We start from the raw sequence: 57,671 nt of genomic DNA on the forward strand, positions 1-57,671 counted from the left end.
CTGGTTGGTGCCTTGGATCTGGGGGCCACCGGCGGGCGGTCAGCCCTTCAACAGCTGCCGCGCCATGACGATGCGCTGCACCTGGTTGGTGCCTTCGTAGATCTGGGTGATCTTCGCGTCGCGCATCATCCGCTCGACCGGGTAGTCCCGGGTGTAGCCGTAACCGCCGAGCAACTGCACGGCGTCGGTGGTGATCTCCATGGCGGCATCGGAGGCGAAGCACTTGGCCGCCGCGCCGAAGTAGGTCAGGTCCGCGTCTCCCCGCTCGGACCTGCCGGCCGCGGCGTAGGTCAGCTGCCGCGCCGCCTCCAACTTCATGCCCATGTCCGCGAGCATGAACTGGATGCCCTGGAAGTCGGCGACCGGCTTGCCGAACTGCTGACGCTCCTGCACGTACCCCTTGGCATAGTCGAGCGCGCCCTGCGCGATGCCCACCGCCTGCGCGGCGATGGTGACCCGGGTGTGGTCCAGGGTCTGCATAGCGGTGGCGAAGCCGGTGCCCTCCGCACCGATCATGCGGTCGGCGGGGAGGCGGACGCCGTCCAGGTAGACCTCACGGGTCGGTGAGCCCTTGATCCCCAACTTCTTCTCCGGTGCGCCGAAACTCACCCCCGGGTCGGACTTCTCGACCACGAAGGCGGAGATACCCCGGCTCCGGGCGGCCGGGTCGGTCACGGCGAAGACCGTGTAGAACTCGGACACCCCGGCGTTGGTGATCCACCGCTTGACGCCGTTGAGCACCCAGTCGTCGCCGTCTCGGACGGCCCGAGTGGTCATCGCGGCGGCGTCGCTGCCCGCCTCCGGCTCGGACAGGCAGTACGAGAACATCGCGTCGCCGGCCGCCACCTGGGTCAGGTACTTCCGCCGGAGCTCCGCGGACCCGGCCAGAATCAGCGGCATGGTGCCCAGCTTGTTGACCGCCGGAATCAGCGAGGAGGAGGCACAGGCACGCGCCACCTCCTCGATCACGATGGCTGTGGCGAGGGCATCCGCACCGGCGCCGCCGTACTCGACGGGGATGTGCGGAGCGTGAAAGTCAGCCGCCCGCAATGCGTCGAAGGATGCCTTCGGGAACTCACCGGTCTCGTCCGCCTCCGCGGCGTGCGGTGCCACCTTCGCCGCACAGACCTCCCGGACCGCCTCCCGGACCGCCTGCTGCTCATCCGTCAATCGGTAGCCGTCGAACGCCTGCTCTGCGGCCATGTCGGCCCCTCCTCTTCACCGCTATCATGCGCAGTCTGTAGCGTCATCTGACCGCGGACCGCGCAGACTGAAGGATAGCGAAACGGGATCGGGCGATGTTACCGCCGCGTAGGCTACGACGTGCCGCACTGACCAGCCCGCGCGGGAGCATGGTCAAACAACCGAACAACCCACCTTCGGTGCCCTGGCAGGCGCCGCGGTCGGCAGCGACGCCACGAGCGGCGCCAGTGCGAGCGGAGAAGACAGGCGTGACGATCCCCTATCCGAACACCCAGCCCGTACCTCCGATCGGGGCGGTGACCCCGCCGTCCGGCGCCCCTCGCCCCCGGGTGACCTTCCTCGGCACCGGCTACCTTGGCGCGACCTACGCCATCTGCTACGCCGAGCTGGGCTACGAGGTGCTCGGCTTCGACGTGGACGCCGACAAGATCGCCATGCTCAACGCGGGTGAGGTGCCGATCCACGAGCCCGGCCTGGACGAGCTACTCAAGCGCAACCTGGCCGCCGGGCGGCTGCGTTTCAGCACCGACATGGCCGAGGTCGCCGAGTTCGGGGACGTGCACTTCATCTGCGTCGGCACCCCGCAGCAGACCGACGCGCTGGGGGCGGACCTGTCGTACGTCGAGGCAGCTGTCACCAGCCTGGCGCAGCAGTTGACCCGCCCGGCGCTGATCGTCGGCAAGTCCACGGTGCCGGTCGGCACCGCGGAGTGGGTAGAGCAACTGGTGAGCAAGCACACACCCGCTGACCTCGGCATTGAGGTCGCCTGGAGCCCCGAGTTCCTCCAGGAAGGCTTCGCCGTTGACGACGTGCTCCGCCCGAACCGGATCGTGGTCGGCGTCAAGAGCGAATGGGCCAACGGGATGCTCTACGCCGCGCACAAGGGCGTCTTCGACCTGGCTGCCACGGAGGACCGCGAGGTGCCGATGGTGGTCACCGACTTCGCCACCGCCGAGCTGGTGAAGGTCGCCGCGAACGCCTTCCTGGCGACCAAGATCTCGTTCATCAACGCGATGGCGGAGGTCTGCGAGGCCGCTGGCGGCGACGTAACCCACCTGGCCCGGGCGATTGGCTTCGACCCCCGAATCGGCAACCGATTCCTCCAGGCCGGCCTCGGCTTCGGTGGGGCCTGCCTGCCCAAGGACATCCGCGCATTCCAGGCCCGGGCCCAGGAACTGGGCGCTGGCGAGGCGCTGCGCTTCCTGCACGAAGTCGACCTGATCAACCTGCGCCGTCGGACCCGGGTGGTCCAACTCGCCGCCGACCTACTCGACCGGCGCACCGGCCCGGCTGGCCCCGATCTCTCCGGCATCCGAATCGGCGTGCTCGGTGCGACCTTCAAGCCCAACACCGACGACGTCCGCGACGCGCCGGCCCTCGCCGTGGCAACGCTCCTGCACAAGGCCGGCGCGGACGTGCACATCTACGACCCAGAAGGGATGGAGCGCGCCCGCACCGCGGCGCCCGAGCTGACCTACGAGCCGGGCATCAACGAGGCGGTGTCCGACGCCGACCTGGTCTGCGTCCTGACCGAGTGGGCTGACTTCCGCAACGCCGACCCGGTCGCGCTCGGCGCCCTGGTCGCCGGCCGCCGGGTGGTTGACGGCCGCAACTGCCTCGATTCGACACTGTGGACGCAGGCTGGTTGGGAGTACCGCGGTATGGGCCGACCGTAGCCCGTCGCCGGCCGCGCTCCGCGGAGCAGGGCGCCACACCCTGGACCCGCCGACAACTGTCGAAATCCACGCCAGCATTGGGCATGCTGCGACAGTAGGGTCCACAGTGCGGCTGGAGGGTGTCGTGGTGAGCTTTCAGTGCTCCTCGTGCGGCCGGGAGTTGAAGCCGGCTGCCCGCTGCCCGCACTGCGGCGCACAACAGCCGCAACGGCTCGAACACCTCGCGGAGATCGAGCGATCGATCGCGGAGATGAAGGCGCGGGACGCCGAGATCGCCGGCGAACAGCGAAAAATCGCCGCCAAGATGCAGGCTGCCCTCTTCCAGCGGGACATCCTCGCGCATGCTGGTGAGGAGAACGTCAAACAGGCCACCCGGCCCCGGCGCGTGCTGCGTCGCCGGCCGGACCGACGGCCACCGACCGCTCCCCCCGGCGCACCGCCCCGGGTGCCCGGGCAGGGCACCCCGCCCGGGCCGGAGGAACCGCCGACCGCCGTCTGGCTCGACGCCGACAACCCCGAGCATCCGCCGGAGGCCTCCAGCCGCGAGGTACAGAACATTCCCCTCGGGCTCGGCGCGCTGCTGCTCGGCGTCGCCGCGGTGGTCTTCGCCGCGGTCGCCACCAGCTCCCTGGATGCCCTCGCCCGGCTGGGTGTGCTCTGCCTCGCGACGGTCCTGATGCTGCTCGCCCCGCCAGTGCTGGCCCGGCGGGGGCTCACCTCCACCGCCGAGACCATCTCCGCCGTCGGCCTCCTCCTGGTGCCGCTGGCCGGGTACGCGCTCTGGTCCGTGACCAGCGCCGACGACGCCTCCAGGGCGGTGTTCGCCGGAGCCGTATTCGCGGTCACCGCCGGGGTTGCCCTGGCGTACGGCGGCTGGACCGGACTCCGCGCACCACGGTTCGCCACGGTGCTGGCCCTCCAGCCGATCCTGCCGCTGCTCGCCTACGACCGAATCAGCACTGCGGCGGGCTGGGCGGTGGTGCTGGCCCTCGTGGCCGTCCTGAACTTCTCGCTGGCCGGCTCCGCGGTCACAAGGGCCCGACCGGTCCGCCGGGACCTGCCCGGAGCGCCCCCGACCCCTCCGACCACGGCTGGGGGGCAGACCGGCCCGGAACGGCCTCCGGCCACCCCCGTCGCCCCGCGCCAGCGTTCGGGGGAGGACCAACCAACCGACGGCGGGGCAGCGCCCGAGGAGGTGCTCGGTGGGGACGACTCCGCTGTCCGCCCGGTGCCCGGGCTCCGCGAGTTGATCTTCATCCTCTACGGCGCCGCCGCACTGGCTGCCCTCGGCTACGCCAGCACCGCGCTGCTGCGGGCGACCGCCGTGCCAGCAACGGTCGGGGCGGGAGTCGCCCTCCTCCTCGCCGCCACTGTTGCCGGCGCGGGGATGCTGGCGACCCGCCGTGCCCCATTTCCCGAGCTCGGCACCGGCCTGCTCACCCTCGCCGTGATCGGCGCGTCGAGCCGGCTCGCCTGGGTGGCGGCACCAGACCAGGCACTACTCCTGATCACTGCCGTCATCGCGCTCACCGGGCTGGTCGTACGCGCGGTGCCGGCTGTCCTACGGCGCGGCCCGCAGTTCGCCTCCGCCATCGCGTTGACCATCAGCGGCGGCGTCGTCGCCACCGGCGCCCTGCGAGCCGGAGTGGCCCCGCTCCGAGCCGCCCTCCCGGCGTGGGCCGCCGACCTCGACCGCTACCCAGCCGAGCTCGCCGCGATGGGTACCCCCGCCGCCAGCCAACTCGCCGCCAGCGCGCTGCTGCTGACCGTGGCCGCTGTGGTCGCCCTACCGCCGGGGATCCGCCGGGAGTTCGCGGTGTTGGGTGCCGCGCTGACCGCGCTCGCCGTCCCCACCTCGTTCGGGCTTGGCTGGGCTGCCGCGCCGTGGCCGATGGTGGTGGCGGCGGTCGGGATCGGGGTGGCCGGGTTGTCGGCGCGGACCGAACGTGCGGCGCGGGCGCACGCCGTAGCCGCCGCCGGGGTGGGGGTGTTCGGTGCCGGAGCCGGGCTGGCCCGGCCGTCGTTGACCGCCGCCGTCCTGCTCATCCTCTTTCTGGCGGGGGTGCTGGTGGCGGCCGCACCCCGGCTCCGGGCCGCCGCTACTGGAGCGGACCTCCTCTCCGGCTGGGCCGCGGGCGGGGCGGCCTTCGCCCTGCCCGGCACGGTGGCAGCGGTCGTCGCCGCCGGTCCGGCGGAGTCCGCCACCGCGCTGCGGGAGGTGACCGTCGCGCTGCTGGCGGCGAGCTTCCTCGCGGTCTGCGTCACACTCGGTTACGCCGCACTCGTGCAGGTGTCGCACCGGCATCTCCCGATGCCGCTGGCGACGGGGACGGTACTGGGCGCCCTGGCCGTCGCCGCGGCCTCGTTCGCGGCACCCGCCACCACCGCCGCCGACGCCTGGGTAGGCGCGCTGCTGCTGGTCGCCGCAGTGCTCCTGTTCTTCGCGCCCTCCTTCGACGCCCGTCGCCGCTCCGACCTCCTCCTGGACGGCTCCGACCTGGCCGGGGCCGCGGTGACCGCCGCGCTGGTCGCCACCCTGGTTCGGATCGCCGCTGTCCTTGCGCCGGGTGCGCAGCTGGCGGTCGCGGCCGGGCTGCTGCTGGTCGTGGCCGTGGCCACCCGTGCTCTCCCGCAACCGTGGCGGCGAGGTCCAATCCTCGGCCTGGCCCTGGGCGGCGGGCTGGTCGGACTGCTGACCGGCGCGATGGCGCTCCGCGGGGGCGTCGGCGTCCTCCTCACCTCCGGTCCAATCTGGGCCGGCGACCTGAGCACCTGGCCGGCCGCCCCGATCGGCGGCGCCACCTGGCAGGCTCCGGTCGCGCTGGCGCTGCTGGCGACAGCCGCCGCGGTCCTGTTGCCGCCACCCTGGCAGCACGACATCTCCGGCGCGGCCCTGGTCCTGGCCGCCATCGGCGCACCGGCCGCATTCGCGCTGCCATGGTGGTCGCCGGTGCTGGTGGGTTCGCTGGTGGCGACCGGGTACGGCCTGGCCTCGGTGGCGTCGGTGGAGGCCCGAGCCGCGTTCTCCCGGGCCATCGTGGCCGGCGTGCTGGCGCTGCATGTCGCCGGCGCCGGGCTGGTCCGGCCGTGGACAACGGCGCTGGCCCTCGGCGGCATCGCGCTGATCGGTGTCGCCGTGGCGACCTTCGCTCGCGTCCTCTCCCCGCCGCTGGACACCGATCCGGATGCCGAGGGGCCACCGCCCCACCCGAGCCGGATCGGTGGTGCCGCGACCGGGGCCACACTCCTCGCCCTACCCGGCGCGGTGGCCGCCCTGGCTGCCGAGTTCGGGCACTCACCGCAGGTGGTGCTGATCGCCGCCCTGGCCACCTCCGGCCTGAGCCTGGCCGCCGTGGCGTCTGCCCGACGCCGGGTTCCGCAGTACCTGCCCTGGGCCAGCGCCGCGCTGGTCGGCGGCGCCACGGTGAGTTCCCTCGCCGCCATCCCCGCCGGCCTGCAGGTCGGGGTGTACGCCGCTGCGGCTGCCCTGATCGGTGTCCTGGCCGAGCTGAGCCGCGCCGCCACCGAGCCACCGGCCGGACTCGCGGCACCGACTCGCCGATGGCGAGTAGCCCTGGGGGGCACCTTGGGCCGCTCTGCCGGGCCCGGTACCCGCAAGTGGCGGGTAGACCCGGCCGCCGGTGCGCTCGCCGCGGCGACCCTGCCCACGGTACTGGCCCTGGTCTCGCTCGCACCGGCGCTACAGATGGCGCTGGTCGAGCCACACCGAACCCTCGGCGGCACCTGGCAGGGCCCGCCGCCGGAGCTACTCCTGCCCGCACCCGCGGCGGCGGACCCGACGCACGTACTCACCGCGCTGCTGCTGACCGCCGCCGCCGCGCTGGCTGCTGTCGGGTTCAGTGGCGGTCGGCGCAGTCGCGCGGTGCCGGTCATCCTGCCGGGCGCGGCGGTGACCCTGCTGATCACGCCCGTGGCGCTGGATCTCGCCTGGCCGGCGAGCACGCTCGCCGGGCTCACCGTGTTCACCCTCGCCATGCTCGGACTCGCGCTCACGCCGCCGCCCACCCTGGTGGAGCGAGCACGCTCGCTCCGGCTGGCCCGAGTGCTCGTCTTCGGCATCGGCCTCGCCGCCGGCAGCGCGGGACTGGCCGGCAGCCTGGCCGCAGAGAACCTGACCCTGGTCACGCTCGGCGGCGCGGTGGGCGTCGGCACGGTTGCTGCGCTCTTCGGTGCCACCGGGCACGCCCGCATCCTCGGCTGGCTGTTCGCAGCCCTGATGGCGCAACTCTTCGTGCTCACCACCGGTCTGGTTGCCGGTCTGAGCGCCCGCTGGTCGGCGTTCGGCGTCCTGGCCGTCGGGGCGGCCCTCCAGGTCTTCGCGGCCACCCTGCCGCGCCTGCGTCGCCCCGAGGCAGGGCGGGAGGCGGCCACGGTGGAGTGGAGCGGCTTCGCCGCCGCGCTGATCGCCCTGGCGCTGGCCTACGACTCACCCCGGCACATCGCGGCCCTGCTCGCCGCCGGGGGCGCCATCCTCGGCGTGGCGGCGGCCCGACCGGGCCGCCGCCACATCGAGCGACGGATCCTCTTCTGGACGGTGGTGAGCTGCGAGGTCACCGCGTGGTGGATTCTCATGTGGGTGGCGGACGTGGCGCTGGCCGAGGCCTACACCCTGCCGTTCGCTGCGCTGGCCCTGCTCGTCGGTGTCCTGGAGCTGCGCCAACGCTCCGAGCTCAGCAGCTGGGTGGCGTACGGGCCGGCCCTGGTGACCGCCTTCGCTCCGACCCTGGCGATCGTGCTGGCCACCGAGAGCAGCATGCTGCGCCGGGTGCTGCTGCTGCTCGGGGCGGTCGCGGTGCTGGTCTTCGGCTCACTACGGCAGCAGCAGGCACCGGTGATTGTGGGGGCCACGGCCACCGCGATCACGGCGATCCACGCGCTGTTCAGTCTCGGGCCGTGGCTGCTGCTGATCCCCGCCGGTCTCCTCCTGCTGGTCCTCGGGGCCAGCAACGAACGTCGCCGTCGGGCCCAGGAACGCCTCCAGACCGCCCTGCGCGGCATGCGCTAGCCGACGGCGGCAGGGCTCAGCCGGCCCGGCCCGGCCCGGCCTGGCAGGGCTCAGCTCGGCTCAGCTCAGCGAGGCGCGCAGGGCCGCGTCCTTCTCCGCGACCACCTGCTCCAGGCTGGATTGGTACGCCGTCATCCGGTCGAGCAACGCCCGGTCCTCGACGCCAAGGATCCGGACCGCGAGCAGGCCGGCGTTGCGGGCATTGCCAATCGAGACGGTGGCCACCGGCACGCCGGCGGGCATCTGCACGATGGAGAGCAGTGAATCCATCCCGTCCAGATACTTCAGGGGCACCGGCACCCCGATCACCGGCAGTGGGGTGACCGAGGCGACCATGCCCGGCAGGTGTGCCGAACCCCCCGCCCCGGCGATGATCGCCTTTAGGCCACGGTCAGCGGCGTCGCGGCCATACTCGATCATGCGGACCGGCGTCCGGTGCGCCGAGATCACCTCGACCTCGTACGCGACCCCGAACTCGTCCAGCGTCTCGGCGGCGGCCCGCATCGTCGGCCAGTCCGAATCGCTGCCCATGATCAGCCCGACCGTACTCATCCGTGCCCCTCCCGCAGCCAACGGGCAGCCCGCGCCGCCCGGTTACGTACCTCGTCCAGGTTGTCGCCAAGTACGGTGACATGGCCGATCTTGCGACCTGGGCGCACCTGCTTGCCGTACAGGTGCACCTTCGCACCCGGCTCAGCGGCGAAGAGGTGGTGCAGGCGCTCGTCAATGGAGATGCCGCCCGGCTCACCGCCCAGCACGTTCGCCATCACCACCACCGGCGCGGCCAACGACGTGTCCCCCATCGGATAGTCGAGCACCGCCCGCAGGTGCTGCTCGAACTGCGAGGTCCGGGCCCCCTCGATTGTCCAGTGCCCAGAGTTGTGCGGCCGCATCGCCAACTCGTTGACCACGAGGCGGCTGCCCGTCGCCTCGGCCGGGTCGGCCACCTCGAACAACTCGACGGCGAGCAGGCCCACCACGCCGAGCTCGGTGGCGAGGTCGATGGCGAGCTGCTGCGCACCGACCGCCAGCTCCTCCGGCAACTCCGGTGCGGGGGCCAGGACCTCGACGCAGATCCCGTCCCGCTGCACGGTCTCGACCACCGGGTATGCGGCGACCTGCCCGAACGGGGAACGGGCCACCTGCACGGCCAGCTCCCGGCGCAGCGCCACCCGCTCCTCGGCGATCAGGCGCATCCCGGTGCCCAGCAACGTGGCCGATCGTTCGGCTGCCTCAGCGGCGTCCGCAACCAGCCACACGCCCCGGCCGTCATAGCCGCCCCGGGCCGCCTTGAGCACCACCGGCCAGCCCACGGCGGCACCGAAGGATTCGAGGTCGGCCGGGGTCTCGACCGGCCGCCAGGCTGGATTTGGCAGACCCAGCGTCGCGAGACGTTCCCGCATAACCCGCTTGTCCTGGGCGTGCACCAGCGCCTCGGCCGGCGGAAAGAGCTTGACGCCCTCGCCGGTGAGGGCCTCGATGTGCTCGGTGGGAACATGTTCGTGGTCGAAGGTGACCACGTCGCAGCCCTTGGCGAAGGTGCGCAGCACCGCGAGATCGGTGTGCTCGCCGTACTGCACGTCGGCGGCCACCAGGGCGGCACCATCCTCGGGGGCGAGCGCGAGCACCCGCAGCGACTGGCCGAGGGCGATCGCGGCCTGATGGGTCATCCGGGCCAGTTGGCCGCCACCCACCATGCCGACAACGGGCAGACCGGTGTGGGAATCCATAACCCGGTCAGCGTATCCGGCCAGCACAGCCAGCCCGCCACCCGGGCCCACCGCCCGCCTACCGGCCCGTCAGCTGCGCCACCAGGTCGTCAACCGCGGTAGCCGGCCGGTCGCAGACAAAGCCCCGACAGACGTATGCGGTGGCCTGCCCGTTGACCATCTGCCGACCGGCGAGTAGCGGCACCCCGGGCTGGTCCGGCTGCCCCGCCACCACCACGGCACCGGGCGGGGCATGCCGATGCGCCGCATGCACCAACGGCTCACCGGCCGGATCGGTAGTAGCCACCGCGATCTCGTACGGGCCGGCGAGTAGCGCCGCTCCGGCGGTGGCCGCGTACCCGGTGAAGCGGGCGTGTGCGGCGACGAGCGGCGCCACGGTGGCCAGCGCCGCCTCCGCCGCCTCCCGGTAGCGGGTCTCGCCGGTCAACGCCGCGTACGCGATCAGCGCGGCGACGATCGCCGACCGGCCGGAGGGGGTGGCGTTGTCGGTGGGGTCCGCGGGCCGGCTGACCAGACGCTCCGCGTCATCAGCGGTGTCGAAGAAGCTGCCCTGCGGTGCGGCGAACCGCTCCAGCGCTACGTCCAGGAGCTGCCCCGCCAAGGTCAGCCACCGTCCCTCACCGGTCAGCTGGTGCATCGCGCAGAAAGCCTCGGCCACGCAGCCGTAGTCCTCCAGGACTCCGGCGGCCTCCCCGACCCGGCCGTCTCGCGAGGTTCGCCGCAGCCGCCCAGCCACGAGGTGCACTTTTGCCAGGTGCTCGGCCGCGTCCCGCATGGCGCCGTCGGCGACGATCGTCACGCCCTCCATCAGGTTGGCGTCCGGCCCCGGAGCCTCCTCCGCAAAGCTGGCTACGACCTGCTGGAACTCGGCGATCGCGGTGATCGCGAGCCCGTTCCAGGCAGCTACCACCTTGTCGTCGCGGGCCGGTTGCGGGCGGGTGTCGCGGACCATCAGCAACCGGTGCACGATCTCCTGCCAGCGGGACTGCACCTCCGGCGCCGCATCGTCAACATCCCGGGCCAGCCGAAGCACGCTGGCCGACTGCCCGGCGGCTGCCGCCCCGGCCGACGCGGCAGCGTGGGGGGTGAACGAGCCCTGCTCGGTGACCGCGAACAGGTCGGCGGCCCACGGGCCGTCCTGCTCACCCAGGGCCGCGACGAGTTGGGCGGGGGTCCAGACGTAGGTCAGCCCCTCCACCCCGGCGGCGTCGGCGTCCAGCGCGGAGGCAAACCCCTCACCCGGACGGTGCAGCTCGTCGGCGAGGAAGCGGGCCGTGTCCCGGGCCACGCGACGGGCCATCGGGTCACCGGTCAGCCGCCACAGATGGGTGTAGACCCGCAGCAGCAGGGCGTTGTCGTAGAGCATCTTCTCGAAGTGCGGCACCACCCACTGCCCATCCACGCAGTAGCGGGCGAAGCCCCCGGCGAGTTGGTCGTACAGGCCGCCCCGGGCCATCGCCTCCGCGGTGTGTCGGACGATCTCCAGGCTCCGCTGGTCGCCGGTGCGCTGGTGCTGCCGCAGCAGGAAGAGCAGGCTCAGGTGCGGCGGGAACTTCGGCGCCCCGCCGAACCCACCGTTCGTCTCGTCGTACTCCGTACCGAGCCGGTCGGCGGCGGCGTCGAGCAGCTCGGCGGTGAACGGGGCGGACGGACCCCCGACCGCCTGGGCACCGCCAATCGCCTCGACGACCGCGGCACCCTGCTGGAGCACGGCGCTGCGCTGGTCCCGCCAGGCGGTGGTGACCGACTGGAGCAGCCGGAGGAAGTTGGGCTTCGGGAAGTAGGTGCCGCAGAAGAACGGGGTTCCGTCCGGGGCGGCGAAGACGGTCATGGGCCAGCCGCCCTGCCCGGTCATGGCCTGGGTCGCCGTCATGTAGACGGCATCGATGTCCGGACGCTCCTCGCGGTCCACTTTGATCGCTACGAAGCCCTCGTTCAACAGCGCGGCAACCTGCTCGTCGGCGAAGGACTCGTGCGCCATAACGTGACACCAGTGGCAGGCGGCGTAACCGACCGAGATCATGATCGGAACGTCCCGCCGGCGGGCCTCGGCGAACGCCTCCGCGCACCACGGCCACCAGTCGACCGGGTTGTCCTTGTGCTGGAGCAGGTACGGGCTGGTGGCGTCCGCGAGTCGGTTCACGGGACGACCCTATCGGCGCGGACGGTCAGGAGGCGCCGTCGGCCCGGAGGGGAACAACCCGGGAGCGCGCCCCGCTGACCAGACCGCCGAGAACCGCACCGATCTTGTCGGCCGGCACGGGTTTGAAGAAGTGGTAGCCCTGGGCGGCCGTGCAGCCGAGTTCGGCCAGCGCGCTGCGCTGCTCGGCGGTCTCCACCCCCTCGGCGACGACCCGTAGCCCCAGCTGCTGGCCGAGCCCCACCGTGGTGCGCACGATCGCCGCCGCCTCCGGCGAGTCGGCCATCCGGAGCACGAAGGAACGGTCCACCTTCAGCTCGTCCACGGCGACCCGGGTGAGGAAGGTCAACGACGAGAACCCGGTGCCGAAATCGTCCACGGCCAACTGCACGCCCATCGTGCGCAGCGCGCCGAGCACCTCGTCGATCACCTCGAGCTCGCTCATCACCACCGTCTCGGTGATCTCCAGGACGAGGCGCCGCGCCGGGACCCGGTGGCGGCGCAGCGCGTCTGCGATCTCGGTGGGCAGCCGCCGGTCGAGCAGGCTGCGGGCGGAGAGGTTCACCGAGATCGGCAGGTCCAGTCCGTCCTGGGCCCACTGGGCCGCCACACCGAGGGCCTTGTCCAGCACGTACCGGGTGAAGGTGCCCAGCTGCTCGCTGTTCTCCACCGGACGGATGAACTCGTGCGGGTTCAGCCAACCGCGTCGGGGATGCCGCCAGCGGATCAGCGCCTCCACCCCGGTCGGCGCCCCGGTGGCCAGGTCCACCGCCGGTTGCAGGACCAGCACCAACTGGTCGTCGGCGGCCAACGCCTCGCGCAGCTCGGCCAGGAGAGCGAGCCGATCGGTGCTGGTGGCGTCCCGCGCGGAGTCGTACGCGGCGACGCACCCGCTGCCCTCCTTCGCCTGGTACATCGCGATATCCGCCCGGCGCAGCAGCTCCGCCATGTCGGCGGTGCCGGCACTGGCGACCACCACCCCGACGGCGGCCTCAACGGACATCCGGACGCCCGCCACCTCGGTGGGGGCGGCGAGCCGTTCGGTGATCTCCCGGGCCTGGCGCAGCGTGTACGCCATCGGGGCGGCGCTGTCTCCGAGCACTGGCACCGATGTCAACAGGAGGGCGAACTCGTCGCCACCGAGCCGGCCCAGCAGGTCCCCGCCGCGGGCCAGCCCGCCCAGTCGGTCGGCGGTCAGCTGGAGTAGCTGGTCACCGGCGGCATGCCCGAGCGTGTCGTTAACCTCCTTGAACCGGTTGATGTCCAGCAGCAACAGTGCCACCGGCCGGTCCCGGGCCAGCCGCCGCAGCACCTGGTCCCCCTTGCTGAGCATGGCTGTCCGGTTGGCCAGGCCGGTTAGCGCGTCACTCACCGCCTCCTGCAGGGAGCAGGCGGCTACCTTGCGCAGCTCCCGATGGCTCGCCGCGTCGTGCAGAGCGACGGCGAGGGCGTCGCCGTACGCCGCGAAGGCGTCGCGGTCGCGGTCGGTGGGTGGTGCCGCCCGGGGGAACCGGACGCGGAGCTGGCCGCCGGTGGCGGTCCCAACGGCGAGCGGCCGAACCAGCTCGCGTTCGTCCCCACCGGCCACGTCGGGGCCGCCGATCTCCTTGGTGGAGAGCTGACCGGTGGCGTCGCCCCGATACCGATGCCATCGGCCGTCGCCGCCGGCGACCTCCACGGTGACCAGCTCGGCCTGAAACAGAGTCAGTGCGCCGCTAACCGCCGCCGTCGCCATGCCCCGCTCGTCGCGGTGGCTCAGGGCGGCGGTCGCCTCGGCGAAGGCCCGCCAGGCACGTCGCTCCCGATCGGCGCGGAGCCGGTGGCGATAGGTCTGCTGGAGCAGCCAGAGCGGCAGCGGGAGGATCAGCAACCAACGTGGGTCCACCTCGACGAGGGCGACCACGACCAGGCCCACCACAACGTTCCCGACGAACGTCAGCAGTTTGCCGTGCAGCGCCTCCCCCAGCAGGGCACGGACGGGGACGCCGTGGTGCAGGTTGACGGTGACCGCACCGAGCGCGACGCTGACGAGCAGGTAGGTGACCGCGCCCGCGACCATCGCGAGCGCCAGCGGTGGGGTCGGCGCCGCCAGCAGCGGCCGACCCAGCAGGGTGGTGACGAAGCCGGCCACCGCCGCCGCCACGGTCAACGACGACGCGATCCGGGCGATCTCCAGCGGTGGCCGGTGGGTGCCGAGCAACGACATCCCCGACCAGGCCAGGCCGACGCCGAGGAGGGTGGCCGCCGGAATCCAGCCGGCGGGCACCTGGTGGAGGCAGATGACGAGCGCCGCCTCGCCCCAGGTGAGGCTGACCGCTCCGGCCGCAGCCCGGAACTGGAGACGGGCGAGCTGCGCGAACGCGAACAGGGCGACCGCGATCCCGAAGCGCGCCGGGCCGCCCAGCGGGTCGTCGCTGGGCAGACCGCTCGGCCGGATGACCGCCCCCACGGCTACCACCAGGGCCGTCGCCAGCACCACCGCCGTAAGCGCGCCGGCCCACCTCGACCGGTTGGGGGGACCGGCCCGCGACTGGCCGGATGGAGTGGAGGTCACCGCCCCGCCCCGGCCTCGAACTCTACGGCAGGACGACGGGCAGCCACAGCTGTGCTGATCATCGGCGCCCCCTCCTACCCAGGCCGACGAAACTTTCCGTCCCCGGCGGGAAGGCTAAGCCAATACCGGTGACCGCAACAGGGGGCTAGGGCGCCGTAAGTCGTGAATCATGCGGCCAGGGCCCGTTCAGGGCTGCTGGGGCCCGGTCCCGGATTTCAGCGAAGAATCCCGCGCCGGGGCGTCACCGGTCGCCTCGCTGACTGCCGCAGCTGCCTGACCAGCGTCGGACGGAGCGGAGCCGGCGGCGGACGGAAACTGGTTGGGCAGCCGACGCAGGCGGGCGTTCATGTTGCGGATCAGTAAAACGGTGGCAATCGCCAGCACGAGGATCAGGAACAGGCCCATCGGGCCAGCCAGCCCGCCCGTGCGGGTGTTCCCGAAGTTGTTTTGGGCGAGCACCTCAGCGGCGGTCAGCATGGCGTCCTCCGTTGCGCGAGTGGTGCCCAGCCTAGCCCGCCCCCGGAGCGGGGCCGATGGAACCCCTCTTCGGAGTGGACCGGCTAGGCGATCCCGGCGAAGAGGTCCGACTCGGGCAGGGGGCTGTCGACCAGGGACCGGACGAGTTGGAAGTCCTCCGTGGGCCAGGCGCGCTGTTGTACCTCCATCGGCACCTGGAACCAGAATCCATCCGGGTCGATCTGGGTCGCGTGGGCGCGCAACGCGTCGTCACGGACCGGGAAGTACTCGGCGCAGTTCACCCGGGTGGTGATTCTGGGGCCCTTGTCCGTCCGGCCCTCCCAGCGCGTGAGCCACTCCTCGTACGGCGACTCGATGCCGGCGGCGAGCAGCGCCTCGTGCAGCATCAGGATCTTGCCCTTCGAGAAGACGATGTCGTAGTAGAGCTTGAGCGGCTGCCAGGGCTCGCCGAGATCGGGGTAACGCCCGGGGACACCGGCGGCGTCGAAGGCCGCAACGCTGATCTTGTGAGTCATGATGTGGTCGGGGTGGGGGTAGCCGCCCTCCTCGTCGTAGGTGGTGACGACGTGCGGGCGGAACTCCCGCATCAGACGCACCAGCGGGCCGGCGGCCTCCTCCACGTCCTGCAGGGCGAAGCAGCCCTCGGGCAACGGTGGCAGCGGGTCCCCCTCCGGCAGACCCGAGTCCATGAAGCCAAGCCAGGCCTGCTCGATACCGAGGATCGCCCGCGCGGCGTCCATCTCGGCACGGCGGATGTCGGCGATGTTGGCCCAGACGTCGGGCCGGTCCATCTTCGGGTTGAGCACGCTCCCCCGCTCACCGCCGGTGCACGTCACGACCAGGACGTCCACCCCCTCGGCCACGTACTTCGCGGTGGTCGCCGCCCCCTTGCTTGACTCGTCGTCCGGGTGTGCGTGGACGGCCATGAGCCGCAGTCGCTCTGCCAACGTCGGCGCTCCTCGTCTCTGCCCGGCGGTCCTACCCAGACCGCCCGGCTACGGAACAATCCCCCGCCGTCGACCCGCCCACGGCACACACCCGCACCCCTGGGCACTCCACCGGCGCTGACCTGCGATGCTGGAGCTCCCACGGTGTTGACGTGCCCACGGTGCTGACGTGCCCGCGTCACTGACGTGCCCACGGTGCTGACGCCCCCGGACGGCTGGGAGAATGAACCTGCCACTCTTACCAAACCATTCTTGCTGATGCCCCCGACAACGACGCCAGGAGATGCCCGCCGGTGAGCGAGACGCACGCCACACATTTGACCGGCGCGCCGGTCTTCCCACCCGGTCGGTACGGCCGTCGGCGGGAACGCCGCCGCCGTCCGGTGCTGACCGCGCTGGTGGGGCTCGCCCTGGTGGCGGCCCTCGGCACGATCGTGGTCCGGCTCTACCAGCAGTACGGCGGCGTGGAGTACGACGCAACCGTAATCACATACACCGAGATCACCGACTCGCAGGTACTGATCGACTTCCGGGTCACCGTACCCCCGGGTGGGTCCGCGGTCTGTGTGCTGCGGGCCCGGGACCGGGACGGCGCCGAGGTGGCCCGGGAGCAGGTCACGGTGACCGCCCAGCCCGACGAGCGAGAGGTACGCGCGCAGCACCGCCTGGCGACCGAGGGACGCCCTTTCATCGGCGAGGTACTTCGCTGCCGTCGCCCGGCCTGACCTGCCGCGACGGCCACGACGGGACGGCGCGGGAAAGCCCGGACGTTGATCGTCGGGCCGACGGCGTCGGCGGGCACTGGTAACTTGGAATTTCACCTGCCGCCAGCACGACTGAGGAGATCGCCTGTGTCCACTGGCAACGAGGCGCCCGCCACCTGGCTGTCCCAGGAGGCGCACGACCGCCTCCAGGCGGAGCTCGACGGGTTGATCGCAAATCGGCCGGTCATCGCCGCCGAGATCAACGCCCGGCGCGAGGAGGGTGACCTGCGGGAGAACGGCGGCTACCACGCCGCTCGCGAGGAACAGGGCAAGGCCGAAGGGCGGATCGTCTACCTGAAGGAGCTGCTGCGCACCGCTCAGGTGGGCGAGGCACCGACCGCCGACACGGTCGCACCGGGCATGGTGGTAACGATCTACTTCGATGATGACAAGGATGACACCGAGCGCTTCCTGCTCGGTTCCCGCGAGATCTCGTCAACCACCGACCTGACGGTCTACAGCCCCGAGTCCGCCATCGGACAGGCGATCCTGGGCTGCCGCCCGGGCCAGACCTGCACCTACACCGCACCCAGCGGCGCGGATATCAAGGTCACCGTGGTCGCCTTCGAGCCCTTCAGCGGCTGAACGCACCCGTACCGACGTGCCGGTGCCCCCCCCGGGCCACCGGCACGTCGGCAATTTCTGGTCCCGCGGAGCGGGGCCGGCGGCCTCACGCCTCGCCGGCGAAGACCACCTGGTAGCCGCTGGCCCGCAGCACACTGATCAGTGTGTCCGAGTGTTCGGTGCCGCGGGTCTCCACCGACAGCGCCACCTCGACCTCGCCGAGCCGCAGGTGCGGGTTGGCCCGCTGGTGCTCGACATCCACGACGTTCGCCCGCTGCTCGGCGATCTCGCTGAGCAACAAGGCGAGCTGGCCCGGTCGATCCGAGCAGCGGACGGTGACCCGTAGGTAGCGCCCGGCCGCCGCGAGCCCATGCTCGATCACCCGCAGCATCAGCAGCGGATCGATGTTGCCGCCGGAAAGCACCGTCACCACCGGCGCCTCGACGTCGACCGCGCCGGCCAGCAGCGCCGCCGCCCCCACCGCACCAGCCGGCTCGACCACCTGCTTGCCCCGCTCCAACAACATCAGCAGCGCGCGGGAGATGTCCTCCTCGCGCACGGTCACGACCTCGTCGACCAACGTGCGGACGTGCTGGAAGGTCAGCTCACCGGGACGGCCGACGGCGATTCCATCCGCGATCGTGCCGAACGACGGCAGCCGCACCGGCTCACCCGCGGCCAGTGAGGGCGGGAAGGCGGCGGCGCTGGCCGCCTGTACACCGACGACCCGCACATCTGGTCGCAGCGCCTTCACCGCGACGCCAGTGCCGGAGACCAGTCCACCGCCCCCCACCCCGGTGACGATCGTGCGGACCTCCGGGCACTGTTCGAGGATCTCCAGCGCCACCGTGCCCTGCCCCGCGATCACATCGCGGTGGTCGAACGGGTGGATCAGCGTTGCCCCGGTGCGCTCGGCGTAGGTCTGCGCGGCCACCAGCGTCTCGTCAACCGTGTTACCGACGAGTTCGACCTGCGCGCCGTACCCCTTGGTGGCCTCCACCTTCGGCAACGGTGCGTTCACCGGCATGAACACGGTGGCGTGCGTGCCGACTAGGCCGGCAGCGAGCGCCACGCCCTGGGCGTGGTTGCCGGCGCTGGCCGCGACGACACCGTTGGCGCGCTCCGCCGCCGACAGCCGGGAGATCCGAACGATTGCCCCCCGCACCTTGTACGAACCAGCCCGCTGGAGGTGCTCACACTTGAGCCACACCGGCCCGCCGAGCGCAGCGCTGAGGGGGCGGGACGGTTCCAACGGGGTGGTCCGAACGACACCAGCAAGCAACTCCCGCGCGGCCCGTACGTCGTCCAGGCTGACCAATTTCGTCATGCCCCTGATCGTGCCACCCGCCCCGACCAGCGCCGGGCCTGGCCACCGCCGCCGGTCCCCGCCGTTGTGGTGGGACCGGCGACGGGTCACCCGGCGGCCGGCCTGGACATCCCATCCCGTGGGTAGCCAGTGGCGTGCCGGGCCCAGGGGGCCTGCATCTCGAACTGGCCGGCCACCCCGAGCAGCAGGAGCTCGGACCCGGGCGGACCGACCAGCTGGACCGCCACCGGCAGCCCGTCCGGCCGGCGGCCGACCGGCACCACCAGTGCGGGCAGTCCGGCGATGTTCCACGGTGCGGTGTACGGGGCGTAGCGGAGGTTGGCCAGCACGTTCGCCCGCCAGGAACGAGCCGACCAGCTGACCGCGGCCGGGGGGATACTCGCCAGGGCCGGGGTGAGCAGCAGGTCGATCGAGTGGTCGGTGAAGAGTCCGATCGAACGCTCTCGCCAGACCTCCCGGTCGGCCGGACGTACGTACCCCCGGCGCTGCACCCACTCCCCGAGCCGGACGTGCTGGCGGCTGCGCTTTTGCAGGCTCCGCCGGTCCAGCCCCGCGGCCTGGACGTCCGCGGTGGCTGCGGCGAACCAGGTGGCGAGGCCCTGTAGGCCAAGTGCCGTCGAGTAGCTCGGGTCGGCGGGCACGGTGTCGTGCCCGGCGGCGGCGAGCAGTCGACCAGCGGCGACGACCGCGTCCCGGTTCGACGCATCTGGCGAGACGCCCCGCACCGGGGAGCGCAGGGACACGCCGACCCGGAGCCGGGCCGGCGGGACAAGCTTCTCCTGCCGACGGCCGGCGAGCGTCTGAAAGCCGACCGCCGCGTCGGCGACGGTGGTGGTCAGCACCCCGTGCTCGGTGAGGCCGAACCAGTCATCCGCGCCGAGTTGGCAGGGCACCACCCCGCGCCCGGGCTTGAGGCCGACCAGACCGCAGCAGGCCGCCGGGATCCGGATCGACCCGAGCCCGTCGTTGGCGTGGGCGATCGGCACCAGCCCAGCGGCCACCGCCGCGGCCGACCCGCCGGACGAGCCGCCGGGGGTACGGCCGCGGTCCCACGGGTTTCGGGTCACCGCGGTCGGATCGTCGGTCACCCCCCACAGGCCCAGCTCCGGCATCCGGGTGACGCCGAGAATCACCGCGCCAGCGCCGCGCAGCCGCCGGACCACCTCATGGTCGGCCTCCGCCACCTGGGTCCGGGCGGCGGCCGAACCGTTCCAGGTGGGCAACCCGGCGACGGCGGTGTTCTCCTTAACCGCCACCGGCACCCCGGCCAGCGGAAGGTCAGCCAGGTCTTCCAGCTCGTCGACCTTCTCCGCCTCGGTAACCGCCGCACCGGCCCGCACCCGCCGGAACGCGGCCAGGTCGGGGTCGACCCGGGCGACGTGGTCGAGATGGTCGGCGACGACCTGGGTGGCGGAGATGTCGCCGCGGCGTACGCCGCGGGCGATCTGCTTGGCGGTCGCCCCCACCCAGGTCGGCACGATGTCCTGCACGGCCACCCTCCCCCAGCCCCGCGATCAGCCCAGCGCCTGCTCCAGATCAGCCAGCAGGTCGTCTACCGTCTCAATGCCGACAGACAGTCGCACGAGATCACCGGGAACTTCAAGCGGCGAGCCGGCCGCACCGGCGTGTGTCATCCGTCCCGGATGCTCGATCAGGGACTCCACCCCGCCGAGCGACTCGGCGAGCACGAACAGCTTCGCCCGGTTGCAGATCTGTACGGCCTGCTCCTCGCCGCCGACCGCGCGGAAGGAGACCATCCCGCCGAAGCGACGCATCTGCTTCACGGCCACCTCGTACCCGGGGTGGGTGGGCAGGCCGGGGTAGCTGACCGAGGCGACCGACGGGTGCCCGTCCAAAAAGGTGGCGATCCGTTCGGCGTTGTCGCAGTGGCGATCCATTCGTACGCCGAGGGTCTTGATCCCGCGCAGGGTGAGCCAGGCGTCGAACGGCCCGTTGACCGCACCCATCGCGTTCTGGTGATAGCCCAGCTCGGCACCGAGCTCGGGGTCGGCGACGACCAGTGCCCCACCGACCACGTCGGAGTGTCCACCGATGTACTTGGTCGTCGAGTGCACGACGACGTCGGCACCGAACGTGATCGGCTGCTGCAGGTACGGGGAGGCGAAGGTGTTGTCCACCACGAGCAACGCCCCCGCCTCGTGGGCGATCGCCGCGAGGGCGGCGATGTCGGCGATGCCGAGCAACGGGTTGGTGGGGGTCTCCACCCAGACGATCTTTGTCTGGCCCGGTCGGATCGCGGCCCGGACCGCGTCGGGATCGGAGACCCGGGCCGGGGTGTACGCCAGGCCCCAGCGCTCGGTGACCCGAGCGAAGAGCCGGTAGGTGCCGCCGTAGGCGTCGTCCGGGATGACCACGTGGTCACCGGGGGTGCAGACCGCCCGTAGCAGCGTGTCCTCGGCGGCGAGGCCACTGGCGAAGGCGAGACCGACGGCGCCGCCTTCCAGCGCGGCCAGGCACTCCTGCAGGGCGTCCCGGGTCGGGTTGCCGGAGCGGCTGTATTCGTAGCCCTGGCGCGGCGCGCCGACGGCGTCCTGTGCGTACGTGCTGGTCTGGTAAATCGGGGGAATCACCGCGCCGGTGCGGGCCTCCGGGGCCTGGCCGGCGTGGATGGCGAGCGTCTCGAAGCCGTTACTCATGACCGGAACGTTAGTCGGGCCCGGTCCCCGGGGCGCCGGTAACCGTCGGCGCTCCGGCGGCAGAGCCCGCCACCAGCAGGTGTGCCGGTGCCGGCGGGGCGGGTCCCGCCTGGGCTACCCTGCCGAGGGATGAGCGGATGCGTGTTCTGCGGGATCGTCGCGGGCGAGGTGCCGGCGTTCCGGGTCGTGGACGAGCCGGGCGGGGTGGCCTTCCTGGACACCCGGCCGGTGTTCAAGGGGCACCTGCTCGTGGTGCCGCCTCCGCACCTGGTCACGCTGGCGGACCTGCCGACGGAGGCGCTGCCGGGCTACTTCGGGTTGGTCCGCCGACTCGCCGTCGCGGTCGAGGCCGGGCTGGGTGCGGGCGGCACGTTCGTGGCGATGAACAACAAGGTGTCGCAATCGGTTCCCCACCTGCACACCCATGTGGTGCCGCGGACGAAGGGCGACGGGCTGCGCGGCTTCTTCTGGCCCCGCACCCGCTACCGGGACGACGCCGAGGCGGCCAACCACGCCGACCGGATCCGCGCGGCGCTGCCGGGTTGCGCCGGAGCGCCCCGTCGCGGATAAGGAAGCCGCCGTCGCGGGTAAGGAAGCCGCCGTCGCGGGTAAGGAAGCCGGGCCCGCCGGCGTTGCAGCCGGGGAAGGGTATGAGAGGAGTCCCACCGTGTTCCTGCGCCGCACGAAGGCCCAGCTGATCACCCCGGAGGAGGCCCTGCCCGGCCGCCCGGTCGCGACACCGGTCACCGAACCGCACGAGGTGTTGGGTACCCCGCTGACGGGCCCGTTTCCCGAGGGGACCGAGGTCGCCGTCTTCGGGATGGGTTGCTTCTGGGGCGCCGAGCGGCTGTTCTGGACGCTGCCCGGCGTGCTCACCACCTCGGTGGGCTACGCGGGTGGCCACACGCCCAACCCGTCGTACGACGAGGTCCGCTCCGGCCGGACCGGGCACGCCGAGGTCGTCCAGGTCAGCTACGACCCGTCGAAGATCACGTACGAGGACCTGTTGAAGGTCTTCTGGGAGAACCACGACCCGACCCAGGGCATGCGGCAGGGCAACGACGTGGGCACCCAGTACCGGTCGGCGATCTACCCAACCACCGGCGAGCAGCTGACCACCGCGCTGGCGTCCCGCGACGCGTTCGCGCCGGTCGTGGCCCGCGCCGGCAAGGGCGAGATCACCACGGAGATCAGCCCCCTCGGCGACTACTACCTCGCCGAGGGGTATCACCAGCAGTACCTCGCCCCGACCAAGAATCCCGGCGGTTACTGCAACCACGGCCCCAATGGGCTGAGCTGTCCGGTCGGCGTCGCGCGTACCACTGACTGATGCGGATGCGGGCGGGTTTCCTGGCCGACAACTCGCCCGCCACATCACATTCCATAAATGGGTCGATCATCACATCGGGTAACGGCGGTAGATCCTCGCAGAGTGACCACGCGTGACACGAACTGCCACCCTCATCCCCACGAACCGTCACTCTGTGCAATGGAGGACGGGAATTCTAGCAACCCTTTTACACGACCGTCATGGTCTCAACAGGCTAATCGCAATATCCTCTGGCAGCATGGACTGACATGTGCGGACTTGCGGGAGAGTTTCGCCGTGATGGTTCCCGGGCCGATGTGGCCACGGTGGAGCGCATGGCGGCCACGATGAGTGACCGAGGGCCGGACGGCAGCGGGGTGTGGGCACAGGGAGCGATCGCCCTGGGGCACCGCCGCCTGAAGATCATCGACCTCTCGGCCGCCAGCGGCCAGCCCGTCGTGGACGCCGCCGCCGGCCTTACCGGCGTCTTCAACGGCTGCATCTACAACTACCGGGAACTACGGACCGAGCTGCAGGCCAAGGGGCACCACTTCTTCTCCTCCGGAGACAGCGAGGTGGTGGTCAAGGCGTACGCCGAATGGGGCCTTGACTTCGTCGACCACCTCGTCGGCATGTTCGCCGTGGCGATCACGGAGCGGGACACCGGCCGGCTCGTGCTGGCCCGGGACCGGCTCGGCATCAAGCCGCTCTACCTGGCCGAGTCGCCGGGTGTGGTCCGCTTCGCCAGCACCCTGCCGGCGTTGCTGGCCGGCGGTGGCGTCAACACCGAGATCGACCCGGTCGCGCTCGCGCACTACCTGAGCTTCCACAGCATCGTGCCGCCCCCGCGCACCATCCTGCGCGGGGTGGCCAAGCTGCCCCCGGCCACCATCCGGGTCTACGAGCCGGACGGCCGTAGCCACGAGCGGGTCTACTGGAATCCGTCCTTCACCCGGAGCCCCGAACGCGCCGGCTGGTCGGCGCAGGACTGGCAGGATGCCCTGCTGGCTTCCCTGACCACCGCCGTGCGGCGACGGATGGTCGCCGACGTACCGGTCGGCGTGCTGCTCTCCGGCGGCCTGGACTCGAGCCTGGTGGTGGCCCTGCTCGCCGGGGAGGGCCAGCGCGGCCTCTCCACCTTCTCCATCGGCTTCGACTCGGTCGGGGGTCGGGAGGGCGACGAGTTCCGCTACTCGGACCTGGTGGCGAAGACCTTCGACAGTGATCACCACCAGATCCGCGTCCCGTCGCAGGACCTGGTGCCGCCGCTGGAGGCAGCGGTCGCCGCAATGAGCGAGCCGATGGTCAGCCATGACTGCGTCGCGTTCTACCTGCTCAGCCAGGAGGTGGCTCGACACGTCAAGGTCGTCCAGTCCGGTCAGGGCGCGGACGAGATCCTGGGCGGCTACCACTGGTACCCGCCGCTGGCGCAGGTCGCGCGGGAGGAGGCGCTCGAGACCTACGCCGGTGCGTTCTTCGACCGGGACGCGGCCGGGCTGGCGCGCGTACTCAACCCGGCCTGGCTGGCCGAAGGTGACCCGGCACGCGAGTTCGTCGCCGCCCACCTGGCCCAGGCCGGGGCGCAGACCGCGGTCGATGCCGGCCTGCGGATCGACACGCAGATCATGCTGACCGACGACCCGGTGAAGCGGGTCGACAACATGACCATGGCACACGGGCTGGAGGCCCGGGTCCCGTTCCTGGACCACGAGTTCGTGGAGCTCGCCGCGACCTGCCCGCCGGAGCTGAAGCTGGCTCAGGGCGGCAAGGGCGTGCTCAAGGAGATCGGCCGGCGGGTCCTGCCGCACGAGGTCATCGACCGGCCGAAGGGCTACTTCCCAGTTCCGGGCCTCACTCACCTGGAGGGCAAGCTCCTCGACCGGGTCCGGGACGCGCTCTCGGCGCCGGAGGCTCGTCGTCGTGGGCTGTACCGCACCGACTACGTCAACGCGCTGCTCGACGACCCGAACGCCGAACTGACCCCGTTGAACGGAAACAAGCTGTGGCAACTCGGACTCCTGGAGATGTGGCTCCAGAACCACGGAATCGGTTGACCATGTCGGGAACCCTCGCGACCGGGGTAGCCCTGGCAGATCAGGTCCGGGGCCGGAGCCGTCGGTTCGAGCGGGTTGGCCCCGGCGGCGACCCAGTGGCCGCCGCGGCCACCTCAGCCAGCCCGGCCGTCGCACCCGCGGCAGAGCCCGTCGCCGACGCGCCCGCCGCGGGCGTTGTGCTCGACTGCGGCTGGGGCCGGTTGGTGTTCGGCCAGACCTACGCCGACCAGGCCGACGTCGCCGACGTGCTGCGCTCGGAGGCGGCTGGCGCCCGGGACATCTGCATCTACCTGGACGATCCGCACGTACTCGTCTCCCGGCTGCCGGACGAGCTGTTCATCGACCCGTCGCTGACCTTCCGGCTGCCACTGCACGGTGAGGGGCTCGCCGCCCCGGAGATCCCCGGCCTGCGGATCCGGCCGCTGCGGGACGCGCAGGACGCCGAGGACGTCAACCGGATCTATGCGGCCAACGGCATGGTGACCGCGCCGGTGGAGGTACTCGTCTCCAACGCCGCCACCGACAGCTTCCTGCACCTGGTCGCCGAGAACGCGACCGGCGAGATCGTCGGCACCATCACCGGAGTGGACCACGTCGCCGTCTTCGACGACCCGGACGGCGGTGCCAGCCTCTGGTGCCTGACCGTGGACTTCAACGCCGCGCCGCCCGGCACCGGTCAGGCGCTGATCACTGAGCTGGCGGCCCGGTTGGTCAACCGGGGACGGGCGTACGTGGACCTGTCCGTGCTCGCCGAGAACGAGGGCGCGATCCGGCTCTATGAGCGGCTCGGTTTCTACCGCGTCACCGCGCTCTGCGTGAAGCGGAAGAATCCGATCAACGAGCGACTCTTCCTCCCCGCCATGCCGGAGGGATACGACGAGCTCAACCCGTACGCGCAGATCGTCGCGGACGAGGCGATGCGCCGGGGCATCCGGGTGGAGGTGACCGACCCGACCTGGGGTGAACTGCGGCTGACCAGCGGCGGCCGAACGATCCTCACCCGCGAGTCGCTCTCCGAGCTGACCTCGGCGGTGGCGATGAGCCGCTGTGACGACAAGCGGGTCACCCGCCGGATCCTCGCCCAGGCCGGGCTCTCCGTGCCGCAGGGCCGGACGGCCACCGGGGACGGGGCCGACACCGCGTTTCTGGCCGAAGTCGGCGAGTTGGTCGTGAAGCCGGCCCGGGGCGAGCAGGGCAAGGGGATCACCGTCGGAGTGCGCACCGCCGAAGCCCTGCACACGGCCGCCGAGCTGGCCGCCCGATACTGCCCGGAGGTGCTGCTCGAGGAGTTGTGCGCCGGTGAGGATCTGCGCGTCGTCATGATTGATCATGAGGTGGTGGCGGCCGCGGTGCGCCGACCAGCGTCGATCATCGGCGACGGGGTGCACGACATCGCTGAGCTGATCAAGCGGCAGAGCCGCCGTCGGGCCGCCGCGACCGGCGGTGAGTCCCGCATCCCACTGGACGAGATGACCCGCGAGGTGGTCGCCGAGGCCGGGTACGCCCTGACCGACATCCTGCCGGAGGGTGAGCTGCTGGTCGTCCGCCGGACCGCCAACCTGCACACCGGTGGCACGATCCACGATGTCACCGCGGAGCTGCACCCAGAGATCGCCGAGGCGTGCGTGACCGCGAGTAGGGCACTGGACATCCCGGTGACCGGGCTGGACCTGTTGGTACCCACCGCAGAGCAGCCCGAGCACGTCTTCATCGAGGCGAACGAGCGACCCGGCCTGGCCAACCACGAGCCGCAGCCGACCGCCGAACGCTTCGTCGACCTCCTCTTCCCCGGGACCCGGGCCCCGCAACGCCTCTGGTCCCCGGCGGGTGCGGCAAGCTCTGGAGTATGACCCCGAGCCAGCCCGCACCCCTCCCACTCGACCTCGACTACCTACGCCACGTCCTGGTGGAGCTACTGGAGATCCCGAGCCCGTCTGGGCGCACCGACCACGTACAGCAGTATGTGGGCGAGCGGTTGGCGGCGCTCGGGATCCCGTCCACGCTGACCCGACGCGGCGCGCTCAGCGCCTATCTGCCGGGCCCCCGGACGACCGGGGCCGACCGAGCGATCGTGGTACACACCGATGTCATCGGCGGGATGGTGAAGCGGCTCAAGGAGAACGGGCGGCTGGAGCTCCAGCCAATCGGGACGCACAGCGCACGTTTTGCCGAGGGCGCCCACGTACGGGTCTTCACCGACCACCTGGATCGGGTGGTCACCGGTCAGGTGCTGCCGCTGAAGGCCAGTGGACACCGCTACAACGACGCGGTGGACTCCCAGGGCATCGGCTGGGAGTTGGTCGAGGTGCGGGTGGACGAACCGGTGGACGATGCCGCCGGCCTCCGCGCGCTGGGGGTGGACGTGGGCGACTTCGTGGCGCTCCTACCCAACCCGCAGGTCACCCCCGCCGGGTACGTGAAGTCCCGCCATCTGGACGACAAGGCGGGCGTGGCGGCCGTGCTGACCGCCTGCAAGGCGTTGGTTGACGCCGGGGTCACCCCCGCGGTCAGTGCACACCTGTTGATCACGGTCACGGAGGAGATCGGCCACGGCGCCTCACACGGGCTGGATCCGGATGTGGCCGAGATCGTCTCGGTGGACGCGGCCGTGGTCGCCCCCGGCCAGCAGTCCCGCGAGGATGCGGCGACCCTGGCGATGGGCGACGGGGTGGGCCCGTTCGACTACCACCTGACCCGCAACCTGGCGGCGATCGCCCGCGAGAACGGCGTCGACCTGGTCCGTGATGTCTTCGACAACTACCGTTCGGATGTCGCGGCGGCGGTCGAGGCCGGTGCGCACGCCCGGGTGGCGCTGCTCGGGTTCGGCGTGGACGCCACCCACGGCCATGAGCGCACCCACCTGGACGGGCTGCGCCACCTAACCCAGCTGCTCTGCCTCTATCTCCAGAGCGACCTGGTCTTCCCGGAATGGGATGCGGAGCCCGCGGGTGAGCTCGCGAAGTTCCCGTCGCTGGCCGTGCAACCCGCGCAGGAGGACGGACCGCGCGAGGGCCCGATCGGCCTGCCCGGCCTTAGCTGAGGGCGCCCGCGCCCTGGCGGGACCAGGACCCTGAGGCTATCGCGAATCCGATTCACGACCTGCCCGGGCTTGTGATCGAAATCCGTTGCCCCGGGCACAGCGCGGTGGATAGCGTGACGGTACACGGGAAAGGAGGTGGTCCAGACTTGTATAGCAATCGGACTCGTGAGGTGGCTGCCCGCTAGCCGCTGTCCTCGACAGTCGTCCACCCCGCCGGGTGGACAGCAAAGATCGTCGAGACCGTGTGGCAGCGGTGCGGCGAATCCATGACAGCCACCCGACCCCCGGGGTGCCGGCCCAGTCCAGCCGGCCCGCGCGTCAGCGCGGAAGCCCCGGGGGTCGTTCATTCCTCGGCAGGGCCAGTGCGGTCCGCACAGCCGAGACGGTCCGAGCCGGGGCGATGCAGCCGGTCAGCGCAGTCGGGAGGACGGGATGTCGACGCGGGAACTGGTGGTACTCGGGACGGCCAGCCAGACGCCGACCCGCACCCGAAACCACAACGGGTACGTCCTGCGCTGGGACGACGAGGTGATCCTCTTCGACCCGGGGGAGGGTAGCCAGCGGCAGCTGCTGTATTGCACGGTGACCGCCAACGACCTGACCCGGATCTGTGTCACGCACTTCCACGGCGACCACTGTCTCGGGCTTCCCGGCACCATTCAGCGACTCTCCCTGGACCGGGTGCCCCACCCGGTCACGGTCCACTTTCCGGCTGGCGGCGCCGAGTACTTCGCCCGGCTGCGACACGCGTCGAGTTTCCACGAGACCGCCGAGCTGGCCATCGCGCCGATCGACACGGACGGGCAGCAGATCGCGATCCGCGGCGGCACGCTGGAGGCTCGCCGGCTCCGGCACCCCGTCGAGACCTACGGATACCGGCTCATCGAGCCGGACGGGCACCGGATGCTGCCGGAGCGGCTCTCCGCCCACGGTATCGCCGGCCCGGCCATCGGCGAGTTGCAGCGCGTCGGCCACCTCGACGTGGCGGGAGGCCGGGTCACCCGGGAGCAGATGAGCGTGCCGCGGCCGGGCCAACGGTTCGCGTTCGTCATGGACACCGGCCTCTGCGACGCGGTGTACGCCCTCGCCGACAACGCCGACCTCCTGGTCATCGAGGCCACCTTCCTGGCCTCGGAGGCCGCGCTCGCCGCCGAGGTTGGGCACCTCACCGCGGGGCAGGCGGCGCGGGTCGCCACCGAGTGCGGGGTACGCCGCCTCGTGCTCACCCACTTCTCCCAGCGCTACCCGGACCTGGACCGCTTTGTCGCCGAGGCCCGGGAGCACTTCGCGGGTGATCTGGTGGTCGCCGAGGACCTGACGACCGTGCCGGTCCCGCCTCGACGGGTACCCTCGGCACGGTGACCGTCACGCTCCGTCCCGGAAGGGCGGACGACCTGATCGCGGTCGGGGCGCTGCACCAACGTTCCCGAGCCGCCGCCTATGCGCCCTTCCTGACCGCCGAGGCGCTGGCCGAGCCGACCCCGGCGGCGCTGGGGCAGTACTGGCGAGAACGCTGGAGCCACGAGCGCGCCGACCACGTACTGACCGTGGCGGAACGGGACAGCCAGCTGGTCGGCTTCAGCTACCTTGGCCCGGACGACCAGGGGGACCCGGCCACCGGGCTGCTCCACGCGGTCCACCTGGAGCCGGCGGAGCGGGGCCGCGGGCTGGGGCGGCTGCTGATGGCCGACGCCCTGGCCGAGATGCGCTCCCGTGGGTGGCTAGTCGCGGCACTCTGGGTGCTACGGCAGAACGCACCGGCCCGCCGCTTCTACGAGCGAGGCGGGTGGCGGCCGACCGGCGTCACCCAAGAAGAAGTGATCGGCTCGACCCCCGCCGTACTGCTCCGCTACCGGCGGGAGTTGTAGCTCCGGCAGGGCGAGGTGCCCGCCAGGGCCCCTGCCAACGCCCGCGTCGGCGAGGGGCCCTGCGGATTGATCGGCGCCAGTCAGCGGGACCCGAGGTGGGCGAGCAGGTCCTGCCGGGTGAGAACCCCCTTCGGTTTGCCATCGATCAGCACCAGAGCGGCATCGGACTTCTCCAGCAGGGCCACCGCCTCGCTGACCGGCTGTCCGCCGCCGATCATCGGCAGTGGCGCGGCCATGTGCCGCTCGATGGTGTCGTGCAGCTGTGCCTCGCCGGTGAAGAGCGCGTCGAGCAGGTCCCGCTCCGCGATCGATCCGGCCACCTCGCCGGTAACCACCGGCGGTTCGGCCTTCAACACCGGAAGCTGGGAGACGCCGTACTCGCGCAGGTAGTCGATCGCGTCACGGACCGTCTCGGTCGGGTGCACGTGCACCAGCTCCGGCAGCCCACCCGGCTTGCCGGCGAGCGTCTCGGCGATGGTCGGCTCGCTGCCGGAGTTGTCCAGGAAGCCGTACCGGGCCATCCACGAGTCGTTGAAGATCTTGGACAGGTAGCCGCGCCCCCCGTCCGGCAGCAGCACCACGACCACGTCGTCCGGACCGGCCGCACGGGCCACCTCCAGGCCCGCGACGACCGCCATCCCGCAGGAGCCACCGACCAGCAGCCCCTCGGTCCGGGCGAGCCGACGGGTCATCTCGAATGACGCCTTGTCGGAGACCTCAACGATCCCGTCGGCGATCTCCCGGTCGTAGGTCTCCGGCCAGAAGTCCTCACCGACCCCCTCGACCAGGTACGGCCGCCCGGTGCCGCCGGAATAGACCGACCCCTCCGGGTCAGCGCCGATCACCTGGACCCGGCCCGCCGACGCCTCCTTCAGGTAGCGCCCGATACCGGAGATCGTGCCGCCGGTGCCGACCCCCGCGACGAAGTGGGTGATCCGACCCTCGGTCTGCGCCCACAGCTCCGGTCCGGTGGTCTCGTAGTGGGAGCGGGGGTTCGCCGGGTGGGCGTACTGGTTGGGCTTCCAGGCGCCGGGGATCTCCCGGGCCAGGCGATCGGAGACGTTGTAGTAGGAGCGTGGATCCGCGGGCGCGACAGCCGTCGGGCAGACGACCACCTCAGCGCCGTAGGCACGCAGCACGTCCTGCTTGTCCTGGCTGACCTTGTCCGGGCAGACGAAGACGCACCGGTAGCCCTTGAGCTGGGCCACCAGCGCCAGCCCGACCCCGGTGTTGCCACTGGTCGGCTCGACGATCGTGCCGCCTGGCCGGAGGATTCCCGCCTGCTCGGCGTCCTCCACCATGCGCAGGGCGATCCGATCCTTGACCGACCCGCCGGGATTGACGTACTCCACCTTCACCAGGACGGTGGCCTGGATGCCCTCGGTCACGTTGCGCAGGCGTACCAGCGGGGTGTTGCCGATCAACTCGACGACGTTGTCGTAGTACTGCACCTGGTTGTGCCCTTCTCCTCCGGTGCCGCCGGTCAGGCGGCCGGGCAGACGAATACGGATGTCGCGCTCAGCCTACGTCCCGTCAGCCCGCCATCTCGCCCGGGACGACCGAAGCCTGGCGCGCCTCCCACTCCAGGAACCGCTCGGTCTCGGCGAGTACGCTGCCGGCGAGCCAGGTGACCATGACCGCGTCGTCGGCCAGCCCGAGCAGCGCCAGCCCAAGCTCCGGCAGCAGGTCGACCGGCGAGACGATGTAGGCCGTGGCGGCGGTCATCAGCGCCAGCCGAAGCCCCCCGTCATACCGTCCCCGGACGGTCGCCAGGATCATCCGAGGCAGCGCCGCCACCCGCGCCCCCAGCCCGGGCCCACCCCGTACGCCGACCACGAGCGCCCGGGCCAACGCGAGAAACGCCGCCCGTCGGTGCAGTGTCTTCCCCATTTACTCACTCCTTCCCTACGCCAGCGTGCCGCCCCGGCACAAACCGGCCCGGTGCCGTTCCCGGCGGCAAGGAGCCGTCATGGCGCCGGTTCCCAGCAGCAGGGAGCCGTCACGGCGCCGGTGTCCGGTGGCGGGTTCGCGTAATGTCGGTGCATGGGGGTCGCTGATTCCGTTGTCCCGGCCGGTCCACGCTGGCAGGTCGCCTGGCGCGTCACCCGACTGGTCGTGCTCGGCGCGGGTGCCACGGCCGCCGCCGCGGCGACCGCTGGCGGTGTCCTGATCGGCCAGGCCCGGCAGGCGCGACGAAGCATCCCGCCGGCGGAGGCACCACCGCCGCGCTGCGATGGAGTCTACGGGGCAAAGCTGCCCGGCCCAGCGGTCACCATGGTCGTCCTGGGCGACTCCTGTGCTGCCGGCTACGGCGTGCACCGCCGCCGCGAAACCCCGGGGGCGCTGCTCGCCACCGGCGTTTCCCGCCGGCTACACCGACCGGTCCGGCTGCACCGGTTCGCCGTGGTGGGGGCGCTCTCCGCCGTGCTGCGCCACCAGGTCGAGGCGGCGCTCGAGGCCCGACCCGATGTCGCCGTCATCTTGATCGGCGGGAACGATGTCACCAACCGCACCCCGCCATCCGTCGCCGTGCGCTACCTGATCGAGGCGGTGACCACGCTTCGCGCCGCTGGCTGTGCGGTGGTCGTCGGCACCTGCCCGGACCTGGGAGCGATCCGCCCCATCCAGCCGCCACTGCGCTGGCTGGCCCGCCGCTGGAGTCGCCAGCTCGCCGCCGCCCAGACGGTCGCCGTGGTCGAGGCCGGCGGCGCGACGGTCTCCCTCGGCGACCTGCTCGGTCCCCGGTTCACGGCCGAACCGGCCCGGATGTTTGCGTGGGACCGATTCCACCCGTCTGCTGAGGGCTACGCGATGGCCGCCGCCGCGCTGCTGCCGACCGTCCTCTCCGCCCTCGGGGCAGGGCCGGAGCGGGGGGCTGCACCAGCGCGGACCCGAGGCGTACGGTCGCTGCCGGAGGCCGCCCAGGAGGCGGCGCGGCACGCGGGGACCGAGGTCAGCGGCGCCCAGGTTCGGGGCCACGATCGCGGTCCGGCGGGCCGGTGGGCGCAGCTACGCCGACGGGCCTTCTTCGGTGCCGTGACCCAATCCGACCCGGCCGTGGACTCACCCCACAGTGGAGGGGATGACATGCAGGAGCGGAGCACTGAGCACGGGGCGGTGGCACCGTGACCGACCACTTCCGCCCGGGCTTCTCCCGCCGGCTCGGGCGGGCTACGGCCGGCTGCTTCGCCGCCGCGGCGGTGGGGGTTGCTGCCCTCCTGGCTGGACAGGCCTTCGCCGCCCGACATCGGCGCTACGCCCAACCCGAGCTGGGACTGGCCCTACGGGCCACGATCGGCCAAGCCGATGCTCCCCCGCTGCGGCTCGTGCTCCTCGGGGACTCGTCCGCACTCGGGGTCGGCGTGAGCCGGCTGGCGGAGACCGTCGGTGGGCAGCTCGCCTACCTGCTCGCTGATGGGCCGGCCGGGCAGCTGGTCCACCTCTCCAGCGTGGGCGTCTCAGGCTCCCGCTCCGCGGATCTGGCCACCCAGGTCGCTCGGGCCCTGCTCGGGGAGCGACCCGATGTGGCGGTGATCCTGATTGGCGCAAACGACGCCACCGCCCTCGATCGGTCGACCGACGCCGCCGCCTGCCTCGGGGCCACAGTGCACCGCCTCCGTGACGCGCGGGTCGAGGTCGTGGTCGGAACCTGCCCCGACCTCGGGGCGGTGCGTGCGTTTGCACCCCCGCTACGGCACCTGGTCGGCTGGTCCGGTCGGCGGACGGCGCGTGCCCAGACCCTCGCGGTACTCACCGCCGGAGGGACGGTGGTGGATCTCGCCACTGAGGCCGGTCCGGTCTTCCGAGCCGATGCCGGAACGTTCTGCCACGACGGCTTCCACCCGTCTGCCGACGGGTACCGGGTATGGGCGCACGCTCTCTTCCCGGCGGTGGCCGCTGCCGCGACGATGGCGGCTCAGCAGGGTCGGCCGCGGTGACATTTCCCGGGTCCGGCACGGCTTCCGCCCGATGTTACTGACCGGTTAGGTTTGGTCCATGCCGATTGAGTCGTCCCGCGATGCTGTCATCGTCGCCACCGCCCGATCCCCCATCGGCCGGGCCCGCAAGGGGTCCCTGCGCGAGTTCCGCCCGGATGACCTCACCGCCACCATCGTGCAGGCCGCCCTCGACAAGATCCCCCAGCTCGACCGGAGTGAGATCGACGACCTGTACCTGGGCTGCGGCCTCCCCGGCGGTGAGCAGGGCTTCAACCTGGCCCGGGTGGTCGCGACCCTGATGGGGCACGACGACCTGCCCGGAGCCACCCTGACCCGCTACTGCGCCTCGTCCCTGCAGACCACGCGGATGGCGATGCATGCGATCCGGGCAGGCGAGGGTGACATCTTCGTCTCCGCCGGGGTCGAGACCGTCTCCCGGTACGTCCGGGGCACCTCCGACAGTCTGCCGCCAGAGGCGCAGGCGCTGGTCGGTGGGGGCTGGGAGAACCCCCGCTTCAGCGCCGCGCGGGAGCGTTCGACGACACGCGCCAAGGGCGGGGCCGAGGTGTGGACGGACCCGCGTGACTCCGGCGACCTGCCCGACACCTACCTGGCCATGGGGCAGACCGCGGAGAACCTGGCCCAGGTCCACGGCGTCACCCGGGCCGAGATGGATGAGTTCGGCGTACGCAGCCAAAACCGCGCCGAGCAGGCGATCGCCGCCGGGTTCTGGGCTCGGGAGATCACCCCGGTGACCGCCCCGGACGGCACAGTGGTCAGCGCCGACGACGGTCCCCGACCCGGTGTCACGCTCTCCGCCGTCTCCCAGTTGGATCCGGTCTTCCGACCCGACGGCCGGATCACCGCCGGCAACTGCTGCCCCCTCAACGATGGCGCCGCTGCCGTAGTGATCATGAGCGCGCAGCGGGCGAGTGAACTCGGGGTCACCCCCCTGGCGCGAATCGTCTCGACCGGCGTGACCGCGCTCTCGCCGGAGATCATGGGGCTCGGCCCGGTCGAGGCGTCGAAGCAGGCCCTGAAGCGGGCTGGGATGACCATCGACGACGTAGACCTGGTGGAGATCAACGAGGCCTTCGCCGCACAGGTGATCCCCTCCTACCGGCAGTTGGGCATAGCGGAGGAGAAGCTGAACGTGATGGGTGGCGCCATCGCCGTCGGTCACCCGTTCGGCATGACCGGCGCGCGGATCACCGGCACCCTGCTCAACGCCCTCCGATGGCACGACGCGACGATCGGTCTGGAGACGATGTGCGTCGGCGGCGGCCAGGGCATGGCGATGGTGCTCGAACGTTTGAACTGAGCCTTCGGGAGCCGGCCCGCAGCGGGCCGGCTCCGCTGGTGCCCACAGCGGCCGCGCGGGGTCACCGGCCGGCGCGCACGATGGCCTGCCCACCCGAGACACGTGGCCGCGCGGGTCACCGTGGCCGCACGGGGTCGCCCTCAGAGGGCCGCGCGGGTCGCCGTGACCGCACTGGTGGCCTGCGCGAGCGCTGCATCCGATGCCGTCGCGGCAAGCAGATCGGCCGCCACCACCCGCAGCTGGTCCGGCAGGGCAAGGTCGTGGTCGAGTCGAGGCACGACCCGGCGCGGCCGCATCTCGGCGTCGGCGGCCAGATTCGCAAGCTCCTGCACGAGCCGGTGCACGAGGTCGGCCCGGGAGACACTTCCGCCGGCAGCGCTGGCGGCCCACCGTGGCTGCTGCCAGTGCCCCACCTGCCGCACGATCAGCTCCACCGTACGCCTCAAGTCCCCGGCCTGATCCACGCCGCCGAGTCTACGCCGGACCCGTTGGTGGCCTGCCCGGCAACATCGCTGACCAGCTTCGTCGCTGCCGGGCTGCGAGCCACCGTGGGGCAGCCGGCCCGCGATCGTCACGTAGAGACGGCGATGCCCGGCCCGCCTTTGCGGGCCGGGCATCGCGGAGACGATCAGTCGTCGCCCTGGAAATAGCTCAACAGTCGAAGGATCTCGATGTAGAGCCAGATGAGGCTCACCAAGATGCCGAAGGCGGCGACCCAGGAGTAGCGCTGCGGCAGCCCCATCCGGACGCCGTCCTCGACCTCCTTGAAGCTCAGCACGAAGCTGAGCGCCGCCACGACGATGACGACGAGGCTGAACCCGATCGCCAGCGGGCTGCCGTCACGCAGCCCGGTGTTGATGCCGAAGAGCGACAACACCAGGTTGATCATAATGACCGCGAAGAGGCCGGCCATCACCGCGACCATGCCCTTGACGAACTTCGGGGTGGCCCGGATGGCCTTGGCCCGGTAGAGCATCGCCATCAGGAAGAAGACGCCGAAAGTGGCCACGACCGCTTGAAGCACGATGCCGTCGTAGAGCGTCTCGAAGTACTTGCTGACGGCACCGACAAGCACGCCTTCGACGACGGCGTACGCGACGACCAGCGCCGGGTTCGCCATCCGCGAGAACGAAATGATCAGGCCGAGCACCAGGCCGACCATCGCGGCGCCGATCCACGCGGCGCCGAGCAGCGCCTCCGGGATCATCACCCACGCGGCGGCGGCGACCACGCCGAGGATGCCAAGTAGGCTGACCGTCTTCACCACCACGTCGTCAACCGTCATGGTGTTGACGGTCGGCGGCGCGGCCGGATAGCCGGCCTGCGTCGGGTACTGCTGGGGGTAGCCGGGCTGTCCGTACGGCCCGGTCGGGGCGTACCCGGTGGCCCGCTCACGCTCGGCCGCCTGGCCGAGCCGGGCGAGCACCGGGTTCGAGGTCTTCACTGTCAGGCCTCCCTCAGGGGGTCGTTGCACGTCAACGTGCAGCATCAAGGATAAACGGCCAACAGAATTCGTGGAGATCGCACAGCGTGGCGGTGTTGGACGACGCTCCGACAGCGGCTGACCGCAGGTGCCCGGGGCGGGGATCGAACCCGCACGCCTTGCGGCAGCCGCTTTTAAGGCGGCCGTGTCTGCCATTCCACCACCCGGGCGGGTGACACCGGCACGCCGACACGCGACGGTGCAGTGCCACCGTAGCCGGTCTGCGGCCAGCAAGCGTACCCGCAGTCCCGCACGCCCGGGCTTCACCCGGCTCGTCGCGGCGCCGCGCCGCACCTCCAGCCATGCCCGGCGCCCCCGCTAGCGGGGGCTGACCGGTTGGGAAGCCTCGACGAACTCCTCGCGTGGATCATGTAGCTGGCCGAGGGCGACGACCTCACGCTTGAGGAAGAACGCCAACGTCCAGTCGGCGACCACTCGAACCTTTCGGTTCAGTGAGGGGATCCGACTCATGTGGTAGGTCCGGTGCATGAACCAGGCAGGCAGGCCCTTCATCTTGATGCCATACACCTGCGCGACCCCCTTGTACAGGCCGAGGCTGGCGACGCTGCCGGCGTGCTGGTGCCGATAGGGCACCGGCGCCAGGCCCCGGATGACGTTGACGATGTTGTCGGCCATCCGGTTCGCCTGACGTACGGCGTGCTGGGCGCTTGGCGAGCAGTAGCTGCCGGGCTCCTTCGTCAGATCCGGCACCGCGGCGCAGTCCCCGGCGCTCCAGGCGTCCGCCACCACCTGATCACCGTCGACAATCTGCAGCGTGGGCCGACAGGTGATCCGCCCCCGCTCGTCGCGGGGGAAGTCGGTCGCGTCCAGCATCGGCGAGGGCTTCACCCCGGCCGTCCAGACGATCGTGTCGGCCGGGAAACTGTCCCCGTCGGAGAGCTTCACCAGCCCGTCGACGCAGGACTCCAGCCGGGTACCCAACCGAATGTCCATCCTGCGCCGGAGGAGCTGCTGCACCGTGTAGGCACCCATGTCCGGATCGACCTCGGGCAGCACCCGCTGCGTCGCCTCGACGAGCACCCACCGCATGTCGTCCGGGTTCAGCTCCGGGTAGTACCGCAGCGCGCTCCGGGTCATATCCTCCATCTCGGCGAGTGCCTCGATGCCGGCGTAGCCGCCGCCGACGAAGACGAAGGTCAGGGCCCGCCGGCGCAGCGCCGGATCCGGCGTGGCGGCGGCGACATCGAGCCGGTCCAGCACATGGTTGCGCAGGTAGATCGCCTCGCCGATGGTCTTGAAGCCGATGCCGCTCTCGTGCAGCCCAGGAATCGGCAGGGTTCGGGAGACCGAGCCGGGGGCGATGACCACCTGGTCGTACCGGATCTCGCGGGTCGGACCGGCAATCGGCTGGACCGACGCAGTCTTGGTGGCGTGGTCGATCCGGGTGACCGCGCCCACGACGACGGTGCACCGGCGCAGCTCCCGCCGCAGCGGCACCACGGAGTGCCGGGGCGAGATGCTGCCCGCCGCCGCCTCCGGCAGGAACGGCTGATAGGTCATGTGGGGTTGCGGGTCAACGACGATAACCTCGGCCTCCCGCGGGCCGAGCTTCTTCGACAGCCGCAGCGCCGCATAGAGCCCGACGTGTCCGGCACCCACCACAAGGATCCGCTTCGGATTCACGCCTCTATCCTCCGCGGCGACTCAGCAAAATCCCCAGCTACGGGGGCCGTTGTGACTGAACACAAGTCCTGACCCCACCTAAGCCGGACATACCACCCTCAGCGTCGACGGAGTAGCCATCCCAGCAGCACAGTTACCAGTACCGCTACCACCAGCCCGGCCACCGTCCCCACCTGTAGTCCCTGCTCTCCGCCGAGCCCAGCCAGCTCAACCAGGAGCACGCCCAGCACCGCCGCGCCGAGCAGCACGGCGACCGCCCGAAGCAGCCAGCGCAGAACCAGGGCCGGATCCACCACCGCGTCGGACGGCAGCACGGCCACGAGCGCGCACAGGGTGTGGCTGAGATAGAGCGCCGCCGCCACCGCGAGCAACCGCCAGAGCGCGACCGGTCGGTCGTAGCCATCAATGGCCAACGCCCATCCGCCCACGGTCAGCAGGGCGACGACGGTCGGCCAGATCCGCCGTGGCCCCACCGCCGGCAGCAACGCCACCACCGGCGCCACCAGCAGCTGGCCCAGCAGGACCTCCACCGGAAACGCGAGCAGCAACCCGGCCAGCGCGGTGAGGAAGATGCCCGCCCGGAGCAGCAACGGTAACAGCGTGATCCGGGTCACCGCGCGCCGTGCCGCGCGGATCCGGGTGACCACGGCGCTCATCGCCGCCCGCCCTCGCTCCGGGCCAGCCAACTCACCGGGCCCCCGCCCTCGGTCCGGGCCAGCCAACTCACCGGGCCCCCGCTCTCGGCGCAACCGCCAGCTGGGCCACGTCCCGCAGCACCTCATCCAGGCTGCCCGCGCCGGCCCACCGCACCACCGGCACGCCGTGCTCCCGCAGCTGACCCAGCATCGTGTCCCGATCCAGCCGCCACAGCCGGTGCGCCGCCTCCGACCAACGCCGCTCCCGCGACGGAGCCAGATCAGCGGGGAGCGTGTCCACTGCCACGACGAAGCGACCCGACCAAGCCAGGCGGGCCAGCATCTGCGCGGATCGTTCGTCCAGCAATGGCGTGAGCACCACCACCAACGCATCCGAGGAGGGCAGTTGCGCGCCGAAGACCGAGTCGTACAGCTCGTGCGGGGAGGACTGGGGATGCACGTCGAGCAACCACTCCAGCACGGTCAGGTAGTGGCGGCGACCGGTGGCCGGGCGTAGCCGACGGCCGGCCGGACCGTACTCCAGCATCGACACCCGGTCCCCCCGGTGCAGGTAATGCTCCGCGATCGCCGCAGCGGCCCGAACCGTCGTGTCCAGCACCGAGGCAGCGCCCCCGACGCCGCCGGAGCGGCCCGCCTCGGCGAGCACATCGAGCAGCAGTACCACCTCAGCGTCCCGGTCGGAGAGGGTGGCCGCGACGTGCAACTGCCGGGCCCGCAGTGAGACCCGCCAGTCCACCCGACGCAGCCGGTCACCGGGGCCGAAGACCCGTACGCCGGCCAGCTCACCGCCCTCGCCGGGGCGGCGCGAATGGTGGGCGCCGACCAGACCCGCCGCGCGGGGCATCGCCTCCACCGCATCGAAGGGATCAGTCAGCGGATAGGTACTGACCGAGACCGCCTCGGCCACCACCGTGCGGGAGACCAGTAGTCCGAGCGCGGCGCAGGCCTGGACCCCGACGGGCCCCAGCGGATGCCGTCCCCAGCGGCGCACGGTGCCGGCGAGGTCCACCTCGACCAGAGCACCAGCGGGTACGGCGCTCGCCAGGGGTCGGTCGACGACCGACTGCCCGCCCCGCGAAAGGGCGGTCGCCGCCGTACCGGCGATGGTCACCCGGTCGACCCGCAACCAGCGCGACGCTCGACCCTGCAGCAGCACGAGATCGTAGTCGACCAGGTCCGGATTACCGACCGTGACCTGCCCGGAGAGCTCGCCCCCCTCCACCTGATTCCCCTCGGCGGCGGCGATCTGGACCTGCGGCAAAACGGCGGGGCGGCGGCGCAGGGCATACGCGGTGCCGATCGCGAACGGGGCGGCCAACACGACCAGGTCGACCCGCCCGAGCAGCACGCCGGCGATCAGGAGCAGACCGGTCAAGAGCACCGCCCGGCCGAGCGCCCAGGTCGGCGTCCAGTCACCGGTTTGCTCCGGCCGTGACGGCGCGGTGGACGAGGTCATCAGCGGACGGGCAGGCCGGTGGCGTAGCTGGGCAGCGCACCGCTGGCCGGAGCGGGAGTGGCCGCCAGCACCTCGTCAACGATGGCAGCCGGAGCGACCCGACGCAGCCACAGCTCCGGACGGAGCGTGATCCGGTGTGCCAGCGCCGGCACCGCCACCTCCTTGACATCCTCCGGCACCACGTAGTCCCGTCCGGCCAGCACGGCCCGGACCCGGGCCAGCAGCAGCAGTGCCAGCGAGCCGCGCGGGGAGGCACCGACCAGCACCGAGGGGTGCTCCCGGGTAGCCCCGGCAAGCGCGACCAGGTATCGACCGATCGAGTCCTCCACCACCACGTCCTCCAGCGCGGCCTGCATCGCGCGCAGGGTCGCGGCGTTCACCACCGGCTTGATCTCCGCCTCCTCACGACGGCGGGAAATCCGGCGGCGCAGCACCTCCCACTCCTCGCCGGGGTCGGGATATCCGAAGGAGACCCGCAGCAGAAACCGGTCCAGCTGGGCCTCGGGCAACGGGTACGTGCCCTCGTGTTCGACCGGATTGGCGGTTGCGAGCACATGGAACGGCTCATCGAGCCGGTAGGTGACGCCCTCCACCGACACCTGCTTCTCCTGCATCGCCTCCAGCAGCGCGGACTGGGTCTTCGGCGGAGTGCGGTTGATTTCGTCGGCCAGGAGCAGGTTGGTGAAGACCGGCCCGGCACGGAACGCGAAGTCCCCGCTGCGCTGGTTGTAGAGGAAAGAGCCGGTGACATCGGCGGGCAGCAGGTCCGGAGTGAACTGGAGGCGCCGAAAGTCGAGCCCGAGGGCCTGGGCGAAGGACCGGGCAGTCAACGTCTTACCGAGCCCGGGCAGGTCTTCGAGCAACACGTGCCCGCCGGCCAGAATCCCGGCGAGGACCAGCTCCAGCGCCTCCCGCTTTCCGACCACTACCTCACCCACCGCGTCCAGCACCGCGTGGGCAAGGTGGCCGACCTCCGTGGCGGCTAGCTTCGGGTCCACGTCGTTCATCACAGTTTCTCCAGTTCGGCGACGATCGCCGCGAGCTCGCGCGGCGGCGGCGGGCGGCGAGGCGGGTGCTCCAGGAAGGTCGACAGCCGATCACCGAGCAGGACCCGGGCGCGGGCGGGATCCGACCCGCGGGTCACCCCGTGCCGCAGCCGGATCCGTTCGTCGGCCAACTCCCCGAGTCGGGGCAGGATGGTCCCGTTGAATCGCTCGGCCCGGTTGGCCGCCCAGCCCAGCGGCTTCTCCCAACTGTTGATCGCCATGCGCAGCGCGTCGTGCTGGTCGCCGCGACTCCCGTGCTCGGCCGGGTCGATCAGCGCCAGGTGGGCGGCCGACGAGGCAGGTGGTGGACGGAGTGCCCGGACAATCTGGCGCACCACGAAGAGCGCGAGTACGCCAGCGACCAGCACCGGCAACGACACCTGGAGCCCCACCGCACGTAGACCGGCGACCACAACGACCACCACGGCCCCGACGCCAGCCAGGTTACCCAGCAACAACCGCAGCGGCCGGCGGCGAGCGGAACCCCGGTACGGGCTCCGCTCCTCCTCGACACTGAGTAGGTCGTCGATGCTGGTGCCACTCACCGCGACACCTCCTCGCACCCGGTCCGGAGCCGTCGGTCGGTCACGCCGGCCCCTCCTCGCTCGCGCCGGCCAGAGCGGTCAGCTCCCCACGGAGCCGGCGCAACGCGGCCCGGGCCTGGTCCCGGGTACATTCGTCCACTGGCCGGGTAGCGTAGCGCGCCTCCCGGTAGACATGTGCGAATTCGGCCAGCACGTCGGCGCTGGCGATCGCGGGCACGCCGGCGGCCGGATCGCCCTGTAGGAGGCGGACCACCAGCTCGGTGGAGGTGTCGCCGGCCAGTTGGCGGACCCCGGCACCGGCGGCGGCCTCCTCCAGGCGAACCCAGCAGGCGATGACCACCGTACGCGGATCGGTGCCGGTGTCGTCGAGGTCCTCCAGGCCGGCGTCGAGCGCGGCGACGACCTCCCGGGCCGTGCCTTCAGCCGTGCGCGGGACTCGGCGCTCGGACCGGCGCCGAGCGCTTTGACGCAGCACACCGCGCAGGAGCGCCCCGGCAAGGAAGCCGGCGACGGCCAGCCCGGCCAGCCCGAGCAGCGCAAGGAGTGCGGTTCGCAGCCATTCGGGGCGCTGCTGGCTGTTCAGCTCACCCGCGTCACGCGGCTCTACCGGGATCGATGCGACCGGCTCAGCCGTCGGGTACTCCGGCACGAGTGGCAGCTGTTCGGCCGCGGGCGGGATGCGGCTCGCCCCGAGCGACGAATGGGCGGCCGCGACGGTGGCGGCAGCCAACAGGAGCAGCACCGCTGCGACCGGCCACCACCGGCGCAGCACACCGCTGTCGGCGGGAACCGAGGATGCGGATCGGTGCGTCCGGTCCGTCATCCCATTGCCCCGCAGCCCTTACTCCACCCCGGCCAGTCGCTTCGCCAGGGCGAACACGTCGTCCAGCATCCCTGGTGTCAGCCGCCCGGTAAACGTGTTCTGCTGGCTGACGTGGTAGCAGCCGAGCAGATCCGGTACGGCGCTCCCGGACCAGTGTGCCCCATGCGTGAAAGCGGGTCGCGGGCTGGGCGGGGACATCCCGTACACCCGGTGCAGAGTCGGCCACCACGCGGCCCAGGCGAAGGCGCCCAGCGCGACCACGACCCGCAGGTTCGGCCGGAGCAGCGCGACTTCGCGGTGCAGCCACGGCCGGCAGGTGTCACGCTCGCCCGGGGTGGGCTTGTTGCCCGGTGGCGCGCAGCGCACCGCCGCGAAGACCCGGGTGTGGCGCAGGGTCAACCCGTCGTCGGCAGCGACGCTGGTCGCCTGATTGGCCAGCCCGGCCCGGTGCAGGGCGGCGAAGAGGACATCGCCGGAGCGGTCGCCGGTGAAGACCCGGCCGGTCCGGTTGCCGCCATGCGCGGCCGGCGCGAGGCCGAGGAGAGCGATGCGGGCCTCCGGGTCACCGAAGCCGGGCACGGGGCGCCCCCAGTACTCCTGCTCCCGGAAGGCCGCGCGTCGAGTACGGGCTACCTCCTCCCGCCACTCGACGAGGCGGGGGCAGGCGAAGCAGTCGTTGATCGTCGCATCGAGTGCGGCGAGGTTGGTCGTCCCCGCCGCCGCCCCGGCGACCTGCGCAGCGGTACGTGAGCCGGCGGCAACCGCGCCTGCCCGCTGCACGCGTCGACTCCCGGCGGGTGTTCCGCCGGGGTTCGCCGATCCGTCTTCAGCCAAGCTTCGCCCGGAAGAGTTCCAGGGTGCGGGCCCACGCCGTGGCGGCGGCCCGTTGGTCAAAGTTCTCCGGCCGGTCCTCGTTGAAGAAGGCGTGCGCGGTGCCCGGGTAGTCGTAGGTCTGGCAGGCGCCGCCACCGGTCTCGATTGCCCGACGAACGAACTGCACCCCTGGCTCGGCCGAGGTGCCGTCGACCTCGCAGCAGTGGATGGCGGCGGCCTTGCCCGCGTACTCCGTCCACTCCGGGCGCATTCCCTCCCCGGGCAGCCGAGGGTAGAAGGCCGAGGTCGCCACGATCCGCTCGGACCGGGTAACGGACCAGAGCGCCAGGCTGGCTCCGGCACAGAAGCCGACGCAACCGATCTTGCCGGCAACCTCCGGCCGGCCCGCGAGGTAGTCGGCTGCGGCGGCGATATCCGCCGCGGCGGCGTCCAACTGCCCGCTGTTGAGCAGTTGCCGGGGTTCGTCCGGCTTGTCGGCCGGCGCGCCACGCCGCAGGTCCGGGGCGAGGGCGACGAAGCCGGCCTCAGCGAAGCGGTCAACGACCGCTCGGACGTGCGATGCCAGGCCCCACCAGTCCTGGATCACAATGACCGCCGGGCTGGCCGTACCGCCGGGCGGCACCACAAGATACCCCCCGCCCGTACCACCGTTGCACCGGTACGTCACCATGTCGCCCATCGGCCGTCCTCCTAGCGGTCAGTCATCGTTGGCTGGTCGCCCAGTGGTCCTACGTGCCGGTAGCCTGCCACGCCACGCGAGCCCCGGGAAGACGCCGGAGAAGTGGCGTTCACCTCCCGAACACCAATCGATGACCCAGGTACGGCGACGGCGGCGGGGTGAAGCCGCGCCGCCGTCGCCGTACTCCCGTACGCCGCTCAGGAGTTGGTGGTCAGGCAGAGCAGATAGCCCGTCTCGCCCGGCACGATGTTGCTGAAGATGAAGTACTCCTCGTTCTCCTGGAAGAACTGGTCACACGCTTCACCGGACTCGGCCTGCGCCTCGGTCTGATCGTCAACCCGACCGACCACCTTGTACGTCGCCTCGGCGGAGGCACAGTCGACGACCTTGCCACCGTCGACCTCCTCCAGCTCGTCGCTGATGGTCGTGGGTAGTTCGGCGATGCAGTCACCAGCCTTGGCTTCCGCGGTCTCGTCCGTCCCGCCGAGCACCGCGCCGAGGCCGAACTTGAGGCCAACGACCACCAGGAACGCGACGATCGCGCCAACGATGCCGAGAACCTTCTTGCGGCCGGACTTCCGAGCTGGCTCTGGAGCCGGAACCGGGGCCGAGGCACCCGCCTGGGCTGCGTCGGTTGGCGGCTGGGCACCAGCTGGCTGCGGGACGTCGGGTTGGGCGGGGGGTACGACCTGCTCCGGCACGATATTTCCTTCCGGGGGTTAATAGTGCGGAGCACACCGTAGACGATCAACAACGACGCCATTGCCCCGCAGCCTCATCCCTTCGGCCAATTTCAACGCGAGAAGGTGTGAGTCTTCGCATTCGGGATCGGCCCGGAGCTCCCCAACGCTCACCCGGTGGGCGTGACACTCGGCGCAGGCGCGGATGTCGGCGGGGCCTCCGGCACGGTCGGTGAGGTCTCCGGCACGGTAGGCGTAGCAGCGGATTCCGGTTGGACCGTGCCGGGTGGAGCGGGAAGGTCCGGCGGAGACGCATCAGTCGTGGGCCGCGGCCCGAACGGTGCCGCCTCCGGACAGTACGGGTAACCGCGCAGCAGCGGGTTGGCGCTGCCGACCTCATCCCGGCTGATCACATCCCGCACGTCATCGCAGTCCGGGTAGCCGAGCCGGATCGGGTCGCCGTTCTGGTCGAACAGCCGCGCGTAGTCCACCAGCTGCCCCTCGGTGTCATAGACGAAGACGTCACGGATGTGGTCGTACCGGCTGTCGACCGAGATCGGAGCGTAGTAGCCGTCGTCGTTTCCGTGTCGATTCTCCAGTTGGACCAGCCCCACCAGCCCGAACCCGACGAGCAGCAGGTTGCCGAGCAACAGCAGGTGTCGTGGCCAGGTCCGCGGCCCAGGCTCCCGGCGACCGAGCATGACCGACGCGACGACCAGAGCCACCAGGACCATCAGGCCAAGCTGGAGGTTGTCGTCGAACCGGGGTAGCAGGCCGAACCCGTCATCCGCACTCAGGAAGGTCAGCAGCATCGCCGCGAGGTAGCCGCGCAGAATCCACCAGCCCGGGATGAGTAGGTGCAGGAAGGCCCGCACCGTGGGATACCCGAGGGGTCGGCCGAGCTGCCGGTCGAGCGTGTTCAGCCGGGCATGGACCCGGTTGACGAAGGCGGTCAGCTCTCCGGTCACCGGCCGGCGACCGGCACCGACCCCGGCGGCGATCCGCAGCTCAACGGCGTACGCCTCCGGCTCGCCGAGCCGTTCCACCAGCGTCCCACCGGACTCGACGGCGACCACCGCGAGGTGCTCTGGCAAATCCTCGGTCAGCTCGTCGCGGATCGACGGCGGCAGGTCGTTGAGGGCGCCTCGAACTCGGGCGACATAGCCGGCTATCTCCTGCTCAGTGACGGTCATGCCGCCCTCCCCCGATCGTCGAGCAGCGTGTCCATGGTGGTGGCGAACGAGCGCCAGAGCTTGCCAGAGCGGGCGAACTGATCGCGGCCGGCGGCGTTCAGCGAGTAGTACTTGCGGTGCGGACCGGATTCGCTGGGCACCACGTACGTGGTGAGTAGGCCGGCTGCGAAGAGGCGGCGCAACGTGCCGTAGACCGAGGCGTCGCCCACCTCCGCCAGGCCGGCGTCGCGCAGCCGACGCAGGATGTCGTAGCCGTAGCCGTCCTCTTCCCGGAGCACCGCGAGGACAGCCAGGTCCAGCACGCCCTTCAGGAGCTGTGTGGTGTCCATACATAGAACAGTAGTATTCAATGCACAGTAGCGTCAACCCGAGAGTCCGACTGGACCCCACGGCGGGCACCGCGAGGCCCGGCGCACGGACGCGACCGCCAGCACCCTGCGCCTAGCCAGCCAGGCCCAGAGGAAGGCCGTCCCGCACTGCCACGACGACGGAGGGGCTCCGCCGCCTGCAGAACCTGCCCGGTGGACATGACAAGCTGAGCCCAACTGGCCAAGAGAAGCAACTACTAGCTGAGTCCACTCCAGGGCAGGCGAGCCGGAGCAGGGAACTGTGCATGATAGATGGCAGCGGAGGCCTCCCGGCTCCACTGCGGCATCCCTTCCGGCAGGTCCATCGGGTCAACGATCACCTCGATGAGGGTCAACCGGTCCGGACGCTCGTCGACACTATCCAAGATCTCGGCTAGCTCCGCCTCGGTGCGGGCGGTGCGCACCACGAAGGATCCCTCCGCGGCAAACACCGCCGGCAGTGCGCTGTATCGCCAATCCGGTATCTCCGCGTAAGCCTGAACTTCTTCGCCAACCGCTTTTTCGAGTGCCCGCTCGGTAGTATATCCACGATTATTGATCACGAAGATGATCGGATGTTGGCCGTAGGCAAACATCCGACTGATTTCCTGCGGGGACATTTGCAGGCCCCCATCACCAGAAATCGCCACCACCCGCCGCTCCGGCACCGCAACCCCGGCACCGAAGGCTGCCGGAACAACATAACCGGCCGAGCTCCATATCGGCGCGGTCAAGACAAACACCCCAACCGGTAGCCGCATCATCGCGGCACCGAAGAAAGCCGTCCCGACCTCCCCGACCAAGACATCCCCTGGACGTAGCACCTCCTGAACTGCCGGCCAGAGTCGCTCGTGACTGATTGGCTCGCCGCTCGCCCGGTCCAGCTTGGAACATTTATGCAACAAGGTCGCAGTGCGCGGCCAGTCACTCGTTCGGCTGGCGGCCATCTCGTGCAACCGGCCCAGTGCCGCCGCCATGGAGATCGGGCCGAAACGGGTGCCGGCGACCGTTGCCACGTCCCGCCCCAGGTTAATGATCCGATCCGGGTCCAGGTCTGCGGTGAACAGACCGCTCCAGTCGTAAAATATGACACCCAAACAGACCAGGACGTCGGCACCTTCGACCACTTCCCGGACCGAATCAGGACTCTCAAGGCCGTTGTAGACCCCAACAAAGCGAACGTCAGACTCGTCAAACAGACCCCGACCGAGCGCCTGCGTCGCAACCGGCCAGTTGTACTCGCTCGCGAACGCGGCGACCGCGGGCCCGAGGCCCAGGCGGATCGGCATGCTTCCCACCAGCAGCACCGGCCGCTCCGCGTCCGCGAGTCGGCGTTCCGCAGCAGCGGCGAACGCGTCCAGCTGCCCGGGGTTGGTTACCGGATCCGGGCGGGCAAAACGTCGCACCGGCCGCGCGACGGGAGTTAGCGCCACATCACCGGGAATCCGGATGTACACGGGCCGCTGCTGCAACCAGCACTCGGCCAGCACCCGGTCGATCTCCCTCAAGGCACATTCCGGGGTCAACGAGGTTTGGGCAACCGTCACCTCGCACGCCATCCGCGCCCAATGGTCGGAGTCGCCATCCACAAGCGAGTGATGAATCGAGGTGCGCCGCTGCATTATTTCCAGTGAAGGACCACCCACGATCGAAACAATCGGCACCGACTCAACCATCGCACCAGCCAAGGCGTTGATGGCCGATAATTCACCCGGACCAAACTGGGTGATGATTGCCCCTACCCCGGCAACCCGCGCGTAGCCGTCCGCGCTGTAGCCGGCGTTGAGCTCGTTTGAACTGCCCACCCAGTCAATACCATCGAAGGCCATGACCTGATCAGTGAAGTCCATCGCATAGTCGCCGGGCACGCCGAACACATAGCGCACCCCCAGGTCGTGAAGGCGACCAAGCAACAGTTCGCCGACCGTGACCGCCCCCGCTTCCCCTTCCACCGCACCTCCATCCACGGTGCTCTTAGCCGGCCCTGAGACAGCCTCACCCTATCCGAACCGCCCAAAGGACAAAGCTGGTTCGGTGGCATTGATCCTGGGCTGGTCGGGTGCCTGCTCCTACCGCAGGCTGTAGCCGATACCGTCGAGAATGTCGTGCTCGGACGCGACCACGAAGTCCTTGCCCGAACGCTCCATAGTCACGCGAAGCACCAGGGCACCCGCCGCGATCACGTCGGCCCGGCCCGGATGCATCACCGGGATCGCCAGCCGCTGCGCACGGGTCGCCACCAGCAGGTCGGACGTCACCTCCGCCACCGCCCGGTAGGACACCCGGGCGTGGTGGATCCGCTGCGGGTCGTACCCGGTCAGCCCTTCGGCGATGGCGACCACCGTGGTGACGGAGCCAGCGAGCCCGACCAGCGTGGCGGCTTCCCGACCGGGCACCGCATCGAGCGCCTGGTCCACCGCAGCCACGATGTCCGCCTCGGCCGCCCTGATCTCGGCGGGATCCGGCGGGTCACTCGCCAGATGCCGTTCGGTCATCCGGACACAGCCAATGTCCACCGAGATCGCTGCCGCCACCCCACCGGTGCTGGTGCCCACGACGAACTCCGTCGAACCGCCGCCGATGTCGACCACCAGGTATGGCTCCCGGGTCGAGCCGGGCAGGCCACGAACTGCCCCGGTGAACGAGAGTCGTGCCTCCTCCTCCCCGGTCACCACCTCCGGGGCGACCCCCAGCGTCCGCTCCACCATGTCGCGGAAGTCGGCGGCGTTCTCCGCATCCCGGGAGGCCGACGTGGCACACATCCGCACTCGGTCGACGCCCATCTTCTCGATCTCGGCGGCGTACTCCGCCAGCGCCACCCGGGTCCGCTCGATCGCCTCCGGGGCCAGCCGACCGGTGCGGTCGACGCCCTGGCCCAGCCGAACAGTCTCCAGTCGGCGGCTCAGCTCGACCAGCGGCGCGCCCGCTCCAGCGCTCGGATCCGGCAGATCGGCGACCAACAGGCGAATCGAGTTGGTCCCGCAGTCGATGGCGGCCACACGCGTCGTCACGCCCGCAACCCTACGGCAGGCCGGACGGCCCGCTCAGAGCCGCAGCAGCATTCGGGTGTTGCCGAGCGTGTTCGGCTTGACCCGCTCCAGGTCGAGAAACTCCGCGACACCCTCGTCGTACGAGCGCAGCAGCTGTTCGTAGACCGGATGCGGCACCGGCGCCCCGTCGATCTCGGTGAACCCGAACGTGCCGAAGAAGCGAGTCTCGAAGGTGAGCACAAAGATTCGTGACACGCCCAACTCCCGGGCCACGTCGATCAGGTCGCCCACGATCCGGTGCCCGATCCGGCCGCCCCGACGGGTCGGGTCAACCGCCACCGTCCGGATCTCCGCCAGGTCCTCCCACATGACGTGTAGGGCGCCGCAGCCGACCACGTCCCCAGCGGGTGTCACCGCGACCCGGAACTCCTGCACCTGCTCATACAGGGTCACGGTCGCCTTGCTGAGCAGCCGCCGGCCATCGGCGTACGTGTCGATCAGCCGCCGAATTCCCCGAACGTCCGCCGTCCGGGCTCGACGGAGCACGATCCCGCCGGCGGCGATCATCTCACTCGTCCGCCGGCGCGGCCACGCACGGTCCCCCCGCCCACCACGGCTCGATCAGCCGGAGCACCTCGTCCCCGAACGGGTTGACCCCGGGACCGGCTGCGAGCGCATGCCCGAGGTGCACGTGCAGGCACTTGACCCGATCCGGCATCCCGCCGGCGGAGATTCCGGCGATCTCCGGCACATGACCGATCGCCTCCCGGCGCCGAAGGTAGTCCTCGTGCGCGGCGCGGTAGCGCGCGGCCAGCTCCGGATCCGCCGCGAGCCGGTCGGCCATCTCCTTCATCAGCCCGGCGGACTCCAGTCGGCTACAGGCCGCCGTCGCTCGGGGACAGGTCAGGTAGAAAAGCGTCGGGAAGGGCGTGCCGTCGGCGAGCCGCGGTGTCGTCTCCACCACGTCGGGCATGCCGCACGGACAGCGGTGGGCCACCGCCCGGGTGTCCCGGGGCGGGCGGCCGAGCTGTCCCGCCACCGCGGCCAGGTCCGCTGGGGTAGCCGGCTCGGGTCGCGGCAGGGGCACGGAGGAGGCCGCCGGCTCCTGCGGTGGTACGACTGTCACGGTGTCCTTCCTCGTTCGGTGGCGGCACTCACTCGCCGGACGGTTCCTGATCCGCGGCCGTCACGCTCGACCACAGCGTTTCGTACCACCGGTCAGCCCCGGCCAGGCCGTCGCCGGCGGGCTGATCCGCCGCCTCGGCCTCCCCCGGCGGGTTCGGGAGCACGATCAACAGCTGCTCGCCTTCGCGGCCCATGAAGAAGCGTTCTCGGACCTTGGCCTCAAGGTACTTCTGGTCCTGCCACTTCGCGGCCTCGGCGGCAAGCTCCTCGATCTCCGCCCGCTGCGCCGCCTGGGCGGCCTCCATTCGGGCGATGTCGGCCTGCTGGTCAAGGTAGACCCGGACCGGATAGGTGTAGCCGAGAGCGAGGGCGACCAGCACCGCGACCAGCACGGTCGCCCGTCCGGTGCCCCATCGGGGGCGGGGTGCGGAGAGTCGCTTCACCGCACCCCCGGGAGCCGACCGCCGAACGGCGGGCCGGTTCGCCGAACGGGCTCCGTCGGCGCCCCGGACCGTGCCCGGGGAGCGGCTGTCGGTCGCCCGCGACTCGGCGCGGACGCCGCCCGCACGGACCGGCCGGGCAGCACCCGACCGACCGGCCTGACCTGGCCGCCGGAGCGGACGCTGTCCGCCCGGCGTGCGGCGCTGCTGCATCCTCTGGCCCCTCCCCCGAAGGTTGCGCGTCGGTCAGGCAGAACGGTAACGCGGGAACGCGCCCGCCCCGGCGTACCGCGCGGCGTCAGCCAGCTCCTCCTCGATTCGCAGCAGCTGGTTGTACTTCGCGACCCGGTCAGAACGGGCCGGTGCACCGGTCTTGATCTGGCCACAGCCGGTGGCAACCGCGAGGTCGGCGATGGTGGTGTCCTCGGTCTCGCCGGAGCGGTGGCTCATCATGCACCGGAAGCCGGCCCGGTGGGCCAGGTCCACCGCGTCCAGGGTCTCGGTGAGCGAACCGATCTGGTTGACCTTCACCAGGACCGAGTTGGCGGCGTTCTCGGCGATACCGCGGGCGATCCGCTGCGGGTTCGTGACGAACAGATCATCGCCGACGATCTGAATCCGGTCCCCGACGGAAGCAGTCAGCGTGCGCCACCCGGACCAGTCATCCTCGGCCAGCGGGTCCTCGATCGACACGATCGGGTACGCGTCGGCGAGCTTGGTGTAGTAGCTGCTCATCTCCTCCGCGGTCTTCGCGGCACCCTCGAAGGTGTAGGTGCCGTTCTCGAAGAACTCGGTCGCGGCCACGTCGAGCGCGAAGACGATGTCGGTGCCGAGCCGGTAGCCCGCCTTCTCGACCGCCTCCGAGATCAGGTCCAGCGCGGCGGCGTTGGTCGGCAGGTTTGGCGCGAAGCCACCCTCGTCGCCGAGACCGGTGGCGAGCCCCTTCTTTTTCAGCACCGACTTCAGCGCGTGGTACACCTCAGTGCCGGAGCGCAGGGCCTCACGGAACGTCGGCGCACCGATCGGCGCGATCATGAACTCCTGGATGTCGACGTTGGAGTCCGCGTGCGCCCCACCGTTGAGGATGTTCATCATCGGAACCGGCAGCAGGTGCGCGTTCGGGCCGCCGAGGTAACGGAAGAGGTTCAACTCCGCGGCGCCAGCGGCAGCCTTCGCCACCGCCAGGGAGACGCCCAGGATCGCGTTGGCGCCGAGCTGGCTCTTGTTGTCCGTACCGTCGATGTCGAGCATCTTCTGGTCGATCAGCCGCTGCTCGCTGGCCTCGTACCCGATCAACTCGTCGACGATCTTGTCTTCAATGTTCGAGACCGCCTGGGCAACGCCTTTGCCGAGGTAGCGGTCCTTCTCACCGTCGCGCAGCTCGATCGCTTCGAAGGCACCGGTGGAGGCACCCGAGGGCACCGCAGCGCGGGCGATCGTGCCGTCATCGAGCCCCACTTCGACCTCGACGGTCGGGTTGCCCCGTGAGTCGAGAATTTCCCGGGCGACGATTCCCTCGATGGTTGCCACTGAGTCGCTCCTCGTGTGTGTGCCGATCGTTAGTGGCCGCGACGGTGCGGCGGGGAAGGTGTTGCACGCAGCGTATCGGGCGGCGATCGAGCGCGACGCGGCACCCGGTGGTTGATTCCCCGGCCGCGCCGTCGAGTGCCGACCCTTTCCGGCCAACAGCACGCCCGACATTCCCGTATTCTCCGATGTCAACCGGCATCGGAGTTTGCACGCGCTCGTTCCGATCGGCGAGGCTGGTCGGCATGTCCGCCATCTCGACCCCGCTCCGCCTGCTCGCTGCTGCCGCCATCGCGTCGCTTACCGTTACCGGTTGCCAAAGCCTCGACGAGGCCGGTCAGACCATCAGCCACGCCGGTCTGGTCAACGACCTCGCGAACCGGCTGGACGGGTCCCTGATCCGGACCTACACGGCCGACTACCAGCTCACGTCGGGGCAAACCGCGACCATCGCGCAGGCCCAGGAGCCGGCCCGCGCCACATACCACTGGCCGGCCGGCCGGCTGACCGCCACCGAGGAGGCGACGACCCGGTGCGAGACCGCCGATGGGCGGACGGCCTGCACGGTCGAACCGCCGCCGGCCAACCCGGACAAGCCCGCAGTGGCTGTCTTCGCCGCCGCCGAGGGGCAGGGGTTGGTCACCCCGCCAGCGGTGCTGGAGCTGTTGACCGCCGCCGCCCTGGACCCGGAGTCCACCATCACCAGCAGTGAGACCACTCTGGCCGGGCGGCAGGCGACCTGCGTCCAGGTGCGCCGGGCGGCCGGCGACCTCACCGTCTGCGTCACCGCCGAGGGGGCGTTGGGCAGCTTCGCCGGTCACCTGGACGGCGATCCGGTCACCGTGACGATGACCAGCTACCGGGAGACCGCGGACGACCCGATGTTCGAGCTGCCGACGGAGGCCGACGTGGTGGACCGTTCGACAAGCCCGGTGTCACCTTAGCCCGATTTATGGCATATGTTCGCTTTCATGTCTTTCTAGCGCCTGTTGTCGGTTTAGCCTACTGGTGACTGCTACCGCCATCTGGTAGCCGAGGAACCTGACCCCCTGGTCTGCGGTGTTCCTCGCCGTTCACGGGGAAGGACACCGACACCGCGATGAGCCATCAGCACGACACCCACAAACCCGGTCTCCCTGCCCGAAGCCGAGCAGGGTCACGACGACGGTGGTGGGCCGCCGGGCTGGCCGGAATGACCGGTCTGACCCTCACCACCACCACCACCACCGTCGGCGCCGCCGCCAACCCGGCCGCCCACGCCCTGCTCAACGAGCCCGCGAAGACCGCGGTTGACAACCACCGCGACCGGGGCAAGAGCTCCGACAACCGCAAGGAAGAGAAGCCGAAGGGCACCCCCGTACCCTGCGACACGGACGCCCTGATCGCCGCAATCACCCTCGCCAACGCCCGCGGCGGCGCCACCCTCAACCTCGCCACAAACTGCACCTACCTGCTCACCACCGACATCGACGGCGCCGGACTCCCCGCCATCACCACCCCCATCACCCTCAACGGCGGCAAACACACCACCATCGAACGCGCCGCCGCCATCGACCAGTTCAGAATCCTCACCATCAACACCGGCGGCGACCTCACCCTCAACCAGCTGAAGATCACCGGCGGCCACACCCTCCTCGACGGCGGCGGCGGAGTACTCGTCAACCCTGGTGGAGCATTAACCACCAACCACAGCACCATCACCCGCAACATCTCCGGCGGTGGAACCAGCGGTGGCGGCATCACCAACTTCGGCACCGCCCAAGTGAGACACTCCACCGTCAGCCACAACACCGCCACCGACGTCGGCGGCGGCATCGCCAGCTTCGGCTGGCTGGAGAGCACCGACTCCAAGTTGGACCAGAACATCGGAATCATCGGCGGCGGCCTCTTTGCCGTCAACGCCACCGTCAGCGGTGGAAGTATCTCCAGGAATCAGGCAATCAGGTCTGGTGGCTTCTCCGTCTTCATGGGCACCAGCCGGGTTGTCGGCACTCGAATCTCGAAGAACACCGCCGACGCCATCGGCGGCGTCGGGGTGGAGGGGGCCGGACAGCTGACCCTGCGGCACGTCAGCCTCACCGACAACACTGCGGGGAACGTCGGTGGTGTGTTCATCCAGGGAGGCATGGGCGTCGACAGCGCTGCGGTAATCGAGGACAGCACCATCAAGGGGAACTCCACCAACGCCCTCGGCGGTGGGCTCCTCAACGAGGGGCAAACGGTGTTGCGGCGCACACAGGTCATCGGCAACCAGGCCGACCAGGGCGGCGGCATCCACAACAGTGTCCTCGGCCGGCTCACCCTCCTCACCACGAAGGTCGTTGGCAACATCGCCGTCACCGAAGGCGGCGGCATCCTGAACCAACCGGGTGGCACCGTCAACCTGAACACCGCCACCGGCACCGTGGTCGTCAAGAACCGACCGGACAACTGCGTCAACGTCCCCGGCTGCTCGGGGTAGCGCGTCGCCTCGAACTCACATCGGTTCCGTCCCGCCGCGAGAGCTGGCGGGACGGAACTCAGCTACCGGTGCTGCCCGCGCGTTCCGCCCGGCGGACGGCCTCGGCGTGGGCGAGGGCGGCACGGCGCAGGGCCGCCTCCGGATCTAGCCCGGAGGCGCGGGCGGCGGCCACCACAGCCAGCAGTTCGGCGCCGAGCTGAGCCTCCGGGTCGACCTGAGACTGCGACGGCGGGGGCGAGACGGCGAGCCGCACCCGGGCGGCCCGGTCAATGATCTTGGCAGCCAGGGCGAGGGCGGGCTGGCTCAGGGCGATGCCGTCCAGCACCGAGTCACGCGCCTTCTCCGCCCGCTTGATCCGCTCCCAGTTCTCCTCGATCTGGGCAAGGGTGCCGGCCTGCTCCTCGGCGAAGACGTGCGGGTTGCGTCGCACCATCTTGTCGACCAGCCCACCGGCCACGTCGTCCACGCTCCACCGCTCGCCCTCGGGCAGCTCCTCGGCGAGCCGAGCATGCAGCACCACCTGGAGCAGCACGTCCCCGAGTTCCTCGCGGAGCGCGTCGGTGTCGCCAGCGCTGATCGCGTCGTACGCCTCATAGCACTCTTCCACCAGATAGCCAGCCAGGCTGCGGTGGGTCTGCGCCCGCTTCCACGGGTCACCGCCGGGCGAGGCGAGCCGGTCCAGCACCGCCACCGCGTCGAGCAGCCGCGCTCCGGGCGGATCCCACGACCCGTACAGCAGCTCCAACTCGGCGAGCCCCGGCTCCCGGGCCAGGCGAAGGCCCAGCTCCCGAGCGAGCGACTCGTCACCCGTCGGGCCGGCGAGCCAGACCGCACCACCGCGGGCGGTGGCGGTGTCGAGCAACGCCGGGGTGGCCGGACCAGCCACGACGGTGACCTCGGCGCCCGCGACCCGAAGCGCCGCCGTCAACTCGCTCTCCGCCCCGGCCAGCACGGGACTCTGGCGTACGACGTCCCACGCGGCCGCGGTGAGCAGCCCGGCCGGCAGCCGCGGCGAGGTGACGAGCAGTGTGATCCGCGCCGCCATGCTCAGGCCGGCTGGTCCGCCCCGGTCGGCGGCAGCGGCTCCGGGCTGGAGACATCGGTGACCGCGTCCGAACCGGGCTCACCCAGGAGCACACTCACCGCCGCGACATCCTGCGAGAAGTTCAGCACCGGGAACTCCAGCGGCCGGTAGCGGGGGTTGACCGTGACGTCGTACTCCCCGGCAGCCTCCGCAAGTGCCCGGCGGCTCGCCAGCCCGTTGCGCAGCTGGGGGCCGTCGAGCTGACCGGCGACCACCGCATCCGGAGTGTCCGGAGGAATCACTCCGGCCGTCCGCCCAGCGGCGATCACGTCCGCGAGCTCCTGCTCGGTCGGGGCGACCGAGTCGCCGATCGGCAGCCCGGAGAGGCAGGTGTAGAGGGCGGCCAGCTGTCGCACATACTCCGACTCCGGAGGCAGACCGAGCTGACCGGCGAGCGCGACCGGCTCCGTCCGCCCCTGCGGCTGGTAGCCCCGGTCAGCGGAGACCTGGTCACACACGGTGCCGAGTACCAACGCGCTGACGACCTCAGACCGGGACGGCGGCTGCGGGGCCAGCCCACCGAGCTCGGGCGCCTCCGTCGCGGCGCTGCTGTCCCGCAGCTCGTCGAGGAGGCTGTCCACGGTGTTCTCGGTGATTTGCTGGTCACCCACGTACGCGGCGACACCCGGCTCGGTGCGACATCCGGTGAGGGCGACGAGGCCGACCACCAGGCTGACGGCGGCGACAAGACGGCGAGCACGCATGATGGCAACTCTCTCACGCCCGCGGCCCAGGACCCCCACGCCCCCACGCCTCGCGCCCGCCGGCTGAAGCTGCGCCACGTCACCGCCCGCCGTGCGCCGTTGAGTCGGCGGCACCGGCCAGCTCCCGGGGCGGACCGAGCACGTCGGCGAGGAGCTGCCCACACCACTCCAGCAGCGTCTGGTCGCGCAGGGGCTCGCCGCCGACCCGCCGGGTACTCGGCCGGGGCACGCTGACCTGCTCCAGCGCCTGCTTGTAGACCGCGTCCGGGTGATAGCGCTTGAGCCGCAGCTGCTTCGAGTCCGGTAGCGGCAACGGGCCGAACCGGATGTTGCGACCCTGCATGCTGACATCGGTGAGCCCGTAGTGGCGGGCAAGCAGCCGGAACCGGGCCACCGCCACCAGGTTTTGCACCGGGGCGGGCGGCTCGCCGTAGCGGTCGGTCAGCTCGGCGACCACCGCGCGCAGCCGCTCCTCGTCTCGGGCCTCGGCGAGCTTGCGGTACATCTCCAGCCGCAGCCGCTCCACCCCGACATAGTCGTGCGGCAGATGGGCATCCACCGGCAGATCGACCTTGATCTCCGGCTCCTCCTCCGGGCGCTCCCCCTTGAAGGCCTGCACCGCCTCCCCGACCATCCGCACGTACAGGTCGAAACCGACGCCCTCGATGTGGCCGGACTGCTCGCCGCCGAGCAGGTTGCCGGCGCCCCGGATCTCCAGATCCTTCATCGCCACGTACATGCCGGCACCGAGCTCGGTGTGCTGGGCGATGGTCGCCAACCGCTCGTGGGCGTGCTCGGTGAGCGGCTTGTCCGACGGATAGAGGAAGTACGCATACGCCCGCTCCCGGCCCCGACCGACCCGGCCCCGGATCTGGTGTAGCTGGGCCAGGCCGAGCAGGTCGGCCCGCTCGACGATCAGGGTGTTGGCGTTCGGGATGTCGATGCCGGACTCGACGATCGTGGTGCAGACCAGGACGTCGAACTCCTTCTCCCAGAAGCCGACCATGACCCGCTCCAGGGCCTCCTCACCCAACTGGCCGTGCGCCACCGCGACCCGCGCCTCGGGCACCAGTTCCCGCAGCCGCCGCGCCGCCCGCTCGATCGACTCCACCCGGTTGTGCAGGTAGAAGACCTGGCCGTCCCGGAGCAGTTCCCGGTGGATGGCGGCGGCCACCTGCCGCTCGTCGTAGGCCCCGACCGCGGTGAGCACCGGGTGCCGCTCCTCCGGCGGGGTGGCGATGGTGGACATCTCCCGAATGCCGGTGATCGCCATCTCCAGGGTCCGGGGGATCGGGGTGGCCGACATGCTCAGCACGTCAACCGAGGCCCGCACGGACTTCAGGTGCTCCTTGTGCTCGA

The 57,671-nt window shown here is 71.0% G+C and carries 50 protein-coding genes and 1 tRNA gene (1 of these 51 running past the window's edge); 16 read left to right on the forward strand and 35 right to left on the reverse strand.

Translation table 11 applies throughout. The features are described from left to right. Nucleotides 1-39: 39 nt before the first annotated feature. Nucleotides 40-1,203, reverse strand: a complete 1,164-nt coding sequence (locus K228_RS0107930; RefSeq protein WP_025617950.1) for an acyl-CoA dehydrogenase family protein — start codon at nt 1,201-1,203, stop codon at nt 40-42. 248 nt (nt 1,204-1,451) lie between these two features. Here K228_RS0107930 and K228_RS0107935 point away from each other — a divergent pair, with 248 nt between their 5' ends. Both K228_RS0107935 and K228_RS0107940 read left to right on the forward strand, forming a co-directional pair. Next, nucleotides 1,452-2,879 (forward strand): UDP-glucose dehydrogenase family protein, encoded by a 1,428-nt coding sequence (locus K228_RS0107935; RefSeq protein ID WP_025617951.1) that lies wholly within the window; start codon nt 1,452-1,454, stop codon nt 2,877-2,879. Between the two features lie 124 nt (nt 2,880-3,003). Beyond that, nucleotides 3,004-7,905, forward strand: a complete 4,902-nt coding sequence (locus K228_RS0107940; protein WP_025617952.1) for an SCO7613 C-terminal domain-containing membrane protein — start codon at nt 3,004-3,006, stop codon at nt 7,903-7,905. Between the two features lie 60 nt (nt 7,906-7,965). On the opposite strand, the gene purE is transcribed toward K228_RS0107940, so the two are convergent. From purE to mca, 6 genes are all read right to left on the reverse strand, one after another. Beyond that, complete coding sequence (gene purE / locus K228_RS0107945; protein WP_025617953.1) at nt 7,966-8,457, reverse strand: 5-(carboxyamino)imidazole ribonucleotide mutase; 492 nt, start codon at nt 8,455-8,457, stop codon at nt 7,966-7,968. After that, entirely contained in the window at nt 8,454-9,635 is a 1,182-nt protein-coding gene (locus K228_RS0107950) for a 5-(carboxyamino)imidazole ribonucleotide synthase (protein WP_025617954.1), read from the reverse strand. Before K228_RS0107950 ends, purE begins: the two co-directional genes overlap by 4 nt. Before the next feature lie 58 nt (nt 9,636-9,693). Beyond that, the gene (locus tag K228_RS0107955; RefSeq protein ID WP_025617955.1) at nt 9,694-11,778 is read right to left on the reverse strand and encodes a thioredoxin domain-containing protein; all 2,085 of its coding nucleotides are present in this window, start codon (nt 11,776-11,778) and stop codon (nt 9,694-9,696) included. Between the two features lie 25 nt (nt 11,779-11,803). Next, on the reverse strand, nt 11,804-14,329 hold the full coding sequence (locus tag K228_RS0107960; RefSeq protein ID WP_025617956.1) for a putative bifunctional diguanylate cyclase/phosphodiesterase: 2,526 nt from the start codon (nt 14,327-14,329) through the stop codon (nt 11,804-11,806). A gap of 186 nt (nt 14,330-14,515) precedes the next feature. Further along, nucleotides 14,516-14,806, reverse strand: coding sequence for a hypothetical protein (locus tag K228_RS0107965; RefSeq protein WP_025617957.1), 291 nt, complete (start codon nt 14,804-14,806; stop codon nt 14,516-14,518). A gap of 83 nt (nt 14,807-14,889) precedes the next feature. Next, a complete protein-coding gene (mca, locus tag K228_RS0107970; RefSeq protein WP_029723409.1) occupies nt 14,890-15,732 on the reverse strand; it encodes a mycothiol conjugate amidase Mca in 843 nt (280 codons plus the stop codon). A 314-nt stretch (nt 15,733-16,046) separates the two neighbouring features. Between mca and K228_RS25420 the strand changes: the two genes are divergently transcribed. Both K228_RS25420 and greA read left to right on the forward strand, forming a co-directional pair. Beyond that, nucleotides 16,047-16,478 (forward strand): DUF4307 domain-containing protein, encoded by a 432-nt coding sequence (locus K228_RS25420; RefSeq protein ID WP_033776649.1) that lies wholly within the window; start codon nt 16,047-16,049, stop codon nt 16,476-16,478. Nucleotides 16,479-16,604: 126 nt separating this feature from the next. Beyond that, entirely contained in the window at nt 16,605-17,102 is a 498-nt protein-coding gene (greA, locus tag K228_RS0107980) for a transcription elongation factor GreA (RefSeq protein ID WP_025617960.1), read from the forward strand. An 85-nt stretch (nt 17,103-17,187) separates the two neighbouring features. On the opposite strand, the gene ilvA is transcribed toward greA, so the two are convergent. The 3 genes from ilvA to K228_RS0107995 form a co-directional block, all read right to left on the reverse strand. After that, nucleotides 17,188-18,408: a threonine ammonia-lyase gene (gene ilvA / locus K228_RS0107985; protein WP_025617961.1), complete on the reverse strand. Its 1,221-nt coding sequence runs from the start codon at nt 18,406-18,408 to the stop codon at nt 17,188-17,190. Nucleotides 18,409-18,494: 86 nt separating this feature from the next. Beyond that, nucleotides 18,495-19,904, reverse strand: coding sequence for an amidase (locus tag K228_RS0107990; RefSeq protein ID WP_025617962.1), 1,410 nt, complete (start codon nt 19,902-19,904; stop codon nt 18,495-18,497). A gap of 18 nt (nt 19,905-19,922) precedes the next feature. Continuing rightward, nucleotides 19,923-21,065, reverse strand: coding sequence for a cystathionine gamma-synthase (locus K228_RS0107995; RefSeq protein ID WP_025617963.1), 1,143 nt, complete (start codon nt 21,063-21,065; stop codon nt 19,923-19,925). Nucleotides 21,066-21,206: 141 nt separating this feature from the next. Between K228_RS0107995 and K228_RS0108000 the strand changes: the two genes are divergently transcribed. The 7 genes from K228_RS0108000 (at nt 21,207) to K228_RS0108030 (ending at nt 29,336) form a co-directional block, all read left to right on the forward strand. Next, nucleotides 21,207-21,635 carry an HIT family protein gene (locus tag K228_RS0108000; protein WP_025617964.1) on the forward strand — a complete coding sequence of 143 codons (429 nt, stop codon included), beginning with the start codon at nt 21,207-21,209 and terminating at the stop codon, nt 21,633-21,635. A 97-nt stretch (nt 21,636-21,732) separates the two neighbouring features. Then, nucleotides 21,733-22,395, forward strand: coding sequence for a peptide-methionine (S)-S-oxide reductase MsrA (msrA, locus tag K228_RS0108005; protein WP_025617965.1), 663 nt, complete (start codon nt 21,733-21,735; stop codon nt 22,393-22,395). A 248-nt stretch (nt 22,396-22,643) separates the two neighbouring features. Further along, nucleotides 22,644-24,428 (forward strand): N-acetylglutaminylglutamine amidotransferase, encoded by a 1,785-nt coding sequence (locus K228_RS0108010; RefSeq protein WP_025617966.1) that lies wholly within the window; start codon nt 22,644-22,646, stop codon nt 24,426-24,428. A 2-nt stretch (nt 24,429-24,430) separates the two neighbouring features. Next, on the forward strand, nt 24,431-26,278 hold the full coding sequence (ngg, locus tag K228_RS0108015) for an N-acetylglutaminylglutamine synthetase (protein ID WP_025617967.1): 1,848 nt from the start codon (nt 24,431-24,433) through the stop codon (nt 26,276-26,278). Beyond that, nucleotides 26,275-27,468 (forward strand): osmoprotectant NAGGN system M42 family peptidase, encoded by a 1,194-nt coding sequence (locus K228_RS0108020; RefSeq protein WP_025617968.1) that lies wholly within the window; start codon nt 26,275-26,277, stop codon nt 27,466-27,468. The genes ngg and K228_RS0108020 overlap by 4 nt, the downstream gene beginning before the upstream one ends. A gap of 432 nt (nt 27,469-27,900) precedes the next feature. After that, entirely contained in the window at nt 27,901-28,830 is a 930-nt protein-coding gene (locus K228_RS0108025) for a ribonuclease Z (protein ID WP_025617969.1), read from the forward strand. Further along, a complete protein-coding gene (locus K228_RS0108030) occupies nt 28,827-29,336 on the forward strand; it encodes a GNAT family N-acetyltransferase (RefSeq protein WP_025617970.1) in 510 nt (169 codons plus the stop codon). The genes K228_RS0108025 and K228_RS0108030 overlap by 4 nt, the downstream gene beginning before the upstream one ends. An 80-nt stretch (nt 29,337-29,416) precedes the next feature. Here K228_RS0108030 and K228_RS0108035 read toward each other — a convergent pair whose 3' ends face one another. Together K228_RS0108035 and K228_RS0108040 are read right to left on the reverse strand one after the other, a co-directional pair. Next, a complete protein-coding gene (locus tag K228_RS0108035; protein ID WP_025617971.1) occupies nt 29,417-30,787 on the reverse strand; it encodes a cystathionine beta-synthase in 1,371 nt (456 codons plus the stop codon). An 82-nt stretch (nt 30,788-30,869) separates the two neighbouring features. Then, a complete protein-coding gene (locus K228_RS0108040) occupies nt 30,870-31,226 on the reverse strand; it encodes a DUF1232 domain-containing protein (RefSeq protein WP_025617972.1) in 357 nt (118 codons plus the stop codon). A gap of 153 nt (nt 31,227-31,379) precedes the next feature. Here K228_RS0108040 and K228_RS0108045 point away from each other — a divergent pair, with 153 nt between their 5' ends. From K228_RS0108045 to K228_RS0108055, 3 genes are read left to right on the forward strand one after another with little or no spacing between them, the layout of a single operon-like run. Further along, entirely contained in the window at nt 31,380-32,465 is a 1,086-nt protein-coding gene (locus K228_RS0108045) for an SGNH/GDSL hydrolase family protein (RefSeq protein ID WP_025617973.1), read from the forward strand. Next, nucleotides 32,462-33,274 (forward strand): SGNH/GDSL hydrolase family protein, encoded by an 813-nt coding sequence (locus K228_RS0108050; RefSeq protein WP_025617974.1) that lies wholly within the window; start codon nt 32,462-32,464, stop codon nt 33,272-33,274. Before K228_RS0108045 ends, K228_RS0108050 begins: the two co-directional genes overlap by 4 nt. A 58-nt stretch (nt 33,275-33,332) precedes the next feature. Then, nucleotides 33,333-34,595 carry an acetyl-CoA C-acetyltransferase gene (locus tag K228_RS0108055; protein ID WP_025617975.1) on the forward strand — a complete coding sequence of 421 codons (1,263 nt, stop codon included), beginning with the start codon at nt 33,333-33,335 and terminating at the stop codon, nt 34,593-34,595. 140 nt (nt 34,596-34,735) lie between these two features. Here the strand turns inward: K228_RS0108055 and K228_RS0108060 are convergent, their stop codons facing one another. From K228_RS0108060 to eno, 20 genes are all read right to left on the reverse strand, one after another. Beyond that, nucleotides 34,736-35,059, reverse strand: a complete 324-nt coding sequence (locus K228_RS0108060) for a hypothetical protein (RefSeq protein ID WP_080671554.1) — start codon at nt 35,057-35,059, stop codon at nt 34,736-34,738. 164 nt (nt 35,060-35,223) lie between these two features. Further along, entirely contained in the window at nt 35,224-36,039 is an 816-nt protein-coding gene (locus K228_RS0108065; RefSeq protein ID WP_025617977.1) for a Bax inhibitor-1/YccA family protein, read from the reverse strand. A 128-nt stretch (nt 36,040-36,167) separates the two neighbouring features. After that, nucleotides 36,168-36,248, reverse strand: a tRNA-Leu gene (locus tag K228_RS0108070). A 148-nt stretch (nt 36,249-36,396) separates the two neighbouring features. Then, on the reverse strand, nt 36,397-37,722 hold the full coding sequence (locus K228_RS0108075; protein ID WP_025617978.1) for an NAD(P)/FAD-dependent oxidoreductase: 1,326 nt from the start codon (nt 37,720-37,722) through the stop codon (nt 36,397-36,399). Nucleotides 37,723-37,820: 98 nt separating this feature from the next. Further along, complete coding sequence (locus K228_RS0108080; protein WP_025617979.1) at nt 37,821-38,378, reverse strand: hypothetical protein; 558 nt, start codon at nt 38,376-38,378, stop codon at nt 37,821-37,823. A gap of 67 nt (nt 38,379-38,445) precedes the next feature. After that, nucleotides 38,446-39,834: a DUF58 domain-containing protein gene (locus K228_RS0108085; protein WP_025617980.1), complete on the reverse strand. Its 1,389-nt coding sequence runs from the start codon at nt 39,832-39,834 to the stop codon at nt 38,446-38,448. Beyond that, nucleotides 39,834-40,841 (reverse strand): AAA family ATPase, encoded by a 1,008-nt coding sequence (locus K228_RS0108090; protein ID WP_025617981.1) that lies wholly within the window; start codon nt 40,839-40,841, stop codon nt 39,834-39,836. Before K228_RS0108090 ends, K228_RS0108085 begins: the two co-directional genes overlap by 1 nt. Next, on the reverse strand, nt 40,841-41,425 hold the full coding sequence (locus K228_RS0108095; RefSeq protein WP_025617982.1) for a hypothetical protein: 585 nt from the start codon (nt 41,423-41,425) through the stop codon (nt 40,841-40,843). Before K228_RS0108095 ends, K228_RS0108090 begins: the two co-directional genes overlap by 1 nt. Before the next feature lie 40 nt (nt 41,426-41,465). Continuing rightward, nucleotides 41,466-42,248: a DUF4129 domain-containing protein gene (locus K228_RS0108100; protein ID WP_025617983.1), complete on the reverse strand. Its 783-nt coding sequence runs from the start codon at nt 42,246-42,248 to the stop codon at nt 41,466-41,468. A gap of 18 nt (nt 42,249-42,266) precedes the next feature. Continuing rightward, complete coding sequence (locus K228_RS0108105) at nt 42,267-43,028, reverse strand: uracil-DNA glycosylase (RefSeq protein ID WP_033776653.1); 762 nt, start codon at nt 43,026-43,028, stop codon at nt 42,267-42,269. Between the two features lie 46 nt (nt 43,029-43,074). Then, nucleotides 43,075-43,761 (reverse strand): dienelactone hydrolase family protein, encoded by a 687-nt coding sequence (locus K228_RS0108110; RefSeq protein WP_025617985.1) that lies wholly within the window; start codon nt 43,759-43,761, stop codon nt 43,075-43,077. Between the two features lie 197 nt (nt 43,762-43,958). After that, nucleotides 43,959-44,462: an LppU/SCO3897 family protein gene (locus K228_RS0108115; RefSeq protein ID WP_025617986.1), complete on the reverse strand. Its 504-nt coding sequence runs from the start codon at nt 44,460-44,462 to the stop codon at nt 43,959-43,961. A 149-nt stretch (nt 44,463-44,611) separates the two neighbouring features. Continuing rightward, nucleotides 44,612-45,634: a DUF1700 domain-containing protein gene (locus tag K228_RS0108120; protein WP_025617987.1), complete on the reverse strand. Its 1,023-nt coding sequence runs from the start codon at nt 45,632-45,634 to the stop codon at nt 44,612-44,614. After that, nucleotides 45,631-45,963 (reverse strand): PadR family transcriptional regulator, encoded by a 333-nt coding sequence (locus tag K228_RS0108125; RefSeq protein ID WP_025617988.1) that lies wholly within the window; start codon nt 45,961-45,963, stop codon nt 45,631-45,633. The genes K228_RS0108120 and K228_RS0108125 overlap by 4 nt, the downstream gene beginning before the upstream one ends. Before the next feature lie 236 nt (nt 45,964-46,199). Further along, nucleotides 46,200-47,933: an alpha-keto acid decarboxylase family protein gene (locus K228_RS0108130; RefSeq protein ID WP_080671555.1), complete on the reverse strand. Its 1,734-nt coding sequence runs from the start codon at nt 47,931-47,933 to the stop codon at nt 46,200-46,202. A 117-nt stretch (nt 47,934-48,050) separates the two neighbouring features. Next, nucleotides 48,051-48,980, reverse strand: coding sequence for a Ppx/GppA phosphatase family protein (locus tag K228_RS0108135; RefSeq protein WP_033776655.1), 930 nt, complete (start codon nt 48,978-48,980; stop codon nt 48,051-48,053). Nucleotides 48,981-49,025: 45 nt separating this feature from the next. Next, the gene (locus K228_RS0108140) at nt 49,026-49,538 is read right to left on the reverse strand and encodes an amino-acid N-acetyltransferase (RefSeq protein ID WP_025617991.1); all 513 of its coding nucleotides are present in this window, start codon (nt 49,536-49,538) and stop codon (nt 49,026-49,028) included. Between the two features lies 1 nt (nt 49,539). Next, nucleotides 49,540-50,097, reverse strand: a complete 558-nt coding sequence (locus K228_RS0108145; RefSeq protein ID WP_025617992.1) for a DUF501 domain-containing protein — start codon at nt 50,095-50,097, stop codon at nt 49,540-49,542. 28 nt (nt 50,098-50,125) lie between these two features. Beyond that, nucleotides 50,126-50,749, reverse strand: a complete 624-nt coding sequence (locus K228_RS0108150; RefSeq protein WP_025617993.1) for a septum formation initiator family protein — start codon at nt 50,747-50,749, stop codon at nt 50,126-50,128. Nucleotides 50,750-50,782: 33 nt separating this feature from the next. Next, nucleotides 50,783-52,066: a phosphopyruvate hydratase gene (gene eno / locus K228_RS0108155; RefSeq protein ID WP_025617994.1), complete on the reverse strand. Its 1,284-nt coding sequence runs from the start codon at nt 52,064-52,066 to the stop codon at nt 50,783-50,785. 242 nt (nt 52,067-52,308) lie between these two features. Between eno and K228_RS0108160 the strand changes: the two genes are divergently transcribed. Both K228_RS0108160 and K228_RS0108165 read left to right on the forward strand, forming a co-directional pair. Further along, nucleotides 52,309-53,007, forward strand: coding sequence for a hypothetical protein (locus K228_RS0108160; RefSeq protein WP_025617995.1), 699 nt, complete (start codon nt 52,309-52,311; stop codon nt 53,005-53,007). Nucleotides 53,008-53,162: 155 nt separating this feature from the next. Continuing rightward, complete coding sequence (locus K228_RS0108165; protein ID WP_025617996.1) at nt 53,163-54,524, forward strand: autotransporter outer membrane beta-barrel domain-containing protein; 1,362 nt, start codon at nt 53,163-53,165, stop codon at nt 54,522-54,524. Between the two features lie 58 nt (nt 54,525-54,582). Here K228_RS0108165 and K228_RS0108170 read toward each other — a convergent pair whose 3' ends face one another. From K228_RS0108170 to mfd, 3 genes are all read right to left on the reverse strand, one after another. After that, nucleotides 54,583-55,569, reverse strand: coding sequence for a nucleoside triphosphate pyrophosphohydrolase (locus K228_RS0108170; protein ID WP_025617997.1), 987 nt, complete (start codon nt 55,567-55,569; stop codon nt 54,583-54,585). A gap of 2 nt (nt 55,570-55,571) precedes the next feature. Next, nucleotides 55,572-56,312, reverse strand: coding sequence for a hypothetical protein (locus K228_RS0108175; protein WP_025617998.1), 741 nt, complete (start codon nt 56,310-56,312; stop codon nt 55,572-55,574). 79 nt (nt 56,313-56,391) lie between these two features. Continuing rightward, a protein-coding gene (gene mfd, locus K228_RS0108180; RefSeq protein WP_025617999.1) for a transcription-repair coupling factor crosses the window boundary here: on the reverse strand, nt 56,392-57,671 show its final stretch. It continues 2,371 nt past the right edge of the window; only the last 1,280 of its 3,651 coding nucleotides appear in the window; its start codon lies beyond the right edge, outside the window; the stop codon is at nt 56,392-56,394.

The sequence above is a fragment of the Salinispora cortesiana genome, assembly GCF_000484695.1.
GTDB classification, from domain to species: Bacteria; Actinomycetota; Actinomycetes; order Mycobacteriales; family Micromonosporaceae; genus Micromonospora; species Micromonospora cortesiana.

Excerpts from the sequence above, each read along its gene's own strand:
- K228_RS0107930 (WP_025617950.1), bottom strand. The coding sequence starts at position 1,203 with ATGGCCGCAGAGCAGGCGTTCGACGGCTACCGATTGACGGATGAGCAG.
- purE (WP_025617953.1), bottom strand. The coding sequence starts at position 8,457 with ATGAGTACGGTCGGGCTGATCATGGGCAGCGATTCGGACTGGCCGACG.
- K228_RS0107950 (WP_025617954.1), bottom strand. The coding sequence starts at position 9,635 with ATGGATTCCCACACCGGTCTGCCCGTTGTCGGCATGGTGGGTGGCGGC.
- K228_RS0107965 (WP_025617957.1), bottom strand. The coding sequence starts at position 14,806 with ATGCTGACCGCCGCTGAGGTGCTCGCCCAAAACAACTTCGGGAACACC.
- mca (WP_029723409.1), bottom strand. The coding sequence starts at position 15,732 with ATGGCCGTCCACGCACACCCGGACGACGAGTCAAGCAAGGGGGCGGCG.
- ilvA (WP_025617961.1), bottom strand. The coding sequence starts at position 18,408 with ATGACGAAATTGGTCAGCCTGGACGACGTACGGGCCGCGCGGGAGTTG.
- K228_RS0107995 (WP_025617963.1), bottom strand. The coding sequence starts at position 21,065 with ATGAGTAACGGCTTCGAGACGCTCGCCATCCACGCCGGCCAGGCCCCG.
- K228_RS0108010 (WP_025617966.1), top strand. The coding sequence starts at position 22,644 with ATGTGCGGACTTGCGGGAGAGTTTCGCCGTGATGGTTCCCGGGCCGAT.
- ngg (WP_025617967.1), top strand. The coding sequence starts at position 24,431 with ATGTCGGGAACCCTCGCGACCGGGGTAGCCCTGGCAGATCAGGTCCGG.
- K228_RS0108020 (WP_025617968.1), top strand. The coding sequence starts at position 26,275 with ATGACCCCGAGCCAGCCCGCACCCCTCCCACTCGACCTCGACTACCTA.
- K228_RS0108025 (WP_025617969.1), top strand. The coding sequence starts at position 27,901 with ATGTCGACGCGGGAACTGGTGGTACTCGGGACGGCCAGCCAGACGCCG.
- K228_RS0108040 (WP_025617972.1), bottom strand. The coding sequence starts at position 31,226 with ATGGGGAAGACACTGCACCGACGGGCGGCGTTTCTCGCGTTGGCCCGG.
- K228_RS0108045 (WP_025617973.1), top strand. The coding sequence starts at position 31,380 with ATGGGGGTCGCTGATTCCGTTGTCCCGGCCGGTCCACGCTGGCAGGTC.
- K228_RS0108055 (WP_025617975.1), top strand. The coding sequence starts at position 33,333 with ATGCCGATTGAGTCGTCCCGCGATGCTGTCATCGTCGCCACCGCCCGA.
- K228_RS0108080 (WP_025617979.1), bottom strand. The coding sequence starts at position 38,378 with ATGAGCGCCGTGGTCACCCGGATCCGCGCGGCACGGCGCGCGGTGACC.
- K228_RS0108085 (WP_025617980.1), bottom strand. The coding sequence starts at position 39,834 with ATGACCTCGTCCACCGCGCCGTCACGGCCGGAGCAAACCGGTGACTGG.
- K228_RS0108090 (WP_025617981.1), bottom strand. The coding sequence starts at position 40,841 with ATGAACGACGTGGACCCGAAGCTAGCCGCCACGGAGGTCGGCCACCTT.
- K228_RS0108100 (WP_025617983.1), bottom strand. The coding sequence starts at position 42,248 with ATGACGGACCGGACGCACCGATCCGCATCCTCGGTTCCCGCCGACAGC.
- K228_RS0108110 (WP_025617985.1), bottom strand. The coding sequence starts at position 43,761 with ATGGGCGACATGGTGACGTACCGGTGCAACGGTGGTACGGGCGGGGGG.
- K228_RS0108120 (WP_025617987.1), bottom strand. The coding sequence starts at position 45,634 with ATGACCGTCACTGAGCAGGAGATAGCCGGCTATGTCGCCCGAGTTCGA.
- K228_RS0108125 (WP_025617988.1), bottom strand. The coding sequence starts at position 45,963 with ATGGACACCACACAGCTCCTGAAGGGCGTGCTGGACCTGGCTGTCCTC.
- K228_RS0108140 (WP_025617991.1), bottom strand. The coding sequence starts at position 49,538 with ATGATCGCCGCCGGCGGGATCGTGCTCCGTCGAGCCCGGACGGCGGAC.
- K228_RS0108150 (WP_025617993.1), bottom strand. The coding sequence starts at position 50,749 with ATGCAGCAGCGCCGCACGCCGGGCGGACAGCGTCCGCTCCGGCGGCCA.
- K228_RS0108160 (WP_025617995.1), top strand. The coding sequence starts at position 52,309 with ATGTCCGCCATCTCGACCCCGCTCCGCCTGCTCGCTGCTGCCGCCATC.
- K228_RS0108165 (WP_025617996.1), top strand. The coding sequence starts at position 53,163 with ATGAGCCATCAGCACGACACCCACAAACCCGGTCTCCCTGCCCGAAGC.
- K228_RS0108170 (WP_025617997.1), bottom strand. The coding sequence starts at position 55,569 with ATGGCGGCGCGGATCACACTGCTCGTCACCTCGCCGCGGCTGCCGGCC.
- K228_RS0108175 (WP_025617998.1), bottom strand. The coding sequence starts at position 56,312 with ATGCGTGCTCGCCGTCTTGTCGCCGCCGTCAGCCTGGTGGTCGGCCTC.